The sequence below is a fragment of the Streptomyces sp. NPDC049585 genome (assembly GCF_040675615.1).
In the GTDB taxonomy this organism is placed as follows: Bacteria; Actinomycetota; Actinomycetes; order Streptomycetales; family Streptomycetaceae; genus Streptomyces; species Streptomyces luteosporeus.
In genome coordinates this window covers 1-51,174 of sequence record NZ_JBFAPE010000037.1, presented here as the reverse complement: position 1 = coordinate 51,174, position 51,174 = coordinate 1, and the positions used below count along the sequence as shown (strand labels likewise).

Genomic DNA, 51,174 nt, shown 5'->3' with positions numbered 1-51,174 from the left:
AACGTCCACAGGTCATCCGGCGCCATCCGCTGGACAAGCGCAGCAGTCATCACCCCAGACTGCCGCAAGATCACGCCAACTGAAATGACGTCTAAAGCCGCTGCCCGGAGGCGGTCCACGATCTTCAGGGCGATGCCGCAGTCGTCGGTCACCCAACCGTGCTGCTGTCGCGCTCCCGTGTCGCGCAGTACCAGTAGGGCTTCGTACTCGGGGTCTTTCAGGCCGCCCACGGATGTCCCTCCCCGCGCGTGTGGTCGTTCGCGAGCCATCATGGCGGACGTTGCCGTGTCGCACCGGGGGCCTTGGTGAACTGCCCTCTAGGGGGGGGCGAGGGTCCGTGCGGCGAGGGCGATGCTGAGGGCACGGGCGGTCTCACAGATTGCTCCGGTCTCGACGGCGCGCACTGCCTCTGGCAGTGAGGGCCACCGAACGGTCATGTCCGTCTCGGTCGGGTCACTTCGAATGGATCCCGGGTGGAGGTCGGTGCCGAGGTATAGGCGGGCGGTGGCGGCTGTCGCTGAGGCGAGAGGGTGCGTCGTGGCCCGGAGGCGCAGGATGTGCGGGCGCCATCCGGTCTCCTCCTTGCACTCGCGGCGCGTGGCTTCCTCGGGTGGCTCGTGGGTTCGATGCTGCCGCCGGGATGGAGCTGGAGCTGGCCTTGGAGGTAGCAGTGGTCTTCGACGATGGCGATGCGGCCGTGGTCGTCGACGACGCACACGGTGTTGGCGGCGTTGATGTGTTCGTAGGTGCCGAGGGCGTCGTATCCAGCCGTGCCCGGGTTCGTGAAGGTTCCCGGTGCGCGCGTAGGTGTCGAGGATATCGGCGAGGGGCCGCAGGTGGCTTGCGGCGTCTTGCTTGGCCTCTGTCAGGGCCGGGTAGTCCGGCCAGGCGAGTTTCGCGTCGAGGCGCAGCGGCTGGTGCTGCGTGGTCTTGCACTGATCCGAGGGCTGCTGGAACGCGGTGACGAGCTCGCGACCCGGCTCCGCGCGGCCGGAGAGCTCATCCACGTCGCCCCCGAACCGGTCATCACCCGGGAGCTGCCGCCCGGTGACATGACGGTGGGGGGCGGTGTGGGCGCGGGCGTGGTGGCGCCGAACCACGGCGGCCCGCTGGCCCCACGTTCCGGTGCCCGACCCGCTCACGCTGCCGTCCGCCTGGTGGCGTACCCGCCTGGGGCGCCTGGCCTTCATGGCCGTCACCGCCGAACGATGCGCCCGCTGGGCCATGCGCCTGCGCTTCGGCCGCCGACATCGCGCTGCAACACCCACTGGCCGGCACCCGGCCGCCGTCCCCGGCCGAAGCAAGGAGAGGCCCTGATGTCCCTCACAGAATTGCGGCTCCCGCCGTTGGGCGGAGACCTGTACCTCCCCCTGGTCGACCGGCTCGACGATGACGAGCTCGCTCAGCTCAGGTCCCCGCCGACCCTTACGCCCGAGCAGCGCGTGGCGATCACCATGCTTGCCCTGGGCGACTCCCAGCATCACGTGGCCATCGATCTGGCCCTTGGCCCCCGCCAGCTCCAGGAACTGCTGCGCTCCGCCGCCCGCTGCCTGCGGCCCCCGGGCGGCAACGCCGTCCCCGCTCTGGTCAACACCGCCTACAAATACAAGGTGTTCCCCGCCCCCACACCGGAGACGGAGAAGTCACCTGAGCTGAAAACGACCGAGTGAGAGGTCCTGCACGCCCACACCATCGGGCTGTCGCTGCGCTCCCTGCAGCACTCCCGTGGAAAGCGGCGCCACGACGTCGGCACCGCCCACCAGCACCTGCTGGGGAAGCTGCACGCCCGCGCCACCGCCCATGCCGTCCGGCGAGCCTGGCAGTTCGGCATCCTCAACCGCGCTCCGCACAGCACTCTGCCGGGCGCACTCAGCGTTACCGGGAGGTCGCCGGACTGATGGCCAGCTTCATTAATCCGTAGGCGGCCCACGAAGAGGGACAGGAAGGCCGCCCGGTTTCCATGGCCAGCCCGTGGTCTCGATACCCGGGGTGGTCCGCGTGCGGTGCGGGCTGGACTGGGACGCGGTCCGCGTCGGGCCCACGCTCGGCCAGCGGGCACTGGAAGCACTCCGCCCCGAGGTCGGCCCGGTCCTCGCCAGCACGTACGCCAGCCACTGGACGTTCTTCATCGACCGTGGCGCGGCTGAGGGATGGGATCTGCTGGGCTGGGGGCCCGGCTGCTGCGGCCGGGCACCGTCATCGAGCTGCCTCTGACCACCAGAAGATCCTCCACCCGCGACGTGCGGTGGGTCGTCCCACCCAGACCCGATGGCTGGACCGACCCCGACCGGCTCTACCAGGAGCGCGGCGGCTCAGCACCCTCGCCGGCCGCACGGACACCGCTCACCAGGAAGAAACCCGCGAAGAAGAAGATGACGGAGCAGACGCCCATCGCGGCTTCGTGAGGGTGTCACCCGGCCGTCTGCAAAGCGTCCGCCACCTCGGCCTGGCAACCACCGGGCCGAGGGGGCGGGCGGTCGTTCTCGTCAGCAACGCAAGTCCCGGATCGGGTGAGCAACCACGCCCGGGTGAATCGCACAGCGCCCGCTGTGGCGCCTGCCCAGCGATCACGGGCCGATTGACGGTCATTTGAATTTCTGTGCGATGAAACGCTCTCGGGAGGCCGTGACCGCACCCGTCCGGGGGCCGTTTTTCCGATCACTCGTCCGACCGGCTCGTCAACGAGGAGGCGTAGTGCATCACCGCAAGGATCGACCCGTGATTGCCACGGGGGTGCGTTTGCGATTCGAACACGGCCAGGCGGGGCTTGGCCGGCGTGCTGGGACGGCCATGGGGAGGTGGGCGTGAGGCAGCCGCCGCGCTACCGGCTCGTGGTCGACGTGATGGTGTTGATGGTCCGCGACGACGGCCGGGTCCTGCTCCTTCGCCGGGCTGGGGAGGTCTACGCCTCAGGGCTGCTGTGCCCGCCCGGCGGGCACCTGGAGGAGCACGAGCCCGTCACCGCCGGCGCCCGGCGGGAGGTCGTCGAAGAGGTGGGCGTCACGATCGCGCCCCCTGATTTGGAGTTCTGCCACGCCATCCACCACCGCAGCCCCGAGGGCGAGGGGCGCATGGGGATGGTGTTCACCACCCAGCACTGGACCGGCCAGCCCTCCATCCGGGAGCCGGAGAAGTGCTCGGCGCTGGTGTGGGCGGACCCCGCGCGGCCGCCGGCGGACTGCGTGCCCTACACCGCCGCCGTGCTGAAGCAGTTCTGCGCCGGTGCCCTGTTGTCCGAGCACGGCTGGCCGACGGGAGGTGCGGCGTGAAGATCAAGCGAACCAAGACGGCCATGGCTCCGGAGATGGGCGAAGGGTCGGCGTCGGAGAAGCTGCTGTTCGGCGGGCCGCTGATCTACAACGCCCGTTGGGCCGACCACCACAAGGCGTACTTCGAGATGACGCTGTGGACCATGGCGCTCCAGCTGCCCCGCATGGTCGCCTTCACCGTGCGCCTGGCCTGGCGCGCCGACCACCGCGCCCTGTGGACCGTCGGCGCCGGCGAGCTGATCCGCGGCATCAGCCAGGCCATCGGCCTCGTGGCGGTCAACAGCGTCCTGACCGTCGTTCTGGCCACGGGGTCGATCAGCCACCGCGTCCAGGCGGCGATTCCCGCGATGATGTGGGTGGCGGTCACCGGCATCGTCGGCGCCCTCGCGAACGCCGCCTCCACCGCGGGGACGGGCCGGCTGGAGCCGAAGGTGGAGCGCGTTGCGACGGAGATGTACCTCGCGCATGTCGCGAAGGTGGAACTCGCCGCGATCGAGGACGCCGACTTCAACCGGCTGATGGACTCCGCCCAGTACGGCGCCGGTGCGGCGCGCCGCATGGTCAACGTGTGCACCGGGGTCGTCGGCTCCCTGGTGAGCTTCGTCGCGGCCGCTGGTGTTCTGACCGTCCTGCACCCGGTGCTGCTGCCGCTGCTCGTGTTGATGACCGTCCCGCGGTCCTGGGCCTCCCTGCGCAATGCTCGGGCCCGGTATGCGAGCTACCTAAGGTGGATGCAGCACTCCCGCGCCGGCCGGCTCCTCGCCCAGACCCTCATGCGCACCGGGCCCGCCGGGGAGATCCGCGTGCACGACGTGGGCCCGTTCCTGCTGCAGCACTTCCGCGGCATGTCCGAGGCGTCCGAGACCGAGCAGTCCCGCCTCGCCGCCAGCCGCGCCCGCGTCCGCCTCATCGCCTCCGCACTCACCGGCATCGCCGCGGCCCTCACCTACGCCTCGCTGCTCGGACTGCTGGCCACCGGGGTGATGTCGCTGTCCATCGCGGGCACGGCCGTGCTCGCCATCCGCTCGGGCGGCCAGAGCCTGACCACCCTTGTCCTCCAGGTCAACAACCTCTACGAGGAATCCGCCTACGTCGCCGACCTCGAACGCCTCTTCACCGAGGCCGCGAAGTACGCCATCCCCACCGGCGGCAAGCCTGTGCCCAGGAACCTGTCGCTGATCCGCTTCGACGACGTCACCTTCCACTACCCCGACGACAACGACGACGACCGGAAGGACGCCGAGGCGAAGCGGCCGGCCCTGAAGAACGTCACGCTCGACATCCCCATCGGCAAGATCATTGCGTTCGTCGGGGAGAACGGCTCGGGCAAGACCACGGTGTCGAAGCTGCTGGCCGGCCTGTATCAGCCCGACGAGGGCAGCATCCGGTGGGACGGCACCGACGCCCGCACCCTCGATCGCGCGCAGCTGTGGCCGCGGATCGGCATGGTCAGCCAGGACTTCCACCGCTGGCCTTTCACCTGCCGCATGAACATCGCCATCGGCCGCCCTGAGCGTCCCGTCGACCAGGCGGCGGTGGAGGAGGCCGCCGCCTACGCCGGGGCCGACACCGTCGTGGAAGAGCTGCCGCGCGGCTGGGACACGCTGTTGTCGAAGGGATACAAGGGGGGACACCAGATCTCGGGCGGCCAGTGGCAGCGGCTCGGCATCGCCCGCGCCCGCTACCGCGACGCCGAGATCCTCATCGTCGACGAACCGACCTCCGCCCTCGACGCGAAGGCGGAGCTGGAGGTCTTCGAGCAGATCCGCAAGCTCGCCGACAGCGGGCAGACCGTCGTTCTGATTACCCACCGCCTCGCCTCCGTCCGCCACGCCGACCTCATCCACGTCCTTGAAAAGGGCGAACTCGTCGAGTCCGGCACCTTCGAGGAACTGCTGCACAAGCCGACCGCAGGCGTCTTCCGCGAGCTGTACGAGATGCAGCGCGCCCAGTTCCAGGACGCGGCCCTGCCCGGACAGCGCCAGCCGGCCGACACCATGCAAGGGAGCGACGCCCGGTGACCACGGCCCCGGCGGGAACCAGCAGCCTCTGGAGGCACGGTGACTTCGTCCGCTACTGGGCTGCGTGCGCGGTCGACCTCGTCGGCAGCGGCATCACCTCGGTAGCCCTGCCGCTGATCGCCGTCGACTCCCTGCACGCGACCGTGTGGGAGGTCTCGCTCCTCGCCTTCGCCGAACGCCTGCCGCCACTCCTCGTGGCGCTTCCCGCCGGGGCACTGGCCGACCGCCACCGCAAACGCCCCATGATGATCGGCGCCGTCCTCGTCGCCGCAGCGGCGTACGCCGCCATTCCCCTGGCCGATGCCGTCGGCCGGCTGTCGCTCGAGGTGCTGTTCGTGGTCGCGCTGGTGAGCTCGACGGCCAGCCTCTTCGGCTCCACCACCCGCATCAGCTACCTACCCTCCCTTCTCCCCGGCGAGCGGTTACTGGAGGCCAACGCCAAGGTCGGAGCCGTAGCCTCTCTAGCCGACAGCGCCGGCGCCCAGCTCGGCGGCGCCGTCGTCGCCGTCCTCGGAGCTGCCCGCTCCGTCTACCTCGACGTCGCCTCCTACCTCGCCTGCGCCCTCCTGCTCGGCAGCATCCGCACCCCCGAGCCCGCCCCCGTCCGAACCGGAGCAAAGGGCTCGCTGGTCGGCGAGATGAAGCAGGGCGTGCTGTACGTGGTGCGGCACCCCACGATCCGGCCGCTGCTGCTGACCGGCACCGCCTACACCGCCGTCTTCGCCTTCCTCACCACTCTCTGGAGCGTGTACCTGCTCCGCGACCTGCACTACTCCGCCACCGCCCTGGGAACGTTGCTGAGCGTGGCGGCCCTGGGCGGGGTCGCCGGAGCCCTGATGGTCCGCCGACTCGTGGACCGGTACGGGCCCGCCCGCGTCATGCTCACCGCACTGGCCATCACCCCCTTCACCGAAGTGCCGCTGCTGCTCGCCACACCAGGCCACGCCGGGCAGGTCTTCATCGCCGCCGGCCTGTTCGTGCAGCTGGCGTGCACCACAGCACAGGGCTCCACCCAGCGCAGCATCCGCCAGGCCGTGTGCAAGCCCGGCATGCAAGGCCGAATGCTCGCCACCGGCCAGTGGATCACCTACGGCACCCGCCCGCTCGCCGCCCTCCTCGCCGGAGCCGCCGGCACCTGGCTCGGTCTGTGGAACACCCTCGCCCTGGGTACCGCCGCGCTCGTCCTGCCCTTCCTGGTGCTGCTCGCCTCCTCCCTGCGCACCATGCACCAGGCCCCCGCCCCAGCCGCACCGCCCGCCACCACCTGACGAAGGAGACCCGCGTGACGATCGAAGGCCCGGCGACGTACTGGGACTTGTTGTGGGCGGGCGGCACCCGCTACCGCCCTTTGGACGAAAACGAACTCGCCGCCCTCAAGCAGCACGCTGGACCCGGGGCGGGCCGCACGGCGCTCGACGTCGGCAGCGGCGACGGCGCCCTCGCCCGCCACGTCGCGCAGCTCGGCTATGCCACCACCGGCATCGACTGCTCCACGGCCGCCATCAGCCTCGCCACCGAGAACAGCACCGCTGTCGGCGTCACGTTCCGCGAGGCCGACATCGAGGGCCCGGAGCCACTGCCGGTCACCGAGGGATCCGTGCACCTGGTCACCGCGCGCCTGGTGTACGCCTTCATCGCTGACAAGCCGGCGTTCCTGGGGCGGATGCGCCGCCTCCTCGTCCCAGACGGCCTGCTCTGGGTGGCGACCCCCATGGCCGACCGCCTGCCCGACCGGGCATGGGTCGGCATCAGCGCCGACGACGAGGACCTGCTGACCGTCGGGTGGTCGGCGGTCGACATCACCGACATCGACTACATGCGCTGCTACGCGCTGCGGCCGTAAGAGAGGCAAGGCGTGAACGACGAGGTAGTGAACGAGCAGGCATGGACCGTTTACGGCCAGCACCACCTCAAGCGAGGAACCGTCCTTCCCGAACCCGAACGGCTCGACTGGGCACCGGGCGGCACCGGATCGGGCGCCGAGGTGCTGGGCGAGCTGGCCGGTAAGCGCGTGCTCGACATCGGCTCCGGCACCGGCCGCTACCCGGCCTACCTCGCCCGCGTCCACGGCGCGCTCGTCGACGCGGTCGAGGCCTCGGCCTCCCAACACCAACGAGCCGTCGACCGCTACGGCTCCACCCCCGGCCTCCGGTTGATCCAGGCCGATGCCGTCGACTACCTCTGCCAGCACGACGGGCCGCTGTACGACACGGCGTACTCCGTCCACGGCCTGGGCTTCATCGACCCGCACGAGCTCCTACAGGTCCTCGCACCCAGCATCCGCGTCGGTGGCAGGCTGGTCTTCTCCGTCCTGCACACCAACTCCGCAGGCCTCGGTCCGATGGACGAAGTCACCGCCCGCGACGAGGTTCTACCGCTGGCCGGCGGCGGGGAACTGGCCGTCCGCATGTGGGCTCTCAGTCCCGGCTTGTGGGAGGACCTTCTGGTCGACGCCGGGTTCGTCATGGAGGACGTCACCTTGCTGCCCGCGCCAGAGCCGGACAACGCCTACGTGACGCAGCTGATCAGCTCCCGCCGACAGGACCGCCCGGCACCGCGCCGGATCTCCAGCCGCCCACGGAGTGATTGGCCGCCGCTGGTACAGGCCGCATTCGGCGTGGCGGTCATCCTCAGGGGGCCTGGGGACCAGGTTCTGCTCGGGCAGCACCGCACCGGGGTGTGGGAGTGCCCCGGCGGAAAGGTCGAGCCGGGCGAGTCCATCGAAGCCGCAGCAGTACGGGAGTTGTTCGAGGAGACGTCGCTGGACGCCTATGAGAGGTCCGTCAAGGTGCTCGCCATGCTCGTGGACGAGGTGAGCGGCATCAACCGGGTGACTGCTGTGACCGTGGTCACCGTCTTCGACGGGGCTCCCGCAGTGATCGAACCGCACCTGGTGGCCGACTGGCAATGGCGGGGCGTCGACGATCTTCCGGAGCCGCTGTTCATCCCGACTGCCCAGGCCCTGCGGGCATGGCGACCCGAGTTGCCGATCGACCACCCGCCCGTCCACGTCTACCGGATCGCGCGCCCAGAGAGCCAGGACAGCTGAAACGCGAAGTCTGGAAGACCTCCGAGTTTGCGCAACACAAGCTCCCTGCAATGCGCGACCGCCGCCTGCTCGGCAAGCTCCAGGCGTCTGCCCGTTCGGGAAGCCAGCCTCAATAGCGACGTTCGAGGCCGGGTCAGCGCGTCCAGGTCAGAAAGGTACGGACAGCCCGGCCTCTCGCAGCGTGAACAGTGCTCTCCCCATGCACTCTGCGGCCGATACCCCATCCGTTCTTACCGCGTCGGCCAACTGCCCGCCGCTGGCAACGAAAGTCCATGCCGGTTGGCCGGCCTGGATACGCTCTGCATCGACCCGGATCAAGGCATCAACACCTTGCTCGCCCAGCCATTCCAAGATCAGGAGTGTCGCGTCCTCAACACCGCTGTCCGGGTCCAGCTTGGGCCACCGCACCTTCTTCACCGCCATGGCCGCAACCTTACTCAGCGTTCCATCGGGACTTGGCCAAAGACTGGATAGATACCCGACCTAACGAACGGGCTTGCTTGGGATGCGCAGGATTCTGTACCCGGTCTTCCTCGCGTAAGCCGGCAGTGCACCCTCGCTGACCTGGCTCGCCCCTCCGTGGGCGGCCTCAGTCACTCTGGCCACTCGTATGTGCCGGTTGAGTCGATGCGCACGGGCCGAGGGGTCTGACGAGCCGCAAGAGTGCCCGGCTGTTCGGATGCTGCATCCCGGAACGCTTCTGCCATGGCACTACCAGGGTACGTATGGAACGCCGGGTAGCTGCGTCGGTGGTAGCAGGACCAGTAGCTCACTATCCGCCGTTCTGTGCGAGCGAAGAACGAGGGATTGTGGGCGAGGAGCTGTCCGTACAGCGCGCGCTGGGCTGAACCCGGTACGCAGAGGTCGGAAAGTCCGCGGCGGATCGCCTCGAGGATCTCCAGGACGTACTCCCCGGCCAGTTGTACGACGAAGGGAGCGATCCACGCCTCGGCCGACGTCATCATCTGCCCGAGATGATGTTGGCGGACTCTGCCGTCATGATGCCGCGAGTACAGACAATGGAGAACTATCCTCTGTATTCCGGTCAGTGAGTTCTGCATGCGGGCATCCAGCTCATCATGGTAAATCCGGTATGGAACGGATACGGGTTCACCGAGCACCTCGACCTGGATGGGCCCGGCCGGTGCGTGCTTGGTGACCGGCATGATCGACAGGACGCTGCACACGTCGTCGGCAAGCCGCGACGGGAACGCCGCCACCAGGCCATCAGGGGCACTCGGCAAAACCAGTTGATCAGTCACAAGATGAGCCTAGAGCTCGTGACAGCAACTCGCTGTACGGCAAGCGCCTGCACGCGCACAAGGCATACGAGCAGGCTGACTTGCAGAAAAAATGGCTACGGGGCGGCATCTTGGCGTCCGCGTCGCCCGCAAGGGAACCGAGTGCAGCGAACGTCTCGGGCGAAGGCGCTGGGTGATCGAGGGCGTGATCTCCTGGCTGACCGGCTGCCGCCGCCTGCCACCTCGCTAGGAACGCGATCCCCGTAATACCAGGCCCTTCTCGACATTAGCCGCAGCAATCTGCTGCTACAAGCGACTGTCCGCCTCGCCAGAGGTGTGCGTGTATTCGCTGGCCATGCCCTCAGCCGAGCAGAGCTCGTTCAGCCGGTGCGCCAGCCGCTTGTGGCTGATGCCGGACTCCCTGATCAGTTTGTCCAGATAGACGTTCGCTCCGCGGCCGGAGGCTCTTCCCTCCGTCATAGCCTCACGCCCCCGTTCCAGGTCGGCCGTCGCGTTAACTCCAGCCTAGGGAAGGGACGTTGACGTCAGCACCTGCCGCGATCCTTGAGCCCCCCTCGTGAGCCCTGCGGGACCGCTCCTCCTCTGGTGTCCTGACGGGGAGACGGCAACGAGGAATCTGAAAGGAAGGCTGACCAAGGCCATGACGCTCACCAGCAAGTTACGGATACCGGCGTGTGGAACGCGTTCACGTGTCGGCGACGCGCGAATCGTGGTTCTGTCTCACATTCCGTGCCAGAGCCACGGAGGGTCACCGAATCCGCGATCATGACCGGCCGTGGCTGACACGCTCCTCCAAGACCTCTGGTTTCACCAGGCCGACGACGTCGTGATCGAAGACATCGACACCAACAACGACCTGGTCCTCATCCGAGCCCGCACCCAACGGCACCAGGCCGCATGCCCGAGCTGCGGAGTCCTCTCGACCCGCGTGCACAGCTGTTACGTCCGGCGGCTCGCGGACAGCCCGGTCGGTGGGCGCCCGGTGGTGATCGAGTTACGGGTGAGGCGGTTCCGCTGCCGTGAGGGTTCATGTCCGCGGGCGACGTTCGTCGAGCAGATCGACGGGCTGACGTTCCGCTACGGGCGCCGGAGCTCCGGCCTCCAGTCGGTTCTGCGGCATGTCGCGCTGATGCTGGCGGGGCGGGCCGGCGCCCGGCTGGTGGAGACGCTGGCCTCGGTGGTCAGCCGGTCGACGCTGCTGCGGCTGGTCCGCGCTCTACCCGACCCGGAGCCGGCAACGCCGCGGGTGCTCGGGGTGGACGAATTCGCCCTGCGCAAGGGACATGTCTACGGCACGATCCTGGTCGACATCGAGACTCGCCGGCCGGTCGACCTGCTGCCCGGCCGGTCCGTGGCGACGGTGGCCCAGTGGCTCACCGACCATCCCGGCGTCGAGGTGATCTGCCGGGACCGGTCCGTCGCCTATGCCGAAGCCGGACGGCTCGGGGCACCGGACGCCATCCACGTCGCCGACCGCTGGCACATCTGGAAAAACCTGGCCGAAGCCGTCGAGAAGACGGTCATCCAGCACCGCGCCCTCCTACGGAAACCGCAGGAGGAAACTCCGGCCTGTCCGTTTGTGCCCACGGACTTCGCGGAGTTCGCGCCGTCGGCGGCCCTGGCCGGGCCCCGGCGCGCTGGCCGGCTGTCGGACCGCGTCCGCCGGCAGCACACGGCGGTCCACGACCTGCTCGCCCAGGGCAAGGGTCTGCGCGGCATCGCCCGGGAGCTGGGTCTGGCCCGCAACACCGTCCGGCGCCTCGCCCATGCCGACAGCCCCGATGAGCTGCTGGTCGGCCAGTGGACCGGCGGCACCAGCATCCTCGACCCCCACAAGCCCTACCTCCACCAGCGATGGAGCGAGGGCTGCACGAACGCCGCCCGGCTCTTCGCCGAGCTCCGCGACCGCGGCTACACCGGCGGTAGCACCATCGTCCGCCAGTACGCCCGCCGGCTCCGCGAGGCATTCCCGCACGACGACGCACCCCGCAAGCCGCCTTCAGTGCGGGACGTCACCAGCTGGATCACCCGCCATCCCGACAGCCTCGACGCCGACCAGGCCCAGCAGCTCAAGGACATCCTGGCCCGCTGCCCCGAACTCGGCCGGACAGCCGAGCACGTGAGGACCTTCGCAGACCTGATGAACAACCGCAACGGCCGCCACCTCCACCACTGGATCGCCCAGGTCCAAGCCGACGACCTGCCCGCCCTGCACACTTTCACCACCGGCCTCGCCCAGGACCTCGACGCCGTCGTCGCCGGACTCAGCATGAGCTACAGCTCCGGCCCGGTCGAGGGCCACAACAACAAGATCAAGATGCTCAAGCGGCAGATGTTCGGCCGCGCCAGCTTCGACCTGCTCCGCAAACGGGTCCTCCTCGCAGCGCGTGCCGTTGGGTGCGGGCTCGGATGAGGACCAGGTCGTTGTTGGTGTCGATGTCTTCGATCACGACGTCGTCGGCCTGGTGAAACCAGAGGTCTTGGAGGAGCGTGTCAGCCACGGCCGGTCATGATCGCGGATTCGGTGACCCTCCGTGGCTCTGGCACGGAATGTGAGACAGAACCACTTTTTCAAACGACGCCCACATTCACGGAGTACAGCTCGCCGGCTGCTCACGCCGATGCCCTACGTTGGGCCGCTGCTCCCCGAGATCCTGCCCCCGTGGGCAATCACCATCACCGTGGTGCTCATGGCCGTCGTGGCCAGCATCGCCGAGCGGCCTGACTCGTCCCGGGGATCAGGGGCAACAGCGTCGCCCTCACCGGAACGTCTTCAAGAAACCAAGGCGGACATCTCAGCCTGCCGCTCCAGCGCCTGAGCGATGGCCGATCGAACCAGCCCGACAGCGCCGGCTCGCGGTGCCCAGCGAAGGCGCGGAGGTCGCCGACCGAGATATTCTCCCGGGTCTTGACCACCTCTGTGAGCGTGACCCAGCCGGGGACAGATCGGCGACCGCCGTTGTGACGGGCGCGAGGGTGGGGGTGGGTTGCAGAGCCAGCACACCGTCGGCGCCCGGACACCCACCGTCGAAGACCTCGCCCGCACCCCGTTCTCCGGCCCGGGCCTGCGCTCAGGCCCACGCCAAGCCTCTGCTGGCCCCTCGCCAATGTCTTCATCCCGGCAATCGAAGCCTGGGAGACGACCGCCACGGTCCCGCTATGTTGGCTACTGGACGCCGCAGCACCCCCGCCCTGAGCCGCCCGCCACCGACGGCCGCTGCTACCCCCGCCCCCACGGCCGCCTCGCCGTCAGCTACAGGCCGGGCGGGAGACCTGACAGCGGGTATGGCATTTGCTGACCGGCAAGCGCCTGGGCAAGCTCGACGGTCTGCTGAGGGTCGATCCGGCGATTGCAACGACGCGGTTGAACTGGCTGAGCACGTGGGCAGCCTCGGGGCGGTTGTTGTGCAGGAGAGCCTCGAGGACCAGGGGATAGGCGGCAGTGGCGTCGCCAATACCGGCGGCGTACCGCCACCGGAACCGGGCAGCGCTGCTGATGGCGGTGGTGAGGGCAGTGTCAGTGCTCTCCGGCATAGTGCCTCACGTGATCAATGATTTGGACAGCATCGGCTGGTCGTCGATGAACCATGCGTACGGCTCGGCCGGTGATGTTCCGGGGTGGCTGCGCGCCATGGCCTCGCCCGATCCCGCGGTCCGGGCGAAGGCGTTCGACGACTTCTACAGCGCAGCCCACTACCAGGGCGACGTGTATCCGTGTACCGCGGCCAGCCTGCCGTTCTTGTTCGACATGGCCGACGATCCCGCAACCCCCGACCGCGCCTCGATCGTCGAATTGCTGCTCAGCATCGGTCGCGAAGCCGTCGACCGTAGTGAAGGCATCTGCTTCGCCCCGGACGGCACGGAGTCAACAGCCGGTGCGGACAGCGCTGCCCTTATGCGCGAGCGTGCAGAGACTTTCGTCTCCTGTGCCTCGGATCCGGATCTGGGAGTACGGCGGGCCGCGCTCGAGGGGCTCGGCCTCTTCCTGGACGATGCCGACCGGGCGGTCGCCATACTGCGAGACCGGTTGCTGGCCGAGAGCGGGATCGCGGAACAGCTGCTGATCATCCGGACGATGGCCGACCTGGCGCTGCGGCTTCCCGCCGCGCGGGCCGCCGCCACGGCGTGGCTCGACACCGTGGCCGACGAGACGACGGGGGATCCCGGGATCCGCCTCGCCGCTCTCGTCCACCGCACCCGCTGCACCCCAGCAGCCATCGACGCCGGCACTGTGTCCACGGCAATCGATCTGCTGCGCCGAATTACGCCTGCACCCCCACGCGGAGCCGGCGACGAGGGCGGCCGGGCCGGCTCCGGGGACGGCGCGTCCGCTGCCGCAGCCACAACGGCCCACGACGTCCCGCCTCAGATAGCCGCCGCATTCGCCGACCTCGAACGGCACGACCGATTCCATGCACTCACCACACCCCTCCTGCGCACCTTCCACGCGATACTCGACGCACGTCTGCCCGAACGCACGGCCCTGCTCGCAGAACAACTCCGCAGCCCGGATCCCGCCACCCGCTACGACGCGATCCGCATGGCCCACGATCTGATCACCTCATGGAGGGGCGACCACACCAGCCTCATCCTGCTCCTGACCGAGTGCCTGCTGTCCGAGGACCCGTACACCGCCGCGGCGGCGGCCGAGACCCTCGGATCCCTGCTGCCCGTCTGTGAACCGGCCCGCGAAGCCCTCGCCGCCTACGTCGCCGCTAACCGTGCCGCCCACGGACCGGACGTATGGGCGACGCCGCAGCCGTCGCTGCGCCGTGCCCATCAGGAAGCCGTTACGGCACTGGCGCGCCTCGGGGACGTACGTGCCCTGCCGGACCTGCTGACGGCGCTGGACAGCGGCAGGGACGCCTGGCGTGCTGTGCAGGTCGCCGGTCATCTGCACCCAGCTGCCGATGAGCTGGTCCCGCGGCTGTGCCGACGTCTCGCCGAGGTCGACTTTTCGCAGCAGCGGCCCGACATGGCGGCCGGACCACTGGTATCCGCCCTGGCCCAACTGGGCGACCCGGCCGCCGTTCCCATCCTTACTGACGCCGTCACCGCCGCAGCCCGGCACGAGCGGTGGCGCACCGCCACCTCTGTCCTGGAAGCGCTCGCGTCCTTCGGTACCCGGGCCGCACCGGCCCTGGAGGTGGTCCGCTCGCTGGCGGACGCGGAGGATGTGGATCTCCGCGCGGCCGCTACAACAGCTGTGTGGGAGCTCGGACACGATGCGGCCTATGCCGTGCCACGGCTGGAAAGCCTGCTCGACAGCTACCGGCACCATGAGGCGGCCGATGTCCTTGGCCGGATCGGCCCGCCCGCCGAGGCCGCGCTGCCGCGACTGCGGCAAATGGTGAACGCTGAATACGAGTGGACCCGCGTCCACGCCGCGGGGGCACTGTGGGGCATCGGAGGCAAGGCCGAAGCCGGTGTCGTCGTGCAGACACTGCTGACTGCTTGGGAAGAGAACGACGCCACCTCGAACCACGTCCTGGCTTGTCTGAACCGAATGGGAGCGGCCGCCGCACCAGCCCTGTCCCGAATTGAGGCGGAACTCGCCCGGCCCCGCCGCAGCGGCCGTTTCACAAGCACCACCGACGACGAGGAGTTGCAGGTCACCTGCCGTGCCATCCTGACGCGACTCGCCTGACCTGGTGAACCAGCCATGGGGTGCTGAGTGCACATTTGGCCGCAGGGGCCAACTACGACGCTCAGCCACACCTGTGCACCCGGTGGGCGTGATGTTGTTCGTCTTTGCCGGCTTCTCGCCGGGCCGGTGGAGGTCGGTAGCCGACGGGCGAGCACGCCTGAGCTGTACATGGGCGATGATTGGTAGCCACGTTCACCAGTCTGCTGCTCGCGGACTGCGAAACCCGGGCTGGGCTCACCCGGGCGTCTGCCTGAGCAGGTGCAATGTGTGTTCCAGGTCGGGGCCGCAGGAAGGACGGCCAGCGGCGGGGTGAACAGGCCGGTCTGGCTGTGGTGGTCGGGCGCCGACGCGACCGGGGAGGTGGATCGCTGCTGGCAGTCGTTCCTCCGAAGGTTCGATATTGAGCACACGTTCCGCATGCTCAAGCAGACCCTGGGCTGGACGTAGCCGCGACTTCGCAGCCGGAGGCGGCAGACCGCTGGACACGGATGGTGATCGCCGCCCAGAGCCAGTTCCGGCTCGCTCGCCCGCTGGCCGCCGACCTTCGGCGGCCATGGGAGCGGCCGGTGCCCCGTCGAACGGGCTCACCCCGCCCGGGTTCGGCGAGGCTCCAGAAACCTTTGGACGAAGGTCGGCTCCCCGGCTGGTGCACCCAAACCGACGCGTCCCGGACCCAGCCGATCGGCGGGCTCGAAGAATCGCCACCCGGCCACCCGCCACGACGTCGGCAGGGTTCTCGCCACCGGAGGCATACACCCGTCCCGCCCACCACAAAGTGGGCATCAAGCCTCGAGGCACAGCGTGAAGCCGCAGCTCACACTACCTACGCCAACCGACACGCCTCCTACCAGGCAAAATGGGCGGCATGGCCAACAACGGGCACACCAGCTTCGTGCTGCCGCGTGGGGCGACAGGCCTCTTCCGGCCGAAGGAGGGCCCGCTCCCGGAGACTGACTTGCGGGCGTTCCGCGCCGCTCTTTATGCCGCTGCCCGCGTCGTCGGAGGCACAGTGGGTGAAGTGGAGGAACAGGCATACCCCCGGACCTTCCACACCGCAACGCTCGTCGGACGCGCAGGCGAAAGCATCATCCTGTGTCACGCCCATCACCCCTGGATCGCCTTCGCCTATGCCCGTCGAGACTGGTATGAAGAGGAGTTTCTCGCGCCGCCGCTGTGGGCTCATGTCTTTACCGACTCGGGCTTCATCCTCCTGAGCAGCGAGCAGCTTGCCACACCGCTTTCCGACGTGGACACCTCAGTGCTCGGGCCGGGCGAGTGGCGTGAAGTCCGCAACTACGGCATCACCACATTGGGCGGAGTCCTCTTCAACGCCTGGGACTGACAAGCAAGCAGAGCCGTTAAACGACAAGCTGAGCAGGGGCCCCTGATGCCCTAGGCGTGTTGTTCGGGGACGTTGGTGACACTCATACTGGATTCTTGACAGATATGGGCCTTCTAGCTCGGTGGGGATTGTGACATCTCGATCGGTAGAAGGCTCTCGCGCCCCACCGTGATGCTCCGCTGACCGAAGCCGACCGTCTTGGGCTGGCCCGGTGTGTCGTGGATGACGGCCGGCCGAGGCGGGGGTTGGGGATGCTGCACCACCAGGTCTCCCCTCGCCGTTCGCGGAGTTCGAGCCGGTGCTGGCAGCGAACCTGGGCCCCGAGCGGCCAAAGCGGTTCCGGGAGTTCGACACCTCGTCACCGTCGGGCACGGCTTCCTGGCACAGGGGTGTGCCGCGCCTGACTGGCCAACGGCACCGCGGTGGCGGTCAAGCCCCAGCAGCCCGAGCTGGACGAGGTGACGGCCGAGGATATGCGGCTGCCGCGGCATGGCGGCCCGGTTGGTGGCCGCGCGCGACGCTTCGGTTCATACCGTCGTGGACGTCCCCGCCATGCTGGGCGTGCTCTTCGATGCCATGGAGACGGAGACCAGCCTCCAGGTCGAGGCCGGGGACATGCGCCGGTCACGGCGGCTGACTGAGAGCTACGAGCACCTGACTGTGCCCCAGGTGCTGATGCCGCCGACCACCGCGTCCCTGGCTCCGCTGGCGCGCGTGCACTCACCGCTGTGGCGAATCCGCGACTGCGAGACGTACGGGCAGGTTCACTACAAGCAGGGGAACTGGAGCCGGGGCCCCGAGGCCGGAAGGCGCCCTGGAAGCCCGGCGCGGGCGACCGTACTGTCTGCGGCCATGACAATGGCCTTGCGCTGGAGAGCGACGTGACCCCTACCGAACCGGCCCGGCTCGGCGCCGCCCGCGGCGGCATGGCCCGCGTCGTCACCGGGAGCCTGATCGGCACGACCGTCGAGTGGTACGACTTCTTCCTGTACGCATCGGCCGCCGCCCTGGTGTTCAACACCCAGTTCTTCCCCGCGGGCGACCCGCTCGCCGGCACGCTCATCGCCTTCGTCACCTATGCCATCGGGTTCGCTGCCAGGCCGCTGGGCGGAATCGCCTTCGGGCACTTCGGCGACCGGATGGGCCGCAAGAAGCTGCTCGTGGTCAGTCTGCTCATGATGGGCGGCGCCACCTTCGCCATGGGCCTGCTGCCCACGTACTCCACCATCGGCACCGCCGCACCCGTCCTGCTCACCGTCCTCCGCCTCGTCCAGGGCTTCGCCCTCGGCGGCGAATGGGGCGGCGCCGTGCTCCTGGCCTTTGAGCACGGCGGCGGCGCGCGCCGCGGATTCTGGGCCGCCTGGCCCCAGGCGGGCGGCCCTGCAGGCAACCTCCTGTCCACCACCGTCCTGGCCCTGCTCGCCGCTCTCCAGCCGGACCAGGAGCTCCGCGCCTGGGGCTGGCGCATCCCCTTCCTGCTGTCCGGCCTACTCGTTCTGCTCGGCCTGTGGATCCGCAACGCCGTCCCCGAGTCGCCGGTCTTCCTCCAGGCCCGTGCCGAACCCCCGGCCCGGATCCCTGCCGTGGAGGTCGTCCGCACAAGACGCCGCGAGATGCTCATCGCGATGGGCATCCGGTTCGGCGAGAACGTCTCCTACTACGTCCTCACGTCGTTCCTCCTCGTGTACGTCACCACACATCTGGACCTGCCCCGCAGCACCGCCCTCAACGCCGTACTCATCGGCTCGGTCGTCCACTTCGCCACCATCCCGTTGTGGGGCGCACTCTCCGACAGGGCAGGACGCAGACCAGTCACGCTGATCGGCTCAATAGGAATGGGCATCTGGGCCTTCGCCTTCTTCGCCCTGCTCGACTCCCGCTCCTTCCCCCTGATCACCGTCTCGCTCACCGTCGGGCTGCTACTGCACGGAGCCATGTGCGGCCCCCAGGCCGCCTTCCTCTCCGAAATGTTCGACACGAAGGTCCGTTACACCGGTGCCTCCATAGGCTTCCAGCTCGCCTCCGTGTTCGCCGGCGCCCTGGCCCCCATCATTGCCGTCGCACTCCTCAGGGCCCACGACTCGGCCACACCGGTCGCCGTATACGTGTGCCTGGCCACCGCCGTCACCACCCTCACGGTCTTCCTCGCCCCGGAGACCCGCGGCCACGACCTGACGCGCACGGGTGAGGCGCTTGGCCGGCCACCTGGACTCGGCGCTCCCGGGGCCCCGGCGCCTGCAGCCATGACCCACGCCGGCGAGTGTCATGCCGAGCAGACGCGCGGGTCCTCATCGCGGCCATCAACAAGCGGCTGTGACCAACGCACGTGATACACGCCGACAAGGAGTCCCCATGCATGGAACTGCAGTCACCCCCTGGCTGTGTCGAGGAGGATCTGCGCCAGTTCGCGCGGCTGGGAGAACATCGGCCAGTGGCCGGTGTCCATCTCGATCAGTCGCCAGTGCTCGCTGACCAACAGCTTGGCCACGTCGTCGCTCGGCTCGGGGTCACCGAGCGTGCACTTGATGTACGTCGCCGGGAGGTCACCGAGCGGCCGTTCCAGCACAGCGGGTTCGGTCAGCGTGGCGCCCGGGTGCGGTGTCGAGCCGCCTACGATCCGTGCGATCTGCTCATCGGTGAGACCGTGGCCCTCGTAATGGGCCGCAGGCGCGACCGGCCAGAACCCTCCGTTCTTGGCGATCGATGCCCTCACCATCACTCCGCCGTCCGGCCATGCAGAGATGAACGGTTCGCCATTGGCCGGAACACTGGAGTCGACAAAGACCACGCCTGCCAGCCGGTCGCCGACCCGCCCGGCGGCCTGACCGACTGGTACGCCCGAGTAGCTGTGACCTACCAGGACGACGTCACGAAGATCTTGTCGCTCGACCTCATCAACGATGTCCTGGACATGGGTTTGCTGCCCGGCCGGCATACCTCGCTTCTCGGCGAGACCGGACAGCGTCAGCGGGTAGACGCCGTGGCCAGCCGCTCGCAGATGCGGCACCACCTCGTCCCACGCCCACGATCCGAGCCGCGCACCTGCAACCAGCACGTAGTTCGCCATGGCCGCACCGTAGCGGAGCGGCTCGACAATCGATCCGGAAAATATTTTCGATATCCGCCCAAATTGAGCTTTTTGATCCTGTCTCGGGGTGATATATTGCGGTTTTCCGGGCGGTGAGATGATTGGCCGCGGATGTGACGGCAGAGTCAGGCTTCGTTCCGGCGCCTCCTCTCCCATCCCAAGGCACCCCGGCCCATGGCCCTTCGCTCGCTGATCAGGCCGGCCACCGCGCGGTACATCGGAACATGATTCCGCGCGGCGGCTATCCCAGTGACCTGTCCGACGCCCGCTGGGAGCTGATCAGCGCCCGCGTGGAACATGCCTTCGCGAGGATGAAGAACTACGAGATCCTCCGTGACTGCTGGCAGCGTGGCGACGGCCTCGACCACGCGGTCCGAGCCGTCGCTCACATGCACAACTTCGCCCTGGCAACATGATCAGGAACGCCGGTACCAAGCCCTGACCTGCCAGATCACAGCCCTCTGCAACACGCTTTAGAGCCACCCACTGGCATAGGCTGGGGACCGTGTGCCTGGCCCTCGATCCTGCTCAATGAAAACCGGCCCTGTTGCTAGCATCAGTGCAGGTTAAGAGGTGTCGTCCCCGCACCCGCGGGGGTAGCTCGCGACTGGGTCCGCTGTCGAACGCCTCGATTCGATGACAGCGGACACTCTCCCGCTGGCGCCCCACGGGCTGACCCCGGCGTCCTCGTTGCCGCCCACGCGTAGCGTGGGCACGGGCAGGCTGTCGGCGCAAGGTCAGGCCGGAGGCTCTCGTCCTCGGACGGCCGCCGTCTCACGGAGGAGGGCGGCAGCGTCCAGGACGCCTACGGACGGCGGGCAGCAGGGCCGTGGGGTTCAGCCGGCTCGTGCGGTCAGGAGCTGGGCGCGTGTGTAGGTGGTGGTTCCGGCCTGTGGGGTAGTGCGCAGGAGGTCGACCAGCCCCTGGGCTGGGCCGGGTTCGCCGGGTGTGACGGTGGGTGCGGAGATGTCTTCGAGGAGTTTGTCGATGAGGCGGGCGAGGGTGTGGTTGCCGGTGCCGTTTTAGCCCCAGCTGATGCTTCAGCCGGGGCGGGCCACTGGGTGTTGTCCTGAGTGCGGATCCAGGGGGTGTGGTCGCTGACGGTGAGGGCTGCCAGGGGTGAGGTGGTGGGCAGGCGCTGCAGGGCGAGGGTGAAGATGTCCTCGGGGTCGTCGTTGTGCCAGCACTTGAGGCGCCGGATGGCTGGCACGCCGGTGACCGGGTCGTGCAGCAGCTGATCGGTTTCGGCGTCATGGGCGTTGGTGAGCAACACATGGCCGCGCCACACCGTTGAGGCCAGTGAACTATACGTCGGTACCCCTGGCTTCCTGCAGGAGTTCGATGCTCTCCGGGCCTTTCGGTGCGGAGCGTCGGTGCTGGGGTGGCCAAGATCCAACGGACGATGTCCGCCTTGATGGCATGCAGGAACGGCGCCAGCAGCATGACGCCCTTGGCAAGGAAGCCTCCGTTCGACACGCGGATCGTCTCAGCCATCTGCGCGAAGAACTCCGGTCGGCAGCCGGAGTAGACCGCGTGATCCCCCGAGTGCGCCGCGAAGGCCACCGAATCGGCTTTCGCCGCGACCGCCGCGCCCATGACTATCGACAGAAGGACCGTGTTCCGGCTCGGCACGACCGTGATGTGCATGGACCGGTCGCTGTAGTGCCCGTCGGGTGCCGTGATCGAGGGGTCGGTCAGCGCGGAGCCGCCGAGCAGGCAGCCAATGCTGGTCAGGTCGACGACCTCGTGGCGGCATCGAGCTGGTGCGCGGTCCGGGCCGAGTAATCAAGCTCCTTCAGGTGCCGCTGACCGTAGTCGAAGAAACAGCAAGCTCACCCGGCTGCCCTTGGCGGCCAGCAGTTAGGCCACGGCGGTGCTGTCCAGCCCGCTGGACGCGATCACGACCGCATGCCGCGGCGTGCGATCCGTCATCTCGTAAACCCGCTCCATCGCGACCTGCCCTCCAGCACCAGAGCAAGGGGGCTGGATGTATTCGCTGGTCCGTACGCCCGTTGCGGACGAGGCCTGGGACCGCCCTTCCGCGACGGGACCAGCAGGTTGCCGCCCGTGCCCTCTGCAGTTCCCCGGTGCCCTGTGGCTTCCTGCCGCCCGCGCGATCCGCGAAACCGCGTGGCCACCGTCCGTGGCCTCGGACCTGCCGGTACGACGGGCCACATCCCGGGCACGGCCGGGAGCCGGCGGGCCGGACAACACCGCCCAGAGCAGCGCCGCAACACCAGTCGCGGCCTGCGCCGACGTGCCGGCCAGTTGCCCCGCGTCGGGGCTGCCCAGCAGCCAAATCAGCGGTGTTGAGACGATCGCGGCCACCGTCACGACGATGGCGGTGATCTTCCAGCGGTGCGACATGCCGCCCACCCCCCTCCGAAACCCGCCAGCGACACGGTCGCACAGGCCCGCTACACCCCGCCTGTACCTGGCGGCAACGCCCTGCTGTGGCCGACTAGTTCCGGCCATGCCAGCAAAATCCCGCCCCTCCCGTACCGATGGCAATGCTGGTCCCAGCGGCAGCCGTGCCAGCCGCAGCAGGAACGTCACTGGCAGTGCTGATCTCGGTCAGTCCAGGTCGGTGCCGGCCAGAGGGTGACCGCGAGCGCGATGTGGGGGACAGCACTCAGGCAGAGCATTGCTGCCGTGCTCGAATCGGATGCGGTGTGCGCCTCTCGCAGCGCCAGCAGACCGGTCAGCACCGCCGGGGTCGACTGCCGGTCAGTGAGCCTCCCCCTACACAGTCCCTGGCGCCCTGTCAGCACTTTGACGGAAACCTCCAGCGCCTGGGGGCGGGACTGTCACCCTGGGGGCTGCTCAGCGGGTGCGGCCCGGCCCCCGAGGTCCGGCCGGAAGCCGCGCCCGACATTTTGCGCGCCGCAGCGTCCTGCGAGCGCATGGTTGCGTTGAACCAGTGGGGGACGAATGCGGCAGACGTCCGAGGCGCCGTTCCTGGGCAGGCACGAGGAACTGGCCCGGATGGACACCTGGCTGGACAGGGCGGCGGACGGCGAGCCCCGGATTGTCGTCATAGACGGAACTGCCGGGATCGGGAAGACCTCCCTGATCCGACGCTTTCTCGCCGGCAAGGCCCGGGACTGCCGCGTGCTGACGGCCAGCGGCGAGGAACTCGAACAGGACCTGGCCTACGGTCTCATCACGCAACTGAGGAGCCACCTGCCCGCGGCGGCCGGTGCGGCGCTCCCCGAGACGGTTCAGGGTGCCCCCGCCGACACCGCCGCGCAGGACCCCATTTCCGTGGGGGCCGTGTTCCTGGACGCCCTGGGGCGGTTCCAGGACCGGAAACCGGTGGTCCTGGTGATCGACGACATCCACTGGGCGGACACTCCCTCCCTCCATGCGCTGACCTTCGTCCTGAGACGACTGCGCGTGGACCGGGTGCTGACTGTGCTGGCCACCCGTGACTCGTCCGATCCCCGGCTGCCGCAGGGGCTGCACCGGCTGATCCAGGACGACACCACGCTCAGGCTGACCCTGGAAGGCCTCGGGGTGCCGGAACTGATGGCACTGAACGCGGCCCTCGGACCAGCGTCGCTGCCCCGCCGGACCATGGTCCGGCTGCGGGATCACACACTCGGCAATCCGCTGCACGTCAAGGCGCTGCTCCAGCAGTTCCCCGCCGACGCCCTCGGTGGCCGCGCGGTCCTGCCCGCCCCTCGCAGGTACGAGCGGATCATCGCCGAACGACTCGCCGCCTGCGACTCCGGAACACGCCGTCTGGTGCAGGCCGCCAGTGTCCTCGGCATGTCCAGCCCGCTCCATCTGGCGGCGGAGGTGGGTGCTGTCGCGGAGCCTTTGCTCGCGCTCACCCGGGCGAACGCGGGCGAGCTGCTGGAGGACGACCCCAGCGGCACCCCGCCGCAGGTGGCCTTCCCCCATCCCCTGCTGCGTGCGGCCGTCTACCGCGGACTGGAGCCAGCCGAGCGCTCACACCTGCACCGCGTGGCCGCCGCTCTTACCGTCGACCCATGGATCGCGCTGCAGCACCGGGTGCACGCCGCCGCCGGACCAGACGGCCGACTTGCGGAAGACCTCGCCGAGTTTGCCGCGCAGCAGTCCGCAAGAGGCGCCTGGTCCGCAGCGGCCTCCGCCTCGGTGGCCGCCGCCCGGCTGGCCGCCGAGCCCGGCCGGCAGGCGCGGTGGCTGCTCCAAGGGGTCGAGTACCTGCTGCTCGCCGGAGATGTCAGCCAGGCCGCCGAACTCGAACAGACCGTCCGCGGCCCGGCTCCGGACGCGGAACGGCACTACGTCCTGGGACACCTCGCCCTCACCACGGGCCGGCTCGGCGAAGCCCGCCGGGAGCTCGCCGCCTGCTGGGACACCTGTGACGCGACCACGGGACCGGAGACCCTCCGCAAGGCCGCCGAGCAGATGGCCTGGCTGTGCCTCATCCAGGGGAACGCCCCGCGCATCATCCGCTGGGCCGAACGCGGGCTCGCCCTGCCGCCGGGCGAGCGGTCGTCGTTCCTTCGCGACTCCCTCGCCATCGGCCTGGCCATCTCCGGCGACTACGAACAAGGCATGCGTTCCCTCGCCCACCTGCCGGACACCGGGCCCCGGGACACCCCGCAACAGCTGGACGGTCTGCTCGCACGCGGCATGCTGCGGCTGTGGAACGGGCAGCTGCACGAGGCCCGCAGGGACCTGAAGGAGGCCTTCGACGCCCACCGCCGTGGCGGACTTCCCTACGCGGCCCTCGTCGCGCTGGGCTTCCTCACGGACGCGGCATACCGGGCCGGGCAGTGGGACGAAGCGATCGCTTACGGCACCCATGCCGTGTCCCTGGCGGAGGACACCGACCAGATATCCATCCTCGCCGTGGTCCACGCCGTGACCGCCTACCCTCTCGCCGGCCGGGGCGACTTCCGGGCCGCCGAGGCCCATGCGAAGTCGGCGGCCGAACACGCCCGCGTGCTCTCGGACGTCAACGACTCCGCCTTCGCGGCCACCGCGCACGCTCTCATCCATGCCGCCCGCGGTGAGCACGAGGAGGTGATCGAGCAGCTGAGCCCCTTCCTGAGCCCGGAGATCGTCCACCGGTACGGCATCGAGGAACCCGGCCTGGTCGCCTGGCGCCCTCTGCTGTGCGAAGCCCTGACCCGCACCGGCCGCACAGCCGAAGCGCAGCTGGTACTCGCTCCGTACGAGCAGCGCGCGGCCGAGCGGAACCGGCCGCTGGAGCAGGTGGCTGCCGCACGCTGCCGCGGGCTGCTGGAAGAAACCCGCGGCCACGCCGAAGCCGCCGGCCAGGCGTTCCAGGACGGCCTGCGGCACTGCGCACAAGGCGACGGCTGCTGGGAAGAGGCCCTGCTGCACCTGGCGTACGGCACGTTTCTTCGCCGGTCCGGCCGACGCCGCAGCGCGGCGGCCGAGCTGGAACACGCGTACCGGACCTTCCGCCGCCTGAGGGCCACGCCGTACCTCCAGCGGTGCGACAGGGAACTGAAAGCCTGCGGGCATGCGACCGCGCGTCCGGGCAGCACCTGCCATCCGGCCCTGACCCCGCAGGAACTCACCGTCGCGCGGCTGGCCGTACAGGGCCTGACGAACCAGCAGATCGCCCGCGAGCTCGTACTGAGCGTGAAGACCATCGAGTACCACCTCAGCAACAGCTACAGCAAGCTCGGCATCACTTCCCGCATGGGGCTGGTCGACAAGCTGGCTCGGGACGCCTGACGACACGGGCGGGAAGAGGCGTTGGACGGCGCGACACCGGCGGCGGGCGGCGCCATCTCCCAGTCGCTGCACGCCGGTGCGCGCCCCAGGGATTCACCCAGGGTCGACCCTGGGGCGCCGTGTGCTTCCGCTCAGTAGCGTTCCTGGTCACCACACACGACCGATTGGGGGGAAGAGTTGCGTGCGACCACGTTCCTTTCACGCCTCTTCTGCGCTGCGCTGCTCGCTCCGGTGCTGATGACCACCGTGGCGTGCTCGAAGGGCGGAACACCACCACCAGGGCCGGTGAATTCCGGCCCCCGGACGGCCACCGCAGACGATTCACGGAGCGCGCAGGACGGCGTCTCCCTCCGCACTCCACCGCGCGTGGTGGGCAGCTGGTGCGGAGGAACGGACACGGCGGCGCACTGGACCTACGTCTTCGCCGGCGACGGGCGGTACGCCCGCAGCAACGGCAGGCAGGGCGACTCCGGGACCGCACGCTTCGACAGCGGGCAGCTGACGCTCCTCGTCGACGGTCGGCCCCTCATCTCCTACCCGTGGTCCCTGTACTCCGCCCCGACCCTCGGTGACCTGTTGTACATCGACGGCTTCAGCTACGTACGGGGGAAGTGTTCATGACCACTGAGGTCCCCGGCAGGACCACGGGCCGACGGCGCCGCCCCCCGCTCCTGCCGCTCGCGGCGCTTGTGCTGCTGTCCGCCGTCGCCGCCTGCTCGGACTCCGGGAAGCAAGCGGACACCGTGCCGTCCGCTTCACCCACCAGGGCCGCCATCGGGCCCCGGGACCTCGTCGGCGCGTGGGAGAGCGCGCAGCCGGGCAGCAACACCACACTCGCCTACCGGTTCACCGAGGAGGGGAAGTACAAGTACGTCGGCCTGCTCTCGTACCCGATGGGGGCGGAAGGGACCTACGAACTCACCCACATCGCCGAGGGTACGTACGAGGCGTCGGCGGACGCGCTGACCCTCAGGCCCCGCTCCGCGACCGTGACCAGGAAGAACCCCGAGAACCCGGAGCAGGACTACACGAACAGTCCGGCCCCGGTGGACACGCAGCACTACCAGTGGACCATCGCAGACCGGAAACTGTCGCTCATCCGCCAGGACGGAACGAAGTTCGTCTTCACGCCGGTGTCGCCATGACAGACCCCACGCCTGCGGACCCGACCGGCACCACTCCACCCCGGCGGCGGTTCTGCTTGCGGACCCGTGTCCAGTTCGGGCTCATAGCCGTGATCGTGACCGCTACCCTGGTGGCCACCTGGCAGTTCAAGCAGGCCGGTGACGGCTACCAGGACGCGGTCGCCGAGGAACTGAAGCTGCAGGCGGCGGTCCAGGAAGAGGCCCGGTACCTGTACGCCGACGAGGCGCCCCTCGCGTTCCGTGTGGCGGCAGCCGCCGGCCGGGCCGAGGCCCTCGGCCCGCTCAGGAACGACGGCCGGCTCGCAGCATCGGAGTTCGCGCTCGCCGAACACGAGGCCGCCAGCCTCCGTGAACAGGCCAGGCCGGGGAGCATCATCGGCAGCGACCGGTACCTGGACGCCCAGAAGGGCTACGACGTTCCCCGCCGCTTCGCCGATCAGGAGAAACAGGACGCTGCCGACCACCGCCTCAGGCCCGACCGGACGATGGCGGGGGGCGACCGATGGGCGTTGTGGGGGCGGGTGTCGCTGACCGTGGCCGCAGCGGCGCTCCTCGCAGTACTGGCTACCGCGAGCGTCCTGCGCCCCGAGGCGTGGCGAATCCCGCCACCAGCCGCCGGCGGGCCACGCCGCCTGCGCGGCATCGACCCCATTCCGCAGCCGGCGACGGCCCCGTCGGACCGCCGCCGCGGCACGCAGCTGCACCTGCTCGTGGTCGTACTGCTGTTCCTGCTGCCTCTGCTGCAGCTGACGGCGGCCTCCGGCGAGCAGCGCGCGCAGGCCGAGGCGTCCCGGCAGGCGCTGCGGCTCGGCGCCGCCATCGTGGCCAGCGGCCAGCGCGCCGCCTTCCTGACGCAGGCCGTCACCGCGTCACACGTGGCCGACATCCATGCGGCTGCCCGCGAGATCGCGGTCCTGTACCAGAAAGACTCTCCCGCAGTACGGCACGAGCGGGCCGTTGCCGCAGCCGAGACGCGTCATGCCTCCCAGTTGCGTGTGATGGCGGAGAACATGGGCCGGCCACCCGCCGTCACCGACGGAGTCTCCGCCGCATCCGTGGCCGCCCTGCGGGCCCGGCCCGAGGACTGGCCGGACATGCGGGCCGAGCAGAACCGGCACAAGGCCCAGGCGGACGCAGCCGGTGCCCGAGGGCTGTACCTGGCCGCGGCCACGGCGCTGGCGGTGGTGGCGGAGATGCTGGCAGCCGCATTCCTGGAATCCGGACAACTCTCCAGGATCGGCTGGCCCACGGGATGCGCCACCACCTCGATCGGCCTCACGGCATGGGCGATGCTCGCGTGACCCCGCCGAGCCAACCCACGACGAGCGGCACTGACGCCCTACCGGCTCACGGCTGAGCTGGCGCGCGGCAGAATCACGGGCAGCAACAGGCCGGGCATCTGGCAACCGGCAGCACATTCGCTCCGGACCTTTTGTGCCCCGGCTCCTCCAAGGCCGTGAGGGGGTGTTCGTCGGGCGTGTCGTTTCATCAGGCGTCTTGATTGGCGGGGTCGAGTGGTCAGCCTTGTCGATATCGCCACGTACGAGGTCCGGGGCGCCGTGGAGGAGTAGGGAGACCTCAAAACCTCCCGCCGTCCATGTCCTCAGCGCTACTGCTCTCCGGCTCGGCGTCGGCGCAGACCCGGGCGCGGCCTTCGCTGACGGGGGAGAGGGCAACTCGGGAGCTGGCGACGTTGAGCTCCTGGACGACGTTCTGCAGGACCCGGTAACGCCGTGGCCGTCGACGGTGATCAGGCCGGGCACGCCGGAGGCTTCGAGGCTGCGCCATATGTCGTGGAGCATGGAGCACAGCGTCCCAGCGCTGATGCTGATGGTTCCGGCCACGGGGCATGCTCGTGGAAGCGACGGATCACGTTCGGCGGCAGCAGGAAGACCCCACGGGTGCGGGGACGCCCCTCTGTCTATATGAAGAGCCGGGATGATCTTGCGAGCTATCCCCGCGAGTGCAGGGACGACAAGAAGCGGCTGGCCGTGAAGGTCGGGGTCACCGGACTACCCCTACGGGTGCGGGGACGACTACGCCGTCACCCCCGGTACGGTCTACGAGACGGAGCTACCCCCGCAGGTGCGGGGACGACACTTCTTGACCTGCACTGATGCTAGCAACGGGGCCGGTTTTCATTGAGCAGTATCGCGGGCGGGGCATGCGTTCCTGGGCCAATGTCAGTGGGTGGGTCTAGCGTGCTGGTCCACTGTACGGAGGGGGCACTGGTGGAGCAGACGCGGTCGATTGTTGACCTGAAGAGGGTGATGGGGCTGTCGGGGGGATGTCGTCGCCCGGGTCTCGCGGTTGTGGGGGAAGTCCGCGGCGCGGAACGGCGGACGGAGCCACCTGTTGCTTGGGCACTTGCTGGACAACTGCCGCTGTGGCCGAGGTGATGTGGGGGCAGTACTTATCGGCCGCGTTCCGGCGTCGGTCGGCCGGTGTTGAGAACTCTGCCCACGACACGAGGGGCCCCTTCCGGACAGCCAGGTCGCAGCTCATGTGCACAAGATCGCCTCTAGCTTTCGGTTTTCTGCTTCCTGGTGCGGCTGGTGGCAGACCGTGCGGTCTCGCACCGGCCGTACGGAAGCTGGACACCCAGCGACCGGACCAGGTCGTTCTGACACTGTTGGTAGGCCGCCAGGAGGAAGGCGTAGAGGAAACCGGCGGCGGTCCAGCAGCCGTAATCCGCCGCGGGGGAGTCCCATCCGAGGGGCGCCCAGGTGAGCACGAGCAGCACAGGACACGACGCAGCGGCGAGGAGCCGGAGCTGCCGCCGGCCGGCCGGGCCGGCGAGCCGCCAGAGCCGGGAGCACACGACCACCGGTGTCGCCAGGAACGAAGCGAACGCGACCGTGGTCAAGAAGGGGTGGCCGCGACGCGGCTTGCCCGCCTGCGCCGGTGCCGGCGCCCTGAGCGACCGCGCGACATGGCGGACGACGAGCATGCGCGTCCCCAGCGTCATCCGGGGCACGCGGCTGACCGGACGCAGTAGCCGCCACCGGGACGGTCGGCAGGGCACGGGGGCCAGAATCAGCGGCAGGCAGGCCGCATCTTCCAAGGCTCGCTCGTACATCTGGAGCAGCCGGGCCACGTCCCGGGCGAAACCTACGGAACCCACGGGCTCCGTGCGCTCCTCCTGCACCGCCGTCCCTTCGGCACCTTCGGGCCCCCGGGCTGACGGGGGACTGCCTACCCGGTGATCACGCCCCGCGGCCGAAGCCCCCGGCGCCCGGCACGCCGTCCCTCGCCCGTTCGTTTCAGATGCCGCGAAGGAATCCGCTCTCGACTCGGCTTGCGGTCGTGGGATGTGAGGGGCGGGACGGACCGGACAGCGTATCCGGAGAACCGCTCCCACCTGCAGCGGCATCGAAATGGATTAGGCCATCGGGCGGCCAGCGCGCCAGAATCCCCTCGTGATCGACCATGCCGCCGCCGTCCTCGTCGACGACCTCCTCGCCGCCCTCGACCCCCTGCCGTACCCCCGCCGCACGCGCCACCTGGTCGCGCGTGCCCGGGAGCTGTCCCCGAGCGGCGAGCTGCCCATGGTCCTGGACGAACTGTCACGGCGCGGCGCCTACGGGCGGGAACTCGCCGCACTGGCCGCCGGAGCCCTCCGCGACACCGCGAGGCTGCGGACGTGGCTGACCGACCCCGACCCGGTCCTGCGCGGCCAGGCGCTGGCCGCCGTGCGCCGCGGGTTCATACCGGACGCCGACATCACGCGCGCGCTGCCGCAGGCGCCCGTCGCCGTACGGCGCGAGCTGATCCGTGCCGTCGTCGCCGGCCGGCGTACCGCTCTCGCCGACGCGCTCGTCGGCACCGTACGCGAGAGCTGGGGCGACGCCGAGGCGGCCCGGCTGCTGGCCGCCTGCTCGCCACAGACCGTTGCCGCGCTCCTGCCCGGCCTGTTCCACGCCGTCACTGGCTGGCCCCGGCTCGTCCGGCGACATGCGCCGCTGGTCCTCGACCAGTTGGAACGCCGGCTCACCGCGAGCGCGGATGCAGCGCGGCGCGGCTGGTGGCTGTCCCACGACGGGGCCATGGCAGCCGCCATGGAGCGCGACCCCGAGCGCGTGCTCGGCCTGCTGGAACGGCTGTGCCCCGGACCGCTGCCCCGGCGTGTCCACGACCGGCTCGCCCTGCTCGCGGCCGTCGACGCAGGCCGCACCATCCGGCTGGTCCTCGCCCCCGACCGCGCGCCGGCCGACCACCTGTCGCTGAGCCCCTCCACGCTGCGCACGCTCATCCGCCGCAACCCTCCCGAACTGGCCGAGCTGGCCCGCACCCTGGGGGCCCACGAGTCCGCGCTCGTGCGCCTGCTGCGCCGCATGCCGCCATCCCGGCGGACTGCCTGCTACGACGCCGCCACAGCCGGGCGCGAGACCGCGCACACCATCCTGTCCGAAGACCTCCTCGACGTACTGCCGCACACCCGGCGGCAGGCCGAAGCACGGCGCATGGCCGCCCGGGCCCGCGAGCGCGGGGAACCCTGGCAGACGATCCTCGCCTCCGTCGCTCACCTACCCCCGGCCGAGGCCCGGCCGGAACTACTGGCGGCCACCCGCCGCTCCTCGGCCGACGAACGCGCCTACGCCTATCGCCTCCTCCTGCGCAACGCCGCCCGCACCGGCAACCCCGCCGCCATCACCGACACCCTGGCGGGCCTGACGCGACTGCGCAACGAACAAGACCCGGTACGCCAGCAGACGCTGGCCACACTGGCACGCATCCGCCCCGCCCTGTTCACCGCCGATGCCGTACCGCACCTGGAACGCCTGGCCATCGATGCGTTCGAGGCGCGCGACTGCTCGCCGTCCACCCGATCCGCCCTCTCCACCCTCGCCGAGGCGATCCTGCGCGAACACACCGCCACCGGGGAACCAGAGGTGGCCGAGTGGGCCCTGCGCACCCTGGCCCGGCTTGCCGACGCCGGCCACCTGTGGTTCGGGCGGCCCCGGCGCGGACGGGAGCGGCAGCTCCTCGACGCACTCCTGCCCACCCTCGAAGCACGGGCGGCCAAAGCCGACTTCACACTCGCCGTCAAACTGGCCGAGGAACTCGGCGAGCGCGCCCGCGCCCTGCCTGAACTCCAAGATCTGCTGGAGCGGGCGATCCGGCAGGGGAGCGACGACACCGCCGGCCGCGCCGCCCGGGCGTGGCTGGACGACCCGAGGACGCAAGACGCGCGGCTGACGGAGCTACTCGCGCTCGACCCGTCGTTCGCCACCCTGCCCGGCGTCGTCCGCACCCTCACCCTGCGGCGCACCGACCTGCTGGATGCCGCCCTGGGCGACACCCCGCCCTACGGACGCTTCCTGACCAGGGACAGCCACTGGCTGCCGCCCGTGGGCTCGGCCGCACGCCAGCTGGTGCCGCGCCAGCGCGCCGCCCTCACCCGACTGCTGGAGCGTACAGCGGACGACTCCTCCCTGCCCGACTGGCAGCGCGCGGCGGCAATCCGGCAGGCCGCCTGGATCCCGGAGTACGGCACCGCGCTGCTGCGCCGCCTCGCCGACGCCCCCGAAATTCCGCTGGCCGAAGCCGCACTCGCCGCGCTCGCCTCCACGGACCGCCCCGGGGAACACCTGCCCGTCCTCCTCGCCCACGCAGGGGACGACCGCGCCCGCGTCGCCCTCTACGCCGCCACCCGTGCCAGTCGCTACGTCGCACCCACCGAGCTCGCCGGGGCCCTGCGCACCCTGCTGCTGGCCGACAGCGGAGTGAAGGTGACCAGCCGCAAGGAGGCAGCGCGCCTCGCAGCCACCACCCTGCCCGTACGACAGGCCGCCGGCCTGCTCGCCGAGGCCTGCGCGCACCCGGGACAGCACCACGACGTACAGGCCGCCGCTGTGGCGTTCACGACCGGCCTGCTCGCCTCCGAGGAGGCGTGGGGCCTGCTGGAGACCGCAGCCTCCGGGCACCGGGAACTGCGCCTGGCCCTCTTCCGGACCTACCCCGGTCATCTGCCGCAGCGGTACCGCTCGCGCTACGCCGCGCTGATACACACCGCGTGCGCCACCGACGACCCCGAAGTGGCCCGTCAGGGCCATCGCATGCTCGCCTGGTGGGCACCCTGGGCCCCCGCGGCCGTCACGACCCTGGTCGCCGCCGTCACCGATCTCGAGAACCGCTCGACCTGGCGGTCGGCGGCCGATGCCCTCTGCAGGACAACAATCTCCCCCACGATCGGCACCCCGGATGCCACGGCGCTCGTCGACGTGCTCCGCACCCTGATCACCGCCGACGCCGGCACGGGAACGCCCGACGCCGGAGCCGATCGCGACCGGCCCGCCCGCCGACGGGTCCACCACCTCACCGGCGGCCTGATCAGCGGCGGCCACTGGCGCTCGCGCACCGTCACCCCGGTCGTCCACGCCGTCGCCGATGTCCTGGCCGAGCACGAGGACTTCCTCGCCGAGGCGACCCGGCTACTGACCGACGCCCTCGACCTGAACGCCGAGGCGGACGCACTGACGGACGAACTGAAGCGCCTGGCCCAGCTCCACGAGCACAGGCCCGCCCTCGCCGTCCGTACGACCACAGCCCTCGCCGCACGCCTGCGCTCACGCGACGGCGACGAGAAGTCGTTCGCCGAGGCGGCCCGGGCCCTGGCCGGGGAGGGCGGCCTCGCCACGGGCCTCTTCGCCGTCGCCCTCACGGAAGCCGGCGGCCGTCGTACCGAGTGGGCGGCGCCCTGGCGTGCGCAGCTGCGGTCATTGCGCCGCCACCCGCATCCCGATGTGCGCGACGCGGCGTTCGCACTAGTCACGGCAAGCGAGTAGCCGAGCGATGCGACCCGGTAGCGGTGATGGCCGGGGCTGGCTGTGCAGGCCTTGAGCGAGAGCACGCGCCCCGGATGGTCCGCAGTATCTTCTGGCACCCCACCTGGAGTCCGAGGCCCGCAGAGACATCCGACGCGGTGCGCTGGGTTGAGCGGTGCCGCACGGCGCTACAGGGTGATCGGCTGGTAGGCGAGAGCCCGGCCGACCACCTCGTCGGCCGAGAGCTCCCCTTGTGGCGGCCAGAAGATCAAGTCACTGACGTAGCTTTCCAGCCAGCTGTCTACCTCTTCCTCCGAGGCGTAGTCGCCATCCATGATCCGCTGCACCATGACAACGGCCTCCGCCCGGCTCACCCTGTCCGCACCCATCGCACACCTCTTCTCGTGGCCCCCTGCACCCCGCCGCCACCCGGCGAGCTGGCGCAGCGCGATGGCGACACTAGGGCCTGGCCGGCGGATCTTGATCGAGAGCTGCCAGGAGGCGTGGGACCAGGGGGTTTGAGTCATTCTTGCGCCAAGCGACGGCGACTCGCGTGCGCGCGGAGTTGGGCTCGATCCGGCGGAAGGCAACGCCTTTGAGGCGGATGCGGCGGATGCTGTCCGGGGCCAGTGACACGCCCAGGCCGGTTTCTACCAGGGCGCAGACGGTCTGCCATTCCACGGCATGCTGTGCCACCTGGGGGGTGAAGCCTGCTGCAATGCACAGGTTGGCGATCTGGTCGTACAGCTGCGGGCCGACGGCGCGAGGCAGGAGCACAAAGGGACAGTTCGCCAACTGCTCAACTCTGACAGTCCGTTGTACCGCCAATGGGTGCGAGGTGGGCAGGACGGCTACAAAGGATTCGGTCAGCACTGTTTGGAATGCGAGTTCTGCGTCGGGGGCGGGCGGCTCGCGCAACAGACCGATGTCGATGGTCCTTTCGCGCAGAGCGGCCAGTTGTGGCGTGGTGGTCATCTCCTGGATGTCCAGGGCCACGGCGGGAAACTGTTCCCGGAAGGTTCGCAGCAGGCCGGGCAGGACGGTAAGGGAGAGGGAGGCGGCGAAGCCGATCCGCAGGCGCCCGGCCCTGCCGCTGCCGACCTCTCGGGCTGCGGTCAGGCCCTCGGCGAGATCGGTGAGGGCATGCCGGGCGGCGGGGAGGAGTTCCCGGCCCGCCGGGGTGAGGCCGATGCGCCCGGGTTCGCGGCTGAACAGGGCATATCCGATCTTGTCCTCCAGGCGCCGTATCTGCTGGCTGAACGGCGGCTGGGCGATGCCCAAGCGGGCGGCGGCACGGCCGAAGTGGAGTTCTTCGGCCAGCACAACGAACGCGTGCAGTTGCGGCAGGGGAAGTTCAGGGCGCTCCATACGTTCAGAGATATCACCTCATGCTTGAGACTGTATTAGACGTATCAGTGCGGGTCGCTTAGCGTTCGGCGCATGACAGAGAGACGTTCCATCCTCAGCGGCTCGACGTTCGAGGAACAGTGACGGTGGCCGTGATCGGCTCCCCGCAGGCGGCCACTTACCGCCCCACTGACGGCCACGGGATTCCCCACGTACGGCCGTTTTCTCCCCGTTCGCTTTGAACGCATCCTGCCCGGAAGGCTCGGGCGGGTGAAGAACAGCAGGGAGATCATGGAGATCCTTGAGGCGTATGACCTCACGGGCAGTTACCGTGCTGCGGCTGAGCTGGCCGGGTGCGATCACCACACGGTGGCCCGTTATGTGAAGATGCGGGCGGCCGGCCAAGAGCCGGACAAGCGCCGTCACCGGGCTCGGGCCATCGACGACTATCTGCCCAAGATCGAGGAGCTCGTTGTCCGTTCGCAGGGCAAGATCCGCGCGGACATCGTCCACAAGAGAATCGCCGCGATGGGCTTCACTGGCGGGGAACGCACCACCCGCCGCACGGTTGCCGAGGCGAAGGCCCAGTTCAGGGCCGGTCGGCGCCGGGTTTACCGGCCGTGGGTGACCGAGCCCGGGCTCTGGCTGCAGTATGACTGGGGCGACGGGCCGGCCATCAAGGGCCGCAAGACCACGTTGTGGTGCGCGTGGCTGGCCTGGTCCCGCTTTCGGGTGGTAATCCCGGTCTGGGACAAGACCCTGCCGACGGTCACCGCGTGTCTGGACGCGACGTTCCGCAGGATCGGCGGAGTCCCGGCCTATGTCCTGACGGACAACGAGAAGACGGTCACCACCGATCACGTCGCCGGGATCGCGGTTCGGAACCCTGAGATCGTCGAGGTCGCCAGGCACTACGGCACGACCATGCGGACGTGTCAGCCCGCCGACCCCGAGACCAAGGGCGGGTCCGAGGCGACGGTGCGGATCGCGAAGGCCGACCTGGTGCCCAAGGACGTCAACCTGCGTGACGACTACAGGACCTTCGGCGAGCTGGAGGCGGCCTGCCGTGACTTCTGCGAGCAGGTCAACTCCCGGATGCACCGGGCGACCCGACGCAAGCCCGTCGAGCGGCTGGCGGAGGAACAGCAGCGGCTCCACCCGCTGCCCCGCCGTCCGTTCACCGCGGCGTTCGGCACCACGCGCCGGGTCAACTGGGAGTCCACGATCTCGGTGGAGGCCGTTCGCTACTCGGTTCCGCACGAGTTGATCGACACGCGGGTCTGGGTGCGTTTTCATGGTGACGAACTGATCGTCACAGCCGTTGATGAGAATGGATCGGCCCGTGAGGTCGTCCGTCACCGCCGGGGCCGGCCCGGTGAGCCGGTCCTGGACGACACCCACTACCCGCCCCGCGAGGACAAGGAAGCCGACCGGGCCCCGAAGGCCACCTCCGCGGAGGAGGCCGCCTTCCTCGCCCTCGGCCCTGGCGCCGCAGCCTGGCTGGTGGAGGCCGGGGCGGCCGGCGTCCGCCGCATCAAGGCGAAGATGGCCGAGGCCGTCGCGCTCGCCAAGCTCTACTCAGTGGCGGAAGTGGACCGGGCCCTGGGCACCGCCGCGGTCACCGGCCGGTTCGCCGACAAGGACCTGCTGTCCATCCTCGACTACCAGTCCGCCCGCGGACACGCCGAGCCCGTCCGCCGCAGCGAGAACCACTCCCTCCAGCCCGGCACCTCCGCCTGGGCCTCCTTCGGCGTCCCCACCACGACCTCCGACGTCTCCGAGTACGACGAAAGCGATCTCGCCTGATGGCCACCCCTCTTCGCACCGTTCCCGGCACCAACGGCGACCCGCTCGCCGAGGCCATCGAGCTGACCAAGCGCCTCAAGCTGCCTCACCTGCGGCGGGCACTGGCCGACCTGATCCCCACCGCCAAGGCCCAGCGGTGGGACCCGGCCGAGGTCGTCCGCGTCCTGCTGGCTGAGGAGGCCGCTGGACGCGACCGGGCCAACCTCCACACCCGCCGCAAGCGGGCCGGCTTCCCCACCGGCAAGACCTTCGGAGACTGGCACGACAACAAGTCCTCCATCCCCAGGGCCACCCAGGACGCCCTCAAGACCCTGGAGTGGGTCGGGCGGCGGGAGAACTTCTGCATCTGCGGCCCCTCGGGCACCGGCAAGAGCCACTTCACCGAGGCCCTCGGCCAGACCGCGGTCGAGGCCGGCCTGACCGTCTCCTGGTTCACCATCGAAGACCTCGGGGCACTGGTCCGCCGTCACCGCGCGGACGACTCCATCGCCCGGGCCCTCGCGAAGATCATCCGCTCTGACCTGATCATCGTCGACGACATCGGCCTCCTGCCCGTCTCCCCGGACGCCGCCGAAGGCTTCTACCGCCTGGTCGACGCCGCCTACGAACGACGCTCGATCGCGGTCTCCAGCAACCTCCACCCCTCCGGATTCGACGAGATCATGCCCAAGACCCTCGCCACCGCCACGGTCGACCGGCTCATGCACCACGCTCACATCGTCGTCACCCAGGGTGACAGCTACCGGCTCACCCAGGCCACCAGCGGCCAGGGGGTGAAGCCCTTCAGCTGACCCCACCGACCCCAGGGGCGGGGAGCTATCTGGCCGCCAACGGGGAAGGCTCCACGGCCGCCAGCGGGGCGAACTCCTGGCCGCCTACGGGGAGATCAAAAAGGCCACTGACAGAACAGATCGGTTATGCCCGCGCCGTGATCGACGGCGACTGGGTTCATGTGTCCGGGACAACCGGATTCGACTACTCCACCATGACGATCTCTGACGACGTGGTGGAGCAGGCCGAGCAGTGCCTGCGCAACATCGAGGCCGCCCTGACTGAAGCGAAGTGCACGTTCGCCGACGTAGTGCGGGTGCGCTACCTGCTGCCCGACCGGGCCGACTTCGAGCCCTGCTGGCCGGTCCTGCGTCGCGCCTTTGGCGAGGTCCGACCTGCCGCCACCATGCTCATGTGCGGCCTCGCCGACCCCCGCATGAAGATCGAGATCGAGGTGTACGCCCGGCGGATCACCGCGTAACCGCTCGCGTATCTCGGCGAACGGGGGCACCGTGTCCGAGGTCGGGCGGGACGATCTGGCACATGCCGAGTGGGCACGGCTCAAACCACTGCTGCCGACGGCGGACTGCCGGGCGGACGGTGGAGCGACCATCGCACAGTGATCAACGGAATCCTCGTCCGCCTGCGGACGGGCGCACCTTGGCGCGACCTGCCTGGGCAGTACGGGCCGTGGAAGCCTTCTACGAGCGTCACCGACGCTGGTCGGCCGATGGCACGTGGAGACAAGATCCTCCGCTCGCTCCTGGCGCACGCCGACGCCGAAGGCCGGATCGACTAGAGCGGGGTCGGCATCGAATCCACCTCCTGTCGGGCCCGTCAACCCGCGGCCGGTGCACGCATGTCGCCCCCGCGCATCCCCGGGCGCAGGGCTCTTCCCTCGCCCGAAGTCCCCGCGGATCTCGCTGCCGAAATCAACGTCCGCGTCCGCGAACGGCTCCAGGCCAGCACATGAGGCGACAGGCACACGTGTGACAGCAGGGCAGCCGGTCCGACAATTGCCGGCCGTACAGAAGACCTGCCGAACCGTTCCGTCCCCTCCTCTGGGCCCGGGGCCGGTGTGAGATCGCCGGGCATCCCCGACACCCTGCACGGGCTACGGTGGGCGGGTCGCACAACAGAAGTGTGCCCCTGGGGTCTCTGGCGGCGGGAGGTCGACATGACGACGGTGGTACGGACGTCCGAACAGCTGGTGGTGGTCGAGCGAGGCCAGTTCGCGCTGTGCGACGCGACAGCGCCGTTCGACGGACGGCCATGGGAGTTACCGGCCCTTGAGGGACGGCGGATCGCGGTCAACGGCAGCGGGCTCACGGTGGCCAGCACCGTGACGATGCACGACGCGGACGTGCGGCTGGAATTGTGGGACGCACCCCCTCCAGCGGAAGCCGGCGAGGCACCGGGGGAGTGCGTACTCAGTGTGCCCTCCGGTTCGGTGACGGCCTGGTCCGTGCCGCATGGTCCGGTCGGCGAGCCGATGGCGCTCGACGGCCCCGGCTCGTACGCCGTCCGCGTCCACCGGTACGGAGGCGGCCCCAAGGCGCGTGCCCGGCAGGAGGCGGCGGACCCGCCGCTGTTCACCGGCCTGGAGAGCTTCGTGATCCAGCTGTGGCGCCACCGTCCCCCGTCGGACGGCCCCGAAGGGGAACGGCGTCGATGACGGTTCAGCGAATGCTGACGTAGAAGGCGTCCTTGTGCAGGATGCGGTCGGCCACGTACCAGTTGTTCAGGTCGGTTCCGGCGTTTCCGTTCTGGGCGCCGTCGACGTACTTCACCGAGAAGTTGCCGTCACCCTTGCCGGCGCCCTCCCAGGACGAGGCGAAGGGGTACTCGTCGCACTCCTCGCCCGCCTGGTGCGAGAGCTGGGCACAGGTGCTGCGCACCACGTTGCGGTTGTTGTTGTAGGCCGTGGTGGCCGCGGCGTCCCAGGTGGACATCAGCCGGTGCAGCGGCTTGCCCGAGGCGGGGCTGCCGGGGATGGACTTCGTTCGGCCGGCGGGGGCTGGCGGATAGGTGGCTCCCGGGTTGGTCTGGGCCAGCTGGACGTGGCGGGCGACCGCTCCATTGCGGGCGGAGGCGACGCTGTACTCGGCCATCACGGGCATGACCCGGTCGAAGATGCCGGCACCGTTGGCCCCCAGATAGGTCGCCGAGTCGAACCGGACCCCGTTGTCCAGGGTCGTCCCGGTGCCACCGGAATTGGTCACGGACGAGCGGATGGCACAGCGGGCCACCTTGTCACGGCCGTAGCCGTCGGACGCGGCCGAGGAAATGGTGTAGATGGCCGTCTTCCCGGCCTGCCAGGCACTGAGCAACTGTGGCCCGGAACCATTGACACCGCACGCCCTGTTGCTCCCGTCGGGCCCGGAGTAGCCGCCGGTGGCCCAGCCGATGAGGAGCTTGCCGTCGGTCGTCGTGCCGGTGCGCACGAAATCGTCCATGCCGGTCACCAGCCGGATGACCCGGGAACCCTTGGTGCCTTCACCGGCGGTGGTCTGGCGCCAGGACACATGGCCGATCACTTTGCCGCCCTGCACCACGGAGTAGCCCAGGGGCGTGACGTGGCAGTACTCGTAGTGGTTGAGGATCCGTTCACCGGAGCTCGGGAACAGGCGCCGGCAGGTGCTCAGGTCCACGGCGCTGGGCGCGACGCTGCCCTGGGCCGGGGAGGCGTAGGACAGGCCCCCTCGCTGCGCGGTCTCGTCACCGTGCTCATGCAACGTGGCGGGTGGCAGCGGCGCCGGATCCCGCCACTCGGCGGACTCCGGAGCTCTGCTGCCGAGAGCAGGCAGGGGGTGGTGAGCATCGACGACCTGAACGGGTGTCACGGTGACCGCCGCCACCGCGTCATGGGCGGCGGGTTGCGCCGCCGCGTAGGAGAGGGGAAGAGCGGTACAGGTGGCGCCGACCAGAACAGTGGTCAGCGCACGGCGTATCGGCCAGTGCATTGGCGCTCCTAGAGTCGCTCCATGCGGCCTTGACCGGCCACGAACAATCGACCCTAGGTTTGCCGAACAGGGGTACACAATGCGTGTGTCGCCCCACCCGTCACCGGACGGTCGATTTCCGGCCATGTGCGCCGAGGCATCAGCAGCACCCGTCGTGCATGCGGCAGTAGCTCGGATGCGGGGCTCTACCGCGGAGCGAATTCGTCCGTACCCAGCCGGAGTGCAATCCCTTGGGCATGTACCGGCCCGGCCCGGCCCGAGGCCGAGGTGACGCCCGGTGCATGCGCCGGCCGAGAGATACAGCTGCCCAGCACGCCGACGACGCTGCGCACAGCACGGGACGCAGGGCCCTGGTGACCCGTCCGGGGGAAGGAGGAGGAAGCGCGCGAACGCTCCGATCCCCCCTAAACAGCGAGACCTTCACCGCGCGCGGCAGCCGCGCCTCGGCCACCTCCGTACCCGGCCCCTCCCCCCACCCGGCTGTACCAACGGCCACGATGCATCGGACGTGGAGACAGTGCGCCCCTCAGTGGTCCCCTGGCCCCCTCAAGACCCGTGCAGTGGCCTCCCCGCAGGTCACAGCTCTCCCACGGCCCGCGTAGGTGAGGTCGGCCGCACGGGCGCCGGGTCGGCCCCGGGAGCCCTTGTCCTACGAGCAGCCCTTCACCCCGGTCACAGCGCTGGAACGCGGTGCAGATGGTGAAGAGGGTGAAGATAGGGGCAAGGTTTGCCACGACGCACCGGGATGGCCCTTCGGCACTGCCGGTCCCGGCCGGCTGCCGCCCCTCTGAGTGATCAAGGAGCACACGCGATGCCCGCTTCCACGACCGTGGACTTCTACTTCGACCCGCTGTGCCCGTGGACGTGGATCACTTCCCGCTGGCTCGTCGAGGTGGGAAACGCCCGTGACGTCCAGGTGCGCTGGCAGGTGATGAGCCTGGCCATCCTCAACGAGGGCAAGCTCGACCAGGCCCCCTAGCGGTATCGCGAGCTGCTGGGCCCCAAGGGCCGGCGACCGGTGCGTGTCCTGGCCGCCGTCGCCGATCAACACGGTAACCAGGCCGTCGCCCGCCTCTACACCGCCCTCGGCAACCGGTTCCACCACCATGGCGAAGGTCCCACCATCGAAGCCGTCACCGCCGCCCTCAAGGAGGCCGGTCTTCCGGCCGAGCTGATCGAATACGCCGACGCCGGCACCTACGACGCGGCCGTCAGCGCCTCCCACGAGCGCGCCCAGGCCTTGTTCGGGACGGAGACCGGCACCCCGGTCCTGAGCATGCCCGGCCCCGACGGCTCCCCGGTCACGTTCAACGGCCCCGTCCTGACCCCCACTCCCAAGGGCAAGGACGCCGCCCGCCTGTGGGATGCCGCCGTCCTGCTCGCGACCACCCCCGGCTTCTACGAGATCAAGCGCGCCCGCACAGACGGCCCCGACTTCGAATGAAGCGGATTCCCTCCGGGTGGTGCGTCTCATGCAGCCAGGCGCGGCAGGACGCCTCCAGTTCCTCGACGCCCCCGCCGGTACAGGATGGGCCGGGCACCCTTGCTGTCCAACGCAATGGTCGAGGATGGAGTCATGGCAGGGGACGCGGGCGAGATCGCCCTGAGTATGCAAGACCTTCGTGAGGTCACCGCTTTCGCTGCAGCGTGCGCGGAAGTGGTGCTTGAGGTATTCGAGGCCGATCAGCCGGACGACCCGCGGCCCCGGGACGCTGTCGGTGCCGCCTGGGAGTTCGCTCGGGGTGGCCGGCGGGGGAAGGCTCTTCGTGACACGGCGTGGGCGGCCCTCAAGGCCGCCAAGAGTGCGGACACTGCGGCCGCGTCCGAGGCGGCTCGGGCGGCGATGTCTGCGGCAGGCGCCGCCTACCTGCATCCGCTGGCCAAGGCCACCCAGGTCAAGCATGTTCTCGGAGCAGGCGCCCATGCGGCCAGAGCAGCCGAACTCGTCGCCGGTGACAACCCGAGCATGGGTTCCGAACACGTTGAGCAAGCAGTGCATCGTGCAACACCGGCCGTCGTCGAGGTGCTCGAACGCTTACCAGCGGCGCCGGGCGGCGGTGGGCGGGTTGGTGCATTGATGCGCATGCTGGACGCCCGTCTTCGTTCGCTCACCTTCACCTGAGGGACTCACCTTTCCACCTGAATGACTCACCTTCACCTGAATGACTCTCAGCAATCAGGTGAAGGGGCCCCCGGCCATGGAGCTCAGCTTCTCGTCAGGCAGCGGTCGGAACTCGTGTCCTTGGCCCAAGCGGGGTGGCTCCCTTGCGGGCCGGGCCGGGCCGGGCCGTGCCGTCCGCCGTCACAGCCGGATCAGCACCAGCCCCATGCTGAACCCGCTGGCCAGACCGACGAGGGCGACCACGTCGCCGGGCATGACGCGGTCGGACTGCTGTGCCAGGGCCAGCTGCAGCGGCAGGGACGCGGAGGCCGCGTTGCCGTACCGGTCCACCGTGGCCAGGAACCGGCTCCTCGGCAGCCCGAGCAGGGTGCAGGCCTCGTGGAACTGCGGCATGGAGATCTGGTGGACGGCGACGAACGCGCTCTCTCGCACCAGGGCCATTTCCTCCGGCGCGTACTCCACTACCAACCGGGCTATCTCGCGGCCGGTCCGGGACAGCTGGTTCTCGTTGAGCCGGAGGCAGCAGTGGTCGTCGTCCGTGGAACGCGGATACATCGAGCCCCCGGACAGCACGGTGCACGCCTCCCAAGCGGAGGAGTCGGCGGCGAACACCGCGTGCAGGACTCCGGGGTCGTCCGGGCCCGCGGGCCCGGCGGCCAGCAGCAGGGCGGCCCCGGCATCGGAGACGGTGTAGCCGGGCAGGTGGCGCATGAAGGTCTCGTGATCGGGCACGTGCCATCGGGTGGTGAGCGTCGTCGTCTCCCCACAGGCGACGAGCACGGTGCGGTGCCGCCCGGTCTCGATGAAGGCTGCGGCCGTCTCCACGGCGTTGAGCACGCTGTTGCAGGCGTTCTTCACATCGAACACCGGGCAGGTGGCACCGAGTTTCGCTGCCACGATGTGCCCGGTGGCGGGCTCGACGAGGTCCTGGGACGTGGAGGCGAACAGCAGCAGATCCACCTCGCCGATGCTCGCCCCCGCCGTCTCCAGCGCCTTGACGGCGGCCGCCACCGCCAGGTCGGACGCCTGCACGTCGTCGGACCTGACGTGCACGCCCCGGACACCGGTGAGATTCTCCAGCGTGCCGGGCGGCGGAACGAAGGGACTGCCCGCCGCGACCATGCCCGCCCGGACCTGTTCCATGGTCCGGTACTGCGGCGGCAGATGCACGGCATTCGACAGCAGCCGGGCGCGGCGGGGAGGCAGCACCACAACACCGTACGGCGGTGGCACTGGCAGGATCCGGTCAGCGGAGAACAATCACCAAGTGTCCACATCTTCCCCCCTTTCAGGGGAGATTACCCCGCAATCGGCCCGTTCCGTCCACGCTGACCGGCCCTCGGCGAGGGTAGGGATGACAACCGGCACCGCGACAGGCTGCGTTGAAGAACCGGACGGGGGCCGACGATGGAATGCAACGACCGTGCGGTGGCCGTCGTGGGTGCAGGCTGCCGGCTGCCCGGCGGTATCTCGGACCTGCGAGAGCTGTGGGAGGTCCTCGCCGAAGGCCGGGACATGGTCGGCGAGGTCCCGCCGGACCGTTTCGACAAGAACCGCTTCGTGGACCCCGGAGGCCTGCGCGCCTGCCGCAGCTACACGGCGGCCGGCGGCTTCCTCGACGACGTGGCGACCTTCGACGCCGCCTACTTCGGCATCGCCCCGAAAGAAGCCGAGGCCATGGACCCCCAGCAGCGCCTGCTGCTGGAAATGGCCGCGGAAGCCCTCGACGACGCCGGCATCCCCGCCGAGTCGCTCGCCGGATCGGACACCTGCGTCTACATCGGCGTCTCCGACCCGAGCTACGGCACGATCCAGGGGACGATCGAGAAGTACGCCAACCCCTACACGATGAGCGGTTCCACGCTGTCCATCACCGCGAACCGCCTCTCGTACTGCTTCGACCTGCACGGACCGAGCATGGCGATCGACACCGCCTGCTCCTCGGCACTCGTGGCCCTCGACCGCGCCTGCCGAACCCTGCTGGACGGCACCAGCCGTACCGCCCTCGCCGGCGGCATCAACGTACTGGCAAACCCCTACGCCTACGCGGGTTTCTCGCACGCGGGCATGCTCTCACCCAGCGGACACTGTGCAGCCTTCTCCGCCGCGGCCGACGGATTCGTCCGGGCCGAGGGCGGGGGAGTGGCCGTCCTCAAACGGCTCGCCGACGCCCTGGCCGACGGCGACCGCATCCACGCAGTGATCGCCGGCACGGGCACCAACTGCGACGGCCGCACCCAGGGCCTGGCCCTTCCCAGCCCCGCCGCGCAGGAGGCCCTCCTGCGCAGCGTCTACGAACAGGCGGGCGTGGCACCGGACGAGCTGGTGTACTTCGAGGCCCATGGCACCGGCACCCTCGCAGGCGACCCGGCCGAGGCCCGGGCGATCGGACGAGCCCTGGGCCGGCGCCGCACGGTCGGACCCCTGCCGATCGGCTCCGTCAAGTCCAACCTGGGTCACCTGGAACCGGCTTCCGCCATGCCGAGCCTGTTCAAGGCCATCCTCGTCCTGCGGCATGGCACGGCCCCCGCCACGCTGCACGCCCGGCCGCTCAACCCCGACATCGACTTCACCGGCCTCGGCCTCGCACCCACCGTCGAACCCGTCGAACTCCCACGCCCCAAGCGGGCGGCCGTCGGCGTCAACTCCTTCGGCTTCGGCGGAGCCAACGGCCACGCCGTCCTCGTCACGCCACCGGCCCCGCCCCGCCGGGAGGACCACCCCGCCGGCACCCTGCCCGTGGTGGTCTCCGCCCGCTCGGCCAAAGCGCTGCGCGAACTGTCCGCCCGCGTCGCGGCACACCTCCGGGACGCGGCACCCGAGGAGTTCTACGACCTCGCCCACACCACCACCCGACGCCGCAGCGCCCACCCCCACCGCGCCGCCGTCCTGGCCGGCAGCCCCCAGGAGGCCGCCGACCGGCTCGAGCGGCTCCTCGCCGACGAACCCGCCCACGGAGCCCGCTCCCGCAAGGCCGACCGCGACACGGTGGCCTACGTCTTCTCCGGCAACGCCTCCCAATGGCCCGGCATGGCCGCCGACCTCCTGGCCGCCGACCCGGTCTTCCGCACGGCCGTCGAACAGGCCGATGCCGCCCTCGCACCGCACCTGCGCTGGTCGGTGGCGAAGGAACTCGCCGAGCCGGACGCAGCCCGCTGGCAGCGCACCGAGATCGCCCAGCCCGCCCTGTTCGCCGTACAGGTGGGCCTGGTCGCCGTCCTGGCCGCCCACGGTGTGCACCCGGCGGCCGTCGCCGGACACAGCGTCGGCGAAGTGGCCGCCGCTCACACCGCAGGGGCCCTGACCCTGGAACAGGCAGCCCGCGTGGTCGCCGAACGCAGCCGTACCCAGGGCACCACCGCCGGCACCGGACGGATGGCCGCCGTCGGCCTGCCCGAGCACGCGGCCCGGGAGGAACTCCTCCCGTACGCCGACGGGCTGGATATCGCCGGAATCAACAGCGACCGCGACGTCACCATCGCCGGCCGTGCGCAAGCCCTGGCCGCCCTCGGAGCGGAACTGATCGCCCGCGACGTCTTCTTCCGCGAACTCGACCTCGACTACGCCTTCCACAGCCGAGCCATGGATCCCGTCGCCGGCCCCCTGCGCACCGCACTGGCCACACTGGAACCCACCGCCACCCGCATCCCCTTCCTCTCCACCGTCACCGGCACGGCACTGCCCGGCGAAGCCCTGACCGCCGACTACTGGTGGCGCAACGTCCGCGAACCGGTCCGTTTCCACCAAGCCGTCACCCGCATCCTCGCCGACCACGCCGACATCCTCGTCGAGATCGGCCCGCACCCCGTGCTGCGCCCCTACCTCAAACGCACCGAAGCCACCTACATCCCCACCCTGCACCGCGACGGCGACGGCCCGCGCGAGACCACCGCCGCCGTCGCCGCCCTGCTCGCCGCGGGCGCAGCCGTCGACTGGCGGACGTACTTCCCTCACCCGGGCCGGGTGAGCGACCTCCCGGCCTACTCCTGGCAGCGCGAACGCCACTGGCTCGGCACCCCCAACGACGCGGTCGTGCGCACCAGCGGCACCGGACTCCTCGACCACCCGCTCCTGGGCGAGCGCCTCCCGGCACCACACCCACTGTGGGAAGGCTCCATCGAACCCCAGCTGGTGCCCTGGATGGGCGACCACAGGATCGCCGGATCCGTGCTCATGCCCGCCGCCGCGTACGTCGAAATGGCACTCTCGGCCGGACGGCGGGCGCTGGAGAGGCCGGTGGAAGTACGGCACCTGGGCATCGCCAGCCCGCTGCCGATCGCCTGGCCCGACCCCGGCCCCGCCCGGCTGCAGACCGCCGTCACCCTCGAGGACGGCGCACTGACCATCAGCAGCAGCGAAGGCCGCGGCACCGCCTGCCACCCCGTCGTCCGCGCCCAGGCCCGCACGCTGCTCGGCACGGCCCCCGCCCCCATCGACCCCGACGCCATCCGCGCCCGCTGCCCCCGGACCGTCAGCGGCCCGGACTTCTACCGGACCTGCCACAGCGTCGGCCTCGACGTCGGCCCCGCCTTCCAACTGCTGCACGAACTGCACGTCGGCGCGACCGAGCTGCTGGCCGACTACCGCAACGAGCACCCGGGCGAGGACTACACCGTGCACCCGGTCCTCCTCGACGGCCCCTTCCAGGCCACCGTCGCCCTGGTGGAGGAGCACATGCGGGCCGGCCGCGCCTACCTGCCGTCGACCTTCGACGCGGTGCGGGTGTGGCGCACTCCGTCCCCGCGCGGCGTCGTACACCTCTACCAGCGCAGCCACACCGAGACCGAGTTCTGCTGGGACGTCACCTACGCCGACGCCGACGGCACCGTCACCGCGGAGATCGAGGGGTTCCGCACCCGGCGCGCGTACAACACCGACCGGACCCCGCTGACCGTCCAGCGCACCGTCCTGCGCGCCGCACCGCACCCCGCGGTCCCGGCAGCCCCCTCACCGCTGCCGCCCCCCGCCGACCTGGCGAACGCCGTCCACGACGTGACCGCCCGGCTGCACGACGACCTTCGGACAAGCGGACACGAACGCTTCCATGCCGCCGTCGACGAAGCCGCGGCCCACTGCTGGGCCGCGGCCCTGGCCGGACTGCTCGACGACGTCTCCGCGACGTTCGCCCTGCCCGACCTCGTCCACGGCGGGCTCCAGCCCCGCCACCGGCGCCTGGTACGGCTGATGCTGCCCCTGCTCGCCCGGCACCGACTCGCCCGCGCCGTCGACGGCGAACGCTGGCAGCTGACCGGCACCGCACTGCGGCCCGCAGAACTCCTCACGGCACTGGCCGAGGACCACCCGGCCTTCGTCGCCGAGACCCTCCACCTCAACGCCCACCTGCGCCACCTGCCCCGAACGCTGCGCGACACCCCGGGTACGCAGGACATGCTGGAGACCGGTGCCACGACGTACGAGCAGATGTACGCCGCCGCGCCCGTCCACCGCTTCACCCAGCGTCTCGCCCAGAGCCTGCTCGGCGAGATCGTCCGTCGCTGGCCCGACGACCGCCCCCTGCGCGTCCTGGAACTCGGCGCCGCACCCCACGCCCTCACCGCGGTCCTGTTGCCCGTGTTGCCGGTGGACCGCACCCGCTACACCTGCACCGACAGGTCCGAGAGCGCCCTCGCCGCCGCCGGACACCGCTTCGCCGCCCACGACTTCGTCGACTACCGCACCCTCGACCCGGACACCGACCCCACGGCCCAGGGCTTCCACGACGGCGCATTCGACCTGATCGTCGCCGACGACACCCTGCACACCACCACTGACCTGGCCCAGGCGCTGCACCGCGTACACGCCCTGCTCGCCCCCGGCGGACACCTGCTCGCCGTCGAATCGCACGACGCACAGCACCGCGCCCTCCTCCTCGGCAGCACCGAGGAATTCTGGCAGCGCCACGATCGCACGCTGCGCCCCGATACCGTGCTGCTGCCCAGGGACCGGTGGGTATCCCTCCTGGAACAGTGCGGCTTCACCGGCACCGTGCAGACGGGCACCGGCAGCCGCTGCGTCCTCCTCGCCGCCGCCGACCGCCTCCCCACCGCCGAACCCGAGCTGCCCGCGCCGCAGCCGGGCACCACCTGGACCGTGGCCACCGAGACGGCCGACGAGATGCCCACTGCGCAGGCACTCGCCGGCCTCATGGGCACCGCGGACATCATCACCGCGACCTGCGACTGCTCGGCCTGGGGGGCTGCGCTGCCCGCCGGACCCGGTGGCGTCGTCCTCCTGCTGAGCACGCCGGAGAGCCCCGGCGTCCCCGCAGGGGCCGTCGCCCGGACGACGTACCGCGCGGCCGTCCTGCGAGCCCTGGCCGCAGCCCTCGCCGGACGCACGCAGGAGACCCGCCCACAGGTGTGGCTGGTCACCCGGCCCACCGGCCTGTTCCCTGCCCCCGAGCGCCCCGCCCACCCCCTCGACGCAGCCACCTGGGCGGCGGCACGCACTGTGGCCAATGAATGCCCCGACCTGCACCTGCGCCGGATCTCCCTGGACCGCAGCGGCGACCCGGCCGCCGACGCCCGGCGCCTGGCCCGGGACCTGCTCGCACCCGGCGACGAGGACGAGATCGTCCTCACCCGCGGCGGCCGCTTCGTCCCCCGCGAGACCCAGCGCCCGGCCGACCAGCCCGCCCCCGCCCCCGCGAGTACACCCTTCGTCCTGGAGGTACGGGACCCGGGCTTCTCCCGCAGGCTCGTGTGGCGGCAAACGGAACCGCCGCGACCGGGGCCCGGCGAGATCGTGATCCAGGTGCGAGCCGTCGCGCTCAACTACCGCGACCCGATGCGGGCCAACGGACTGCTGCCGCCCGAGGCCGTCGAAGGCACCCCGCTCAGCCGCGGCCTGGGAACCGACGGAGCAGGCATCGTCACCGCCCTCGGCCCCGGCGTCAGCGCCTACCAGGTCGGCGACCGCGTCAGCGGACTGATGGCCGCAGCACTGGCCTCGCACACCGTCACACACGAATCCAGCGTCGGCCCCATCCCCGACGGCATGAGCTACGCCGAGGCCGCCACCATGCCGGTCGCCTTCCTCACCGTCCACCGCACCCTGGTCGACGAGGCCAGGCCCATGCCCGGCGAGATGCTGCTGCTCCACGGCGGAGCCGGAGCCGTCGGGCTGGCCGCCCTCCAATGCGCCCGCGACCTGGGCCTGCAGGTGATCGCCACAGCAGGCACCGAGACCAAACGCGACCTGCTGCGCACGCTCGGCGTCGAGCACGTCCTGGACTCCCGCAGCCTCGACTTCGTCCCGCGCGTGCGGGAACTGACCGACGGCAAGGGCGTCGACATCGTCGTCAACTCCCTCAGCGGCGAGGCCATCGCCCGGAGCCTGGAACTGCTGCGGCCCAACGGCCGCTTCATCGAACTCGGCAAACGCGACATCTTCCTCAACAACCCACTCCTGCTGCGCCCGTTCAATCGAAGCATCACCTTCATCGGCTTCAACCTCGACAGCATCGTCTTCGACCCCGTGCGCGGGCCCCGCCTGATGCTCGACACCGCGATGCGCGTGGCCACCGGCCGCTACCGGCCCCTCCCGCACACCCTTCACCCCCCGGCCCGCGTCGACGAGGCCTTCCGGCTCCTCCAGCACTCCCGCCACGTCGGCAAGGTCGTCGTCGCCTTCGACCCGCTGGACGAACCGGTCCCGGTCGAACCCGCCCTCGCCGTCCCCGCGCTGGACCCGGAGGGCACCTACCTGATCACCGGCGGGCTCGGCGGCTTCGGTGCCGCCACCGCCGACTGGCTCGCCGACCGGGGCGCCCGCCACCTTGCCCTGCTGAGCCGCCGCGGAGCCGGTGCACCCGAGGCCGCCGGCGTTCTCGAACGCCTCGCCGCGCGAGGGGTGGTGGCCACCGCGTACGCCGCCGACGTCACCGACGAGACGGCCGTGAGCCGGGTGATCGCCGCTGTGGACGGCGGCGGCCATCGGCTGCGCGGCGTGGTCCACTGCGCCATGCACCTGGACGACGCCCCACTGGCCGACCTCACGGACGACCGCTTCGCCGCCGTGTTCGCCCCCAAGGCCGCGGGGGCGGACGTTCTCGACCGCCTCACCGCCGACCGCGACCTCGACCTGTTCCTTCTCTACTCCTCGGTCACCGCGGCCACCGGCAACCTCGCGCAGGCCCCCTACGTCGCCGCCAACGCCTACCTGGAGGCCCTCGCCCGCGCCCGGCACCGCGCCGGACGCCCCGCCACCGCGATCGCCTGGGGTCCGATCGCCGGCACCGGATACGTCGCCCGCAGCAACCTGGCGGCCACCATGACCGGTCTCGGCTTCGAACCCGTCACCCCCGCCGAGGCGTTCACCGCCGCCGACCACCTCGTCGCCACCGGCACCGACGTCGCCGGCGTCGGCCGCTACCGTTGGACCCGCGCCCGTCGCCTGCTGCCCGCCCTGGGCAGCCCCCGCTACAGTGCGCTCGTCCCCGCCGGTGCCGCGGAAGCGGACGAGAGTCGTGAGGAACTGCTGCGCGCCCTGGCCGGGATGACCCCCGAGGAAGCCGTTCGTGCCATCACCGAAGCCCTGACCCGCCACCTGGCCGGCGTTTTGCACATCGATCCCTGCGAACTGGACCCCGACCGCAACCTGGAGGACTTCGGCGTCGACTCCCTCATGGGCGCCGAGTTCATCCTCCAGGCACGCGAATACTTCGGCATCCACATCCCGCCGAGTGAACTCATGGGCACCGGACGCACCCTGACCCACTTCGCCCGCCTGATCCACGAGCGCCTGGCCGTTCACTCCTCAGGGGCCGTCCCGGCCTCCATGCCGCATAGGCCGGCGGAGCGGTGAAACCGCCCAACCGGCAGCGACCGGTGCGCGCTGGAGTCCTGCTTTGCGTGATCATCCCATCCGGTGG

At 70.2% G+C, this 51,174-nt stretch carries 34 protein-coding genes and 7 pseudogenes; 28 read left to right on the top strand and 13 right to left on the bottom strand.

The annotated features are described in order from the left end of the window. Positions 1-230, bottom strand: a 230-nt coding sequence (locus AB0K17_RS26980) for a hypothetical protein (RefSeq protein ID WP_365984566.1), incomplete at its 3' end; no start/stop codon positions are given. A gap of 87 nt (positions 231-317) precedes the next feature. Next, positions 318-1,190, bottom strand: coding sequence for an NUDIX hydrolase (locus AB0K17_RS26975; protein ID WP_365984571.1), 873 nt, complete (start codon positions 1,188-1,190; stop codon positions 318-320). 126 nt (positions 1,191-1,316) lie between these two features. Here AB0K17_RS26975 and AB0K17_RS26970 point away from each other — a divergent pair, with 126 nt between their 5' ends. The 7 genes from AB0K17_RS26970 (at position 1,317) to AB0K17_RS26940 (ending at position 8,339) form a co-directional block, all read left to right on the top strand. Continuing rightward, positions 1,317-1,670: a hypothetical protein gene (locus AB0K17_RS26970; RefSeq protein WP_365984565.1), complete on the top strand. Its 354-nt coding sequence runs from the start codon at positions 1,317-1,319 to the stop codon at positions 1,668-1,670. A 480-nt stretch (positions 1,671-2,150) separates the two neighbouring features. Further along, complete coding sequence (locus AB0K17_RS26965; RefSeq protein ID WP_365984564.1) at positions 2,151-2,405, top strand: hypothetical protein; 255 nt, start codon at positions 2,151-2,153, stop codon at positions 2,403-2,405. A 399-nt stretch (positions 2,406-2,804) separates the two neighbouring features. Next, a complete protein-coding gene (locus AB0K17_RS26960; protein ID WP_365984562.1) occupies positions 2,805-3,269 on the top strand; it encodes an NUDIX domain-containing protein in 465 nt (154 codons plus the stop codon). Next, a complete protein-coding gene (locus AB0K17_RS26955) occupies positions 3,266-5,290 on the top strand; it encodes an ABC transporter ATP-binding protein (protein ID WP_365984561.1) in 2,025 nt (674 codons plus the stop codon). Before AB0K17_RS26960 ends, AB0K17_RS26955 begins: the two co-directional genes overlap by 4 nt. Next, positions 5,287-6,558 (top strand): MFS transporter, encoded by a 1,272-nt coding sequence (locus tag AB0K17_RS26950; protein ID WP_365984560.1) that lies wholly within the window; start codon positions 5,287-5,289, stop codon positions 6,556-6,558. The genes AB0K17_RS26955 and AB0K17_RS26950 overlap by 4 nt, the downstream gene beginning before the upstream one ends. Positions 6,559-6,572: 14 nt before the next feature. Then, positions 6,573-7,133, top strand: a complete 561-nt coding sequence (locus AB0K17_RS26945; RefSeq protein ID WP_365984559.1) for a class I SAM-dependent methyltransferase — start codon at positions 6,573-6,575, stop codon at positions 7,131-7,133. 12 nt (positions 7,134-7,145) lie between these two features. Continuing rightward, positions 7,146-8,339: an NUDIX domain-containing protein gene (locus tag AB0K17_RS26940; protein ID WP_365984558.1), complete on the top strand. Its 1,194-nt coding sequence runs from the start codon at positions 7,146-7,148 to the stop codon at positions 8,337-8,339. A gap of 147 nt (positions 8,340-8,486) precedes the next feature. On the opposite strand, the gene AB0K17_RS26935 is transcribed toward AB0K17_RS26940, so the two are convergent. Together AB0K17_RS26935 and AB0K17_RS26930 are read right to left on the bottom strand one after the other, a co-directional pair. Beyond that, positions 8,487-8,762 (bottom strand): hypothetical protein, encoded by a 276-nt coding sequence (locus AB0K17_RS26935; protein ID WP_365984557.1) that lies wholly within the window; start codon positions 8,760-8,762, stop codon positions 8,487-8,489. Positions 8,763-8,932: 170 nt separating this feature from the next. Beyond that, positions 8,933-9,601, bottom strand: a complete 669-nt coding sequence (locus AB0K17_RS26930) for a hypothetical protein (RefSeq protein ID WP_365984556.1) — start codon at positions 9,599-9,601, stop codon at positions 8,933-8,935. Between the two features lie 41 nt (positions 9,602-9,642). On the opposite strand from AB0K17_RS26930, the pseudogene AB0K17_RS26925 reads away from it, so the two are divergent. From AB0K17_RS26925 to AB0K17_RS26895, 7 genes and pseudogenes are all read left to right on the top strand, one after another. After that, a pseudogene (locus AB0K17_RS26925) lies at positions 9,643-9,899 on the top strand (IS5/IS1182 family transposase); the annotation flags it as partial. Positions 9,900-10,376: 477 nt separating this feature from the next. Beyond that, positions 10,377-12,014: an ISL3 family transposase gene (locus tag AB0K17_RS26920; RefSeq protein ID WP_365984555.1), complete on the top strand. Its 1,638-nt coding sequence runs from the start codon at positions 10,377-10,379 to the stop codon at positions 12,012-12,014. 1,131 nt (positions 12,015-13,145) lie between these two features. After that, positions 13,146-15,248 (top strand): HEAT repeat domain-containing protein, encoded by a 2,103-nt coding sequence (locus AB0K17_RS26915; RefSeq protein ID WP_365984553.1) that lies wholly within the window; start codon positions 13,146-13,148, stop codon positions 15,246-15,248. A 315-nt stretch (positions 15,249-15,563) separates the two neighbouring features. After that, positions 15,564-15,980, top strand: a pseudogene (locus AB0K17_RS26910) (transposase); the annotation flags it as partial. A 133-nt stretch (positions 15,981-16,113) separates the two neighbouring features. After that, positions 16,114-16,590: a hypothetical protein gene (locus AB0K17_RS26905; protein WP_365984552.1), complete on the top strand. Its 477-nt coding sequence runs from the start codon at positions 16,114-16,116 to the stop codon at positions 16,588-16,590. A gap of 504 nt (positions 16,591-17,094) precedes the next feature. Further along, on the top strand, positions 17,095-17,475 hold the full coding sequence (locus AB0K17_RS26900) for a hypothetical protein (protein WP_365984551.1): 381 nt from the start codon (positions 17,095-17,097) through the stop codon (positions 17,473-17,475). 41 nt (positions 17,476-17,516) lie between these two features. After that, positions 17,517-18,920, top strand: coding sequence for an MFS transporter (locus tag AB0K17_RS26895; protein WP_365984570.1), 1,404 nt, complete (start codon positions 17,517-17,519; stop codon positions 18,918-18,920). A gap of 38 nt (positions 18,921-18,958) precedes the next feature. On the opposite strand, the gene AB0K17_RS26890 is transcribed toward AB0K17_RS26895, so the two are convergent. Beyond that, positions 18,959-19,657 (bottom strand): alpha/beta hydrolase, encoded by a 699-nt coding sequence (locus AB0K17_RS26890; protein ID WP_365984550.1) that lies wholly within the window; start codon positions 19,655-19,657, stop codon positions 18,959-18,961. Between the two features lie 251 nt (positions 19,658-19,908). Between AB0K17_RS26890 and AB0K17_RS26885 the strand changes: the two are divergent. Beyond that, positions 19,909-20,094 (top strand): annotated as a pseudogene (locus AB0K17_RS26885) (IS5/IS1182 family transposase); the annotation flags it as partial. A gap of 358 nt (positions 20,095-20,452) precedes the next feature. Here the strand turns inward: AB0K17_RS26885 and AB0K17_RS26880 are convergent. Together AB0K17_RS26880 and AB0K17_RS26875 are read right to left on the bottom strand one after the other, a co-directional pair. After that, positions 20,453-21,421, bottom strand: a pseudogene (locus AB0K17_RS26880) (7-cyano-7-deazaguanine synthase); the annotation flags it as partial. A gap of 117 nt (positions 21,422-21,538) precedes the next feature. Then, positions 21,539-22,045 carry a hypothetical protein gene (locus tag AB0K17_RS26875; protein WP_365984549.1) on the bottom strand — a complete coding sequence of 169 codons (507 nt, stop codon included), beginning with the start codon at positions 22,043-22,045 and terminating at the stop codon, positions 21,539-21,541. A gap of 564 nt (positions 22,046-22,609) precedes the next feature. Here AB0K17_RS26875 and AB0K17_RS26870 point away from each other — a divergent pair. From AB0K17_RS26870 to AB0K17_RS26855, 4 genes are all read left to right on the top strand, one after another. Continuing rightward, positions 22,610-25,381, top strand: a complete 2,772-nt coding sequence (locus AB0K17_RS26870) for an AAA family ATPase (protein WP_365984548.1) — start codon at positions 22,610-22,612, stop codon at positions 25,379-25,381. A gap of 366 nt (positions 25,382-25,747) precedes the next feature. Beyond that, a complete protein-coding gene (locus tag AB0K17_RS26865) occupies positions 25,748-26,002 on the top strand; it encodes a hypothetical protein (protein WP_365984547.1) in 255 nt (84 codons plus the stop codon). Continuing rightward, positions 25,999-26,526, top strand: a complete 528-nt coding sequence (locus tag AB0K17_RS26860) for a hypothetical protein (protein ID WP_365984546.1) — start codon at positions 25,999-26,001, stop codon at positions 26,524-26,526. The genes AB0K17_RS26865 and AB0K17_RS26860 overlap by 4 nt, the downstream gene beginning before the upstream one ends. A gap of 95 nt (positions 26,527-26,621) precedes the next feature. After that, positions 26,622-27,827: a hypothetical protein gene (locus AB0K17_RS26855; protein WP_365984545.1), complete on the top strand. Its 1,206-nt coding sequence runs from the start codon at positions 26,622-26,624 to the stop codon at positions 27,825-27,827. Between the two features lie 153 nt (positions 27,828-27,980). Here AB0K17_RS26855 and AB0K17_RS26850 read toward each other — a convergent pair. Together AB0K17_RS26850 and AB0K17_RS26845 are read right to left on the bottom strand one after the other, a co-directional pair. After that, positions 27,981-28,370 (bottom strand): annotated as a pseudogene (locus tag AB0K17_RS26850) (creatininase family protein); the annotation flags it as partial. Positions 28,371-29,047: 677 nt separating this feature from the next. Next, the gene (locus AB0K17_RS26845) at positions 29,048-29,674 is read right to left on the bottom strand and encodes a hypothetical protein (protein ID WP_365984544.1); all 627 of its coding nucleotides are present in this window, start codon (positions 29,672-29,674) and stop codon (positions 29,048-29,050) included. Positions 29,675-29,945: 271 nt separating this feature from the next. Here AB0K17_RS26845 and AB0K17_RS26840 point away from each other — a divergent pair, with 271 nt between their 5' ends. Then, the gene (locus tag AB0K17_RS26840; protein WP_365984543.1) at positions 29,946-33,314 is read left to right on the top strand and encodes a hypothetical protein; all 3,369 of its coding nucleotides are present in this window, start codon (positions 29,946-29,948) and stop codon (positions 33,312-33,314) included. A gap of 167 nt (positions 33,315-33,481) precedes the next feature. On the opposite strand, the gene AB0K17_RS26835 is transcribed toward AB0K17_RS26840, so the two are convergent. Together AB0K17_RS26835 and AB0K17_RS26830 are read right to left on the bottom strand one after the other, a co-directional pair. Beyond that, entirely contained in the window at positions 33,482-33,682 is a 201-nt protein-coding gene (locus AB0K17_RS26835; protein WP_365984542.1) for an e9imm peptide, read from the bottom strand. A gap of 70 nt (positions 33,683-33,752) precedes the next feature. Further along, on the bottom strand, positions 33,753-34,661 hold the full coding sequence (locus AB0K17_RS26830; RefSeq protein WP_365984541.1) for a LysR family transcriptional regulator: 909 nt from the start codon (positions 34,659-34,661) through the stop codon (positions 33,753-33,755). Between the two features lie 249 nt (positions 34,662-34,910). Between AB0K17_RS26830 and istA the strand changes: the two genes are divergently transcribed. From istA to AB0K17_RS26805, 5 genes and pseudogenes are all read left to right on the top strand, one after another. Beyond that, positions 34,911-36,446, top strand: coding sequence for an IS21 family transposase (gene istA, locus AB0K17_RS26825; protein ID WP_365967368.1), 1,536 nt, complete (start codon positions 34,911-34,913; stop codon positions 36,444-36,446). Further along, the gene (istB, locus tag AB0K17_RS26820; RefSeq protein WP_365984540.1) at positions 36,446-37,237 is read left to right on the top strand and encodes an IS21-like element helper ATPase IstB; all 792 of its coding nucleotides are present in this window, start codon (positions 36,446-36,448) and stop codon (positions 37,235-37,237) included. The genes istA and istB overlap by 1 nt, the downstream gene beginning before the upstream one ends. 107 nt (positions 37,238-37,344) lie before the next feature. Then, a complete protein-coding gene (locus AB0K17_RS26815; protein WP_365984569.1) occupies positions 37,345-37,698 on the top strand; it encodes a RidA family protein in 354 nt (117 codons plus the stop codon). 88 nt (positions 37,699-37,786) lie between these two features. Next, positions 37,787-38,106: pseudogene (locus AB0K17_RS26810) on the top strand (transposase); the annotation flags it as partial. Between the two features lie 288 nt (positions 38,107-38,394). After that, entirely contained in the window at positions 38,395-38,892 is a 498-nt protein-coding gene (locus AB0K17_RS26805; RefSeq protein ID WP_365984539.1) for a hypothetical protein, read from the top strand. A 4-nt stretch (positions 38,893-38,896) separates the two neighbouring features. On the opposite strand, the gene AB0K17_RS26800 is transcribed toward AB0K17_RS26805, so the two are convergent. Further along, positions 38,897-40,180 (bottom strand): NucA/NucB deoxyribonuclease domain-containing protein, encoded by a 1,284-nt coding sequence (locus tag AB0K17_RS26800; RefSeq protein WP_365984538.1) that lies wholly within the window; start codon positions 40,178-40,180, stop codon positions 38,897-38,899. Positions 40,181-40,991: 811 nt separating this feature from the next. Between AB0K17_RS26800 and AB0K17_RS26795 the strand changes: the two are divergent. Together AB0K17_RS26795 and AB0K17_RS26790 are read left to right on the top strand one after the other, a co-directional pair. Beyond that, positions 40,992-41,624, top strand: a pseudogene (locus AB0K17_RS26795) (DsbA family protein). Positions 41,625-41,756: 132 nt separating this feature from the next. Beyond that, positions 41,757-42,302, top strand: coding sequence for a putative immunity protein (locus AB0K17_RS26790; RefSeq protein WP_365984568.1), 546 nt, complete (start codon positions 41,757-41,759; stop codon positions 42,300-42,302). 180 nt (positions 42,303-42,482) lie between these two features. Here the strand turns inward: AB0K17_RS26790 and AB0K17_RS26785 are convergent, their stop codons facing one another. Further along, the gene (locus AB0K17_RS26785) at positions 42,483-43,511 is read right to left on the bottom strand and encodes a 3-oxoacyl-[acyl-carrier-protein] synthase III C-terminal domain-containing protein (protein ID WP_365984537.1); all 1,029 of its coding nucleotides are present in this window, start codon (positions 43,509-43,511) and stop codon (positions 42,483-42,485) included. Between the two features lie 198 nt (positions 43,512-43,709). On the opposite strand from AB0K17_RS26785, the gene AB0K17_RS26780 reads away from it, so the two are divergent. Next, the gene (locus AB0K17_RS26780; RefSeq protein WP_365984536.1) at positions 43,710-51,107 is read left to right on the top strand and encodes an SDR family NAD(P)-dependent oxidoreductase; all 7,398 of its coding nucleotides are present in this window, start codon (positions 43,710-43,712) and stop codon (positions 51,105-51,107) included. The last annotated feature ends 67 nt before the right edge of the window (positions 51,108-51,174 follow it).

What these genes read in the sequence shown, in the direction of transcription:
- AB0K17_RS26975 (WP_365984571.1), bottom strand. Translation starts at nt 1,190, where the DNA reads ATGAAGGCCAGGCGCCCCAGGCGGGTACGCCACCAGGCGGACGGCAGC.
- AB0K17_RS26970 (WP_365984565.1), top strand. Translation starts at nt 1,317, where the DNA reads ATGTCCCTCACAGAATTGCGGCTCCCGCCGTTGGGCGGAGACCTGTAC.
- AB0K17_RS26965 (WP_365984564.1), top strand. Translation starts at nt 2,151, where the DNA reads ATGGGATCTGCTGGGCTGGGGGCCCGGCTGCTGCGGCCGGGCACCGTC.
- AB0K17_RS26935 (WP_365984557.1), bottom strand. Translation starts at nt 8,762, where the DNA reads ATGGCGGTGAAGAAGGTGCGGTGGCCCAAGCTGGACCCGGACAGCGGT.
- AB0K17_RS26905 (WP_365984552.1), top strand. Translation starts at nt 16,114, where the DNA reads ATGGCCAACAACGGGCACACCAGCTTCGTGCTGCCGCGTGGGGCGACA.
- AB0K17_RS26895 (WP_365984570.1), top strand. Translation starts at nt 17,517, where the DNA reads ATGGCCCGCGTCGTCACCGGGAGCCTGATCGGCACGACCGTCGAGTGG.
- AB0K17_RS26890 (WP_365984550.1), bottom strand. Translation starts at nt 19,657, where the DNA reads ATGGCGAACTACGTGCTGGTTGCAGGTGCGCGGCTCGGATCGTGGGCG.
- AB0K17_RS26875 (WP_365984549.1), bottom strand. Translation starts at nt 22,045, where the DNA reads ATGTCGCACCGCTGGAAGATCACCGCCATCGTCGTGACGGTGGCCGCG.
- AB0K17_RS26870 (WP_365984548.1), top strand. Translation starts at nt 22,610, where the DNA reads ATGCGGCAGACGTCCGAGGCGCCGTTCCTGGGCAGGCACGAGGAACTG.
- AB0K17_RS26860 (WP_365984546.1), top strand. Translation starts at nt 25,999, where the DNA reads ATGACCACTGAGGTCCCCGGCAGGACCACGGGCCGACGGCGCCGCCCC.
- AB0K17_RS26835 (WP_365984542.1), bottom strand. Translation starts at nt 33,682, where the DNA reads ATGGGTGCGGACAGGGTGAGCCGGGCGGAGGCCGTTGTCATGGTGCAG.
- AB0K17_RS26830 (WP_365984541.1), bottom strand. Translation starts at nt 34,661, where the DNA reads ATGGAGCGCCCTGAACTTCCCCTGCCGCAACTGCACGCGTTCGTTGTG.
- istB (WP_365984540.1), top strand. Translation starts at nt 36,446, where the DNA reads ATGGCCACCCCTCTTCGCACCGTTCCCGGCACCAACGGCGACCCGCTC.
- AB0K17_RS26805 (WP_365984539.1), top strand. Translation starts at nt 38,395, where the DNA reads ATGACGACGGTGGTACGGACGTCCGAACAGCTGGTGGTGGTCGAGCGA.
- AB0K17_RS26800 (WP_365984538.1), bottom strand. Translation starts at nt 40,180, where the DNA reads ATGCACTGGCCGATACGCCGTGCGCTGACCACTGTTCTGGTCGGCGCC.
- AB0K17_RS26790 (WP_365984568.1), top strand. Translation starts at nt 41,757, where the DNA reads ATGGCAGGGGACGCGGGCGAGATCGCCCTGAGTATGCAAGACCTTCGT.
- AB0K17_RS26780 (WP_365984536.1), top strand. Translation starts at nt 43,710, where the DNA reads ATGGAATGCAACGACCGTGCGGTGGCCGTCGTGGGTGCAGGCTGCCGG.